The sequence below is a fragment of the Hydrogenophaga sp. OTU3427 genome, assembly GCF_038440225.1.
Lineage (GTDB): Bacteria > Pseudomonadota > Gammaproteobacteria > Burkholderiales > Burkholderiaceae_C > Hydrogenophaga.
In genome coordinates, this window is the sequence record NZ_JASATI010000028.1 from 1 (window position 1) to 56,036 (window position 56,036).

A 56,036-nucleotide genomic window follows, 5' to 3' on the forward strand; every position below is an offset into this window, starting at 1 on the left:
GGGGCCGCGCCCCCGTCCGTGCGTGGCGCCGCGCATGCGCGGTACACCGCTTTGCTGCGGGAATTTCTGCGCGACCGGGGGTCGGCGCTGTCCCGGCTGGCCCAGGAGGGATCACCGGCGGGCTGAGCCGCCACCGGGTCGCGGGGAACGCCGCGAGAGGAACCGCGACTGGCTATCATGCAACGCTCGCCGTGCCTGCGGCGCCCCGCCCGTTGGCGTCAAACCGTTTCCTCCACATGAAGCTTGCGACCTGGAACATCAACTCCCTCAACGTGCGCCTGCCCCAAGTGCTCGACTGGCTGCAGGCCAACCCGGTCGATGTCCTGGCCTTGCAGGAACTCAAGCTCACCGACGACAAGTTTCCGCACGAGGCGCTGGCCGCGCTGGGCTACCAGGCCCAGGTGTTTGGCCAGAAGACCTACAACGGCGTGGCGCTGTTGACCAAGACGCCCGCGCAGGACGTGATCCGCAACATCCCGGGTTTTGCCGATGAGCAGTCGCGGGTGCTGTGCGCCACGGTCGATGGCGTGCGGGTGATCGGCGCTTATTTCCCCAATGGGCAGGAGCCGGGCAGCGAGAAGTTCGACTACAAGATGCACTGGCTCGAAGCCTTGCGCGCCTGGGTGCGTGACGAAATGCGCCGCCACCCGCAGCTGGTGCTCATGGGCGACTACAACATCACCTTCGACGATGCCGACGTCTGGGACCCCGAAGGCCTGCGCGACACCATCCACTGCACCGAGGAAGAGCGCTACCACCTGCGGGCGCTGATCGCGCTCGGCCTGCACGACGGCTTGCGCCTGTTCCCGCAGCCAGACAAGAGCTACTCGTGGTGGGACTACCGCGACTTTGCCTTCCGCCGCAACCGCGGCCTGCGCATCGACCACATCCTGGTGAGCGATGCGCTCAAGGCCCGCGCCAGCGCCTGCGCGATCGACAGGGCACCGCGCAAGAACGAACGGCCCAGCGACCACGCACCGGTGGTGATGACGCTGGACTAGAAGGCAACAGCGCCGACGCGTGAAGCCCGGGCCGGCGCCGGGCCGCTCCCAAGGCGGCCCAGCCCCCCCTAGGGGGCAGCGATCCGCACAGCGGCGGAGCACGGGGGCCACGACCCGGCGCCGGGCCGCCCCAAGCCGGATCAGCCCCCTCGGGGGGCAGCGACCCGCACAGCGGCGGAGCATGGGGGCACCATCACTCCTCCAGGTGCAATTCCTGGATCTTGCGGGTGATGGTGTTGCGGCCGATGCCCAGCTTGTGCGCGGCCTCGATGCGGCGCCCACGGGTGCTGGCCAGCGCGGTCTGGATCAGCCGGGTCTCGAAACGGCGCGTCAGCACGTCCCACACGTCGGTGCGGCCCTCGGCCAGCAGCCGTTGCGCCTCGACCTGCAGGTCGGCCTCCCAGTCGCCACCCGACGCGGCCGGCTCGCCCTGGCTCGCTGGCCAGGCGTGGGGCATCTCGCCAACAGGCAGCCCGATGACTCCCTGCGGGGGCTCGGACACGAACTCCAGCGACGGCATGCTCACGGGGGCGTTGCCACCCAGCACCTCGGGCGGCAGGTCCTTGGTGTCGATCACCTGGGCCGGTGCCATCACGGTCAGCCAGTGGCAGATGTTTTCGAGCTGGCGCACGTTGCCCGGGAACTCGAAGGTGCCCAGCACCTGCAGTGCGGCATCCGAGATGCGCTTGGGCTCCACGCCCAGCTGGGTGGCGCTCTGCTGCAGGAAATAGCGCGTGAGCACGGGCACGTCCTCGCGCCGTTCGCGCAGGGCGGGCAGGCGCAGCCGGATCACGTTGAGGCGGTGGAACAAGTCCTCGCGGAAGCTGCCTTCCTTGACACGCTGCTCCAGGTTCTGGTGGGTGGCGGCGATCACCCGCACGTGGGCCTTGACGGCGCTGTGTCCGCCGACGCGGTAGAAATGGCCATCCGACAGCACGCGCAACAGGCGGGTCTGCAGGTCGAAGGGCATGTCGCCGATTTCGTCGAGGAACAAGGTACCGCCCTCGGCCTGTTCGAAGCGGCCGCGGCGCATGGTCTGGGCGCCCGTGAAGGCCCCGCGTTCGTGGCCGAAGAGTTCGCTTTCCAGCAGGTCCTTGGGGATGGCCGCGGTGTTGATGGCCACGAAGGGACCGTTGGCGCGCGGCGAGTGCTTGTGCAGCGCGCGCGCCACCAGCTCCTTGCCCGAGCCCGATTCGCCGGTGATCAGCACCGTGACGTTGCTCTGCGAGAGCCGGCCGATGGCGCGGAACACGTCTTGCATGGCCGGTGCCTGGCCCAGCATTTCGGGCGCGGCGACCATGCGTTCTTCGGAGACTTCTTCGCGCTGGCTTTCATCGACGGCGCGGCGGATCAGCTCGACCGCCTTGGGCAAGTCGAAGGGCTTGGGCAGGTACTCGAAGGCGCCGCCCTGGAAGGCCGACACCGCGCTGTCCAGGTCGGAGAAGGCGGTCATGATGATGACCGGCAGCCCGGGCAGGCGCTTCTTGACCTGCTCCAGCAGGTCCAGCCCCGAGCCCCCCGGCATGCGGATGTCGCTGACCAGAATCTGCGGCCCTTCGCCTTCGCCATCGCCGGCTTCGTCCAGCGCGCTCAGCACCTCCTGCGGGTGGGTGAAGCTGCGGGTCGGCAGCTCCTCGCGCGCCAAGGCCTTCTCCAGCACGAAGCGAATCGATTGGTCGTCATCCACGATCCAGATGGGTTTCATGCGGGTGTTCCCTGCCTTTCGAGTCGCCTCATTGTGTTGAACAACACCGAACTCAAGGCAATGGAATCAGCAGCTTGAAGTCGGTGCGGCCCGGCTCACTGTCGCACTCGATCAGGCCATGGTGCTGCTGTACGAAGGTTTGAGCCAGCGTCAGCCCCAGGCCAGACCCGCCATCCCGCCCTGACACCAGGGGAAAGAAGATGCGGTCCTTGATCGAGTCCGGCACGCCGGGCCCGTTGTCAATCACATGCAATTCCAGTGCCAACCGATAGCGCTGTTTGCCAAATGTCACCTGGCGGCCGACGCGCGTGCGAAAACGGATCTGCGCGTCGCCCGCCGCGATGCGTGCGGCCAGCGCCTGGGCCGCGTTGTGGGCGATGTTGAGAACGGCCTGGATCAACTGCTCTCGGTCGCCGCGGAACTCGGGGATGGAGGTGTCGTAGTCGCGCACCACGCGCAGGCCCTTGGGGAACTCGGCCAGGATCAGCGAGCGCACGCGTTCGCAGACCTCGTGGATGTTGACGTCTCCCACCACATGCGGACGCCGATGCGGCGCCAGCAGGCGATCCACCAGCGACTGCAGGCGGTCGGCCTCGTGGATGATGACCTGGGTGTATTCGATCAGGTCCTTGGACTCCAGGTCCATCTGCAGCAGCTGCGCCGCGCCACGTATGCCACCGAGCGGGTTCTTGATCTCGTGCGCGAGGTTGCGGATCAACTCCTTGTTGGCCTGGGCCTGGTCGATCAGGCGCTCCTCACGTTCCTGGCGGGCCTGCTGCTCCAGCGGCAGCAGCTCCACCACCACCTCGCCCACCACGTCGGTCTGGGCCACCACCACGTGCACTGGCAGCACGTCGTGGGCCACGCGCTTGAGGCGGGCGTCGTAGCGCAGCGCCGCGAACTCGTTGCCCCGGGCCCCGGCCAGGGCGTTCTTGAGCAGTTGGGGTTCGGTGAAGCAGTCGGGGAAATGGGTGCCGGTGATGCTGCGGCGCGAAATACCCAGCGCATCCTCGAGCGCGGCGTTGGCGAACAGCACCTGCCCGTCCCCGTCCACCACCGCCACCAGGGTGGCCAGCAGGTCCAGCGACTGGAAACGCTGCGTCGGCAAGACCTTCTTCTTTTTCAGTCCGATCATGTGGTGTGGGTCGTCGTTCGGAAGGACCGAGAACACGGCGCCTCAGCGCGGCGCAGGCGCGGTGGAGGCGGCCTGGGCGTTGGGCAGCCGGGCCAGCTCGCGCCTGATGCCTTCCACATCGCTCTGCGCCCGCGCGACGCCAGCCTTGAGTTCGGCCACGCGGTCGAGGTACATCTGGTGGTTGCGGAATTCGGGCCCGCGCTTCTCGGGCTCGCCGTTGTTGTATTCGGCCTTGAGGCCGGTCAGGCGGCTTTCGGCCTTGCGCAGCTCGGCTTCAAGGATGGCCCGCGCATCGGCGTCACGCGCGCGCTGCGCATTGGCGTCCACCCGCTCGTTGTCGTTGCGCGCCGCGCCCGACGGTGGCGCCGAGCGGGCTGCACCGCCGCCGCCCGAAGCGGCGGCCGGCGCCGCAGGCTTGACGCCCTGGATCACGGTGACGTTGCCCCCTTCCACCACGCGGCAACCCCGCGCCTTGGCGTCGCCCGGATCGTTGGTGTACTCGTTGCCGCAGCGGTAGATGCGGTCCTGGGCCAGCACCGGCACCGCGGTGGCCAGCCACAACACGGCCAGCCAGGCGGTGCGCCAGCCAAAAGCGGGGAGAAGAGGTTTCATCGCGGGGTCGGGCATGTCGAACGTTCCAGAAACTGCGCAGCGTGGCAGACCGGCCTGAAATGGTGAATTCCAGTATCGCCCAAAAGTGCCCCGCACTCTGGGCGAGAAAACAAAAAGGGACGGCCGAAGCCGTCCCTTTGCACCACGGTTACCTGGTTTACAGGCTGTAGTACATGTCGTATTCGACCGGGTGCGGTGCCATGCGGAAACGCGTGACTTCGCCCATCTTCAGCTCGATGTAGGCGTCCAGCATGGAGTCGGTGAACACGTTGCCCTTGGTCAGGAAGGCGCGGTCCTTGTCCAGGTAGTCCAGCGCCTGGTCCAGGCTGTGGCAGACGGTGGGCACCAGCTTGTCCTCTTCGGGCGGCAGGTGGTACAGGTCCTTGGTGGCGGCTTCGCCCGGGTGGATCTTGTTTTCCACGCCGTCCAGACCGGCCATCATCAGTGCCGAGAAGCACAGGTAGGGGTTGGCCGAAGGATCGGGGAAACGCGCTTCGATGCGGCGGCCCTTGGGGTTGGCCACATACGGAATGCGGATCGAGGCCGAGCGGTTGCGGGCCGAGTAGGCCAGCTTCACCGGGGCTTCGAAGCCGGGCACCAGGCGCTTGTAGCTGTTGGTGCCGGGGTTGGTGATGGCGTTCAGGGCACGGGCGTGCTTGATGATGCCACCGATGTAGTACAGCGCGAAGTCCGACAGGCCGGCGTAACCGTCACCGGCGAACAGGTTCTTGCCGTCTTTCCAGATCGACTGGTGCACGTGCATGCCCGAGCCGTTGTCGCCAGCGTAGGGCTTGGGCATGAAGGTGGCGGTCTTGCCGTAGGCGTTGGCCACGTTCCAGACCACGTACTTCAGGACCTGCGTCCAGTCGGCGCGCTCGACCAGCGTGCTGAACTTGGTGCCGATTTCGTTCTGGCCAGCGCCCGCCACTTCGTGGTGGAACACTTCAACGGGGATGCCCAGGGATTCGAGGATCAGGGACATCTCGGCGCGCATGTCCTGCGTGCTGTCGACCGGGGGCACGGGGAAGTAGCCGCCCTTGACGGTGGGACGGTGGCCGCGGTTGCCGCCTTCGAGCTTGGCGCCCGAGTTCCATGGGGCTTCGTATTCTTCGATCTCGAACATGACCTTGCCGGGTTCATTGCTCCAGCGCACGCCGTCGAAGATGAAGAATTCAGGTTCCGGTCCGAAGAAGGCGGTGTCGCCCAGGCCCGAGGCCTTCAGGTAGGCTTCGGCGCGCTTGGCGATGGAACGCGGATCGCGGTCGTAGGCCTTGCCGTCGCCCGGCTCGATCACGTCGCACTGCAGGAACAGCGTGGTCTCTTCGAAGAAGGGGTCGATGTTGGCGGTGTTCGGGTCGGGCATGAGTTGCATGTCCGACGCTTCGATGCCCTTCCAGCCGGCCACCGAGGAGCCATCGAACGCATGGCCAGAGCTGAACTTGTCCTCGTCGAAGTGCGACACCGGCACGGTGACGTGCTGCTCCTTGCCGCGGGTATCGGTGAAACGGAAATCAACGAACTTGACTTCGTTGTCCTTCACCATTTGCATCACGTCAGCGACGGTCTTGGCCATCAGAAACTCTCCTGGTACAGGTTGGGTAAAAAGTGGAATGACGGGAATGAGTGAAGCAGCTTTTGTGCCAGCGCGCACCTTGGTGTGGCACGCCGGTCGCTGCGTCAGACTCAATATTGTGCACGCTGGCGCCGGTGGTTCTGCCGCCGGGCCCCAACGAGCACAAACATTTGATCAGGCCCACAAATGCACCAAAAAGATGCATCTGTTTTGCAACGAACACCCTCAGCGCACCATCTCGGGGCCCATGGGTGCACCAAAAGCCAACAGCCCGGCCTTGAGAGCCTCAAAAGCCGGCAGACTGCCGATCTCGTCGCCTTTGACACCCAATTCGATGTGGCGACCATATTCCGCGTGGTCCACGCTGGGCAGGCTGAACACCTTGATGCCCGCGTGTTCGGCCTCGATGCGCTCCATCAGGGGCGTCAGGCTGGCCTCCATTGCACCAAAAACGATCACAGAGCGTTCGACCCAGCGTTGCCGATGGAACCAGGCGCTGCAATGCGTGTCCAGCGCCCAGGCCATCATGGGCCAGGCCATCACCGGAAAACCGGGCAGGAAAAACACGGTGCCGCCGCCCGCGCCCTGGCACTGAAAGCCCGGAATCTTGTTGTAGGGGTTGGGCACGATGGCCGCGCCCTCGGGAAACACGCCCATGTTGAGGCGGTGCTGGTTGTCGGAACGCTCAGGCTCATAGGGCAGTCCCTGCTCCTTGGCCACGTCCTGCATGCGCTCCAGAATCAGGTCGCGTGCCTGCGGGTGCAACACCAGCGGCCGGTCCAGCGCGGCGGCGGCGCACTGGCGCGTGTGGTCGTCGGGCGTGGCGCCGATGCCACCACAGGAAAAGACGATGCCCGGCTGCGCGAACGCGTCGCGCAAGGCGGCCGTGATCTGGCGCCGGTCGTCGCCCACGTAGCGTGCCCAACTGAGCGTCAGGCCACGCTCGCCCAGCAATTCGATGGTCTTGCTCAGGTGCTTGTCGGCGCGTTTGCCCGAAAGGATTTCGTCGCCGACGATGACGAGGCCGATGTCGGGCACCGCCGACGCGGCTTCTGGTGTGCTGGCGTTCATGGCTGAGGCTGGCCGGGCAAGGCCGGCGTGGCGGAGGGAACGGGTTTGGCCACCACGTCGATGATCTCGGGCTGCGGCACACCGGCCGAGCCGCTGGCCGGTGCCGCGGCGGGCACCAGGGCTTGCTGCTGGCGCCGCCGCTCCAGCGCGGCCAGCAGGTAGTGGGCAAACCACAGCGAGGCAAAGGCGAAAACCAGGGTGTAGATCCAGATGGCCAAGGGCACCAGCAAGGGTGCCATGGCGATGAACATGGCGCCCGAGGCCCACAGCAGGCCGGGCGCAGCTCCCAGAAAGCCGGTGATGACGCCCATCGTCAGCAGCGGCCCGCGGTGCCCCATGATCAGCGCACGGCGCTCGTCCTTGCTGGCGTGCGCGGCCAGGGCATCAAAGGCGAACACGCGGTAGGTCAGCCAACCCCAGATCAGCGGTGGCAACACCAGCACGAGAGGCGGCACCAGCCACAGCGGCATGGACAACACCATGGCCAGCACGGCCAGCACGGTGGAGCCCAGGGACCACAGCACGCTGGCCAGCAAGCCACCGCCCTGCTTGCGTTCCAGCGACGCAAACCGCCGCTGGGCCACCAGCTCGACCATGGCCGGCGTCATGCTCACCGCCACCAGCAGCAGGGTGACGAACACGATGACGGGCGTGGCCGCCACCAGCACCAGCAGCGGCGCGAACACGGCGCGGAAAGCCCCCGCGCCGACTTGGTCGAGCCAGGCCAGGAAGGTCTCCATCAGGGCGTAGCTCTGCAGCCACCCGGCGACCGCGCTGACGGCCGGTTCCCAGAAGAAATAACCCAGCGCAAAAGACAGCCCCACCATCAGGATCAGCGGCAGCACCGACAGCGCGATCACGCGCGGGTGCAGGCAGTAGGCGGTGGCACGCCAGAACGAATCAAAGATCAAACCCATGGTTCAAGAATACATCGGAACCGCTACGATGCCGCGATGCCCAGCCCTGCCCTGCCCCCACACATCGCCCTGGACGGCGTGACGCTTGAAGTGCGCCACATCGACGGCGCGTCCGATCTGGCCCCCCTGGTGTTCCTGCACGAAGGCCTGGGCAGCGTGTCCCTGTGGACCCAGCGCGGGCGCGACTGGCCACAAGCCCTGTGTGCCGCCACCGGCCGGGCCGGCTGGCTATATTCGCGCCGGGGTTACGGACGCTCGGACCCGATTCCCGATGTGCGCGGCGAGCACCGGGCCGCGCCACCGAACGGGCTGTGGTCCAGCGGCCGCCACACGACCCACTACATGCACCACGAAGCCTGGCGGGTGTTGCCCCGGCTGCTCCAGGCCCTGCGGGTCGAACGCCCGGTGCTGGTGGGCCACTCCGATGGCGCCACCATTGCGCTGCTGCACGCCGCGCGCCGCCCCGTGGCCGGCTGCGTGGTGATGGCGCCGCACCTCATGATCGAGGACATCGCCCTGAAGGCCATCGCCGAGGCGCGCGAAACCTACCTCGCCAGCGGCGGGCAGCAGGGTCTGCGCAGCCGCCTGGCTCGCCACCATGCGGATGTGGACAACGCCTTCTGGCAATGGAACGACATCTGGCTGTCCGAAGCCTTTCGCGCCTTCGACATCCGCGCCATCTGCCGCGACATCGCAGGCCCGCTGCTGGCGGTGCAAGGCCTGAAGGACGAGTACGGCACCCTGGCCCAGCTCGACGCCGTCGCCCAGGCCGTGCCCCAGGCCCAGCGGCTGGAACTGCCCGACTGCGGCCACAGCCCCCACCGCGACCAGTTCGACGCGCTCACAGAGCGGGTGATGGCGTTTGTCTCAGGCCTTGCCTGAGGCGGGCTGCTTCTTGGACAGGGCCGCCACCTCGTCGGCGGTGAGCCAGCGCCAGGCGCCGGGCGGCAGATCGGCCGGCAAATCCAGGTCGCCGATGCGCGAGCGGTGCAGGGTTTCGACCCGGTTGCCCACGGCGGCCACCATGCGCTTGACCTGGTGGTATTTGCCCTCGGTCAGGGTCAGCCGCAGGTGCAGCGGCGCCACCGCCTCGCAGGCAGCGGCACGCACCGGCCGGGGGTCGTCGTCCAGCACCACGCCGTCCAGCAGGCGCGACACCTGCTTGTCGTCCAGCGCGTGCTTGACGCCCACCTCATAGACCTTGGGTACGTGGTGGCGCGGCGAGGTCATGCGGTGAATGAAGGCGCCATCGTCCGACATCAGCAGCATGCCCGTGGTGTCCTGGTCCAGCCGCCCGACCGGCTGCACGCCGGCCGCCGCGCCACCGCCACGCGCGCGAAGCGGCCCGGGCAGCAGCGTGAAGATGCTGGGGTGGTTACTGGGTTTTTGTGAACATTCATGCCCGGCCGGCTTGTGCAGCATCAGGTAGGCGCGTTCGTGAAAAGCCCAGTCCCGGCCCTGGACCGTGAACACCAGGCCCTGCGTCTCGAATTCGGTCCAGGGATCGTCGCAGGGCGTGCGCTCCGGCCCGACCTGCACCAGGCCCTGCTGCACCAGACCGCAGCACACGCGGCGGGTGCCGAAGCCCTGGGAGAACAAGATTTCCTGCAACGGCAACATGGGGTAGCGGGCACAAACGGCCAAAAAGCGAGGGCGCGAGCATACCGCACAGGCCCGTCTGGCGCCCAGGTGACGCCCGCCGCGCCGGCACCACCCTATGCTCGGCGGCATCCCCACCGCAGCCACACCCGACCATGGACACACGCCACCTGTTTTCCCTCGAAGGCCGCACAGCGCTCATCACCGGCGGCTCGCGCGGCATCGGCCGCATGATCGCCGAGGGCTTCCTGGCCCAGGGCGCCCGGGTCTACATCAGCGCACGCAAGGCCGAAGCCTGCGATGCCACGGCCCGGGAACTGTCGGTCCTGGGCCACTGCGTGTCGCTGCCGGCCGATGTGTCCGGCGCCGCCGGCATCGCGGCCTTGACGCAGGCCTACCTGCGGCATGAGCCCACGCTGGATATCCTGGTCAACAACGCCGGTGCCGCCTGGGCCGCGCCTTTTGATGCGTTTCCGGAAAGCGGCTGGGACAAGGTGGTGGATCTCAACCTGAAGACGCCCTTCTTCCTCACCCAGGCACTGGCGCCCGCACTGCGCGCCGCCGCCACGGCCAGCGGCCGCCCGGCCAAGGTGATCCACATCGCGTCCATCGACGGTCTGTCGGTCAACCCGCTGGAGACCTACCCCTACGCGGCCAGCAAGGCCGGCCTGATCCACCTGACCAAGCGCATGGCCTTGCAACTGGTGGGCGAACAGATCGTGGTCAACGCCATCGCGCCCGGGGCCTTTCCCACCGACATGAACCGCGCGGCGCGCGATGAGGAAGAACACACCAGCCGCCGCATCCCGGCTGGGCGCGTGGGCCAGCCCGAAGACCTGGCGGCAGCGGCCATCTACCTGGCCTCGCGGGCCGGCGACTACGTCGTTGGCGAAACCCTGGTGGTCGACGGCGGCGTGACCCACGCCCGATGAGCGCTTAGAACTTGTCCGTCAATTAGGCGGGCCCCCCAATTGACGGACAAGTTCTTAACCGTTGTTCAGCAGCCAGTCGTGCAGCTCGCGCACCGAGTGTGCGACGAACAGTGGGCCATGGGCCTCGAAGCCGGCGTGGTCGTGTGCGCCGTAGGCCACACCCACACTCGCGCAACCCGCGTTCTGCGCCATCAGCAGGTCATGGGTGGTGTCGCCGATCATCAGGGTGCGTTCGGGCGGCACGCCCCACACGGCCATCAGCTCCTGCAGCATCAGCGGGTGCGGCTTGCCGGCGGTTTCGTCGGCGGTGCGTGAATCGTCGAACACCCCCTGCAGCGGCGCTGCGCGCAGGCATTCGTCCAGCCCGCGCCTGCTTTTTCCCGTGGCCACGGCCAGCCAGTGCTGCCGGGCCTTGAGGTCGGCCAGCAGGGGCAGGACGCCGTCGAACAGGCTCAACTCGTCCGCCCGGCTGCTGTAGTGGTGGCGGTAGCGGGCGCCCAGTTCGGCATATTTTTCGGGTGGCACGTCCGGCGCCGCGTGCGCCAGCGCCTGCATCAGCCCCATGCCGATCACGTAGCTGGCCTGCTCCCGGCTGGGCATGCGCCCGCCCACGTCCAACACCGCCGCCTGGATGGACTGGGTGATGAGCGCCGTGGAGTCGAACAGGGTGCCGTCCCAGTCGAAGGCGATGAGGTCGAACCGGCGGTGTGTCATGGCGGACAAGAGTCAAGAAACAACAAAGGGCGCATTGTGCGCCCCTTGTGATGTCAGGCGCGAACGCCGCTCAGATGCGGAAATCTTCGATGTTCTTGCCGGCGGCCAGCAGGGCACGCACCCACTCCGGCTTGCGGCCCAGGCCACCGGCCCAGGTTTCGCCGTTGGGGCCGCGGTACTTGGCTTCGCGCGCATCGGCCTTGGGCTTGGAGGTCTTGCGGCCGGTGGAAGCGGAGCCACCCAGATCGGCCACGGAAATGCCATATTCCTTCATCTTGGACTTGATGTCCGCAATCACCGCCGCCAATTCCTGCTTGCGCACCTGCTCGGCTTGCGCCATCAATGCCTGTGCCTGATTGACCAGTTCGGAATAAGTTGCCATGTGAACTCCTGATAAAAATGGGGAAGCGGCGCGAGTTTACACAATTCGGCCAGCATTCTCCCCAGAAAAAAGATCGCTCACGGTAAATTTACGTCAATGCCGCCCACGGCGCCAATTCAACCGGCAACTCCGAACGCATTTCCATCACCTCTGCCGTGGTCGGGTGTTGCAATGTCAACCGCCAGGCATGCAGAAACATGCGCTTGAGTCCGAGTTTGTTCATCCGGCGATTCAATTCAAAATCGCCGTATTTGTCATCGCCGACAATCGGATGCCCGGCGTGCGACAAATGCACACGGATCTGGTGGGTGCGCCCGGTCTTGATGGTGACTTCCAACAGGCTGAACAGCGTATCGGCCTCGGGCGTGCCCGCCAGCGCGCTCAGACGGCCACTGGCACGCACCTTCACCAGGGTGACCGAACGCATGCCATTGGGGTCGTCGGCCGGCACCACCCTGACCCGGCGTTCGCCATCGGCCTGCAGGTATTTGTGCAGGGCCTGGTCAATGACTTTTTTGCGGCCCGGCCAAATACCCTGAACCAATGTCAAATAGGTCTTTCCAGTTTCGCGTTCCCTGAACTGGTTTTGCAATGCCTTGAGTGCGCTCTTTTTCTTGGCCACCAGCAGGATGCCGCTGGTTTCCCGGTCCAGTCGATGCACCAATTCCAGCAGGGGGGCGCCCGGGCGGGCCTGGCGCAGTTGTTCGATGACGCCAAAAGACACCCCGCTGCCGCCATGCACCGCCACCCCCGCCGGTTTGTCGATGGCCATGAAAGTGGCATCTTCGAAAAGCATCGGAAATTCGCGCGGCGGCGCCGCATTTTCGGGCAACACCGCCGGCTTCTCGCTCATGCGCAAAGGCGGCACCCGAATGTCGTCGCCGGCATTCACCCGGGTATCGGCGCTGGCGCGGCCTTTGTTGATGCGCACCTCCCCCGACCGAATGATGCGGTAAACCAGCGTCTTGGGCACGCCTTTCAGATGCCGGATCAGGAAATTGTCCAGGCGTTGGCCGGTCGACTCTTCATCGACAAACAGGTGACGAACTTCGGCTGACGCCATGGTGAAACCGCAATCGCTGCAAATGGCGGCTGGGGCCTATAATGGCTCGTTCCCGCCGCGTGTGTAAGTGTTTGATTTGCCGGCAGTTTAAGGCAGTCACCCCACAGCGCTCGGATGGAACACGCCGACATCCTTCGGCGCGCCCTTCCGCCATAGGCATTTTGGCCGGCGGTGGGGGCGTGGGCCGACGGACGAGTCGAAACGATTTGTGAACCCGATTACGGAATACCCCGATCGGCCAGCCGGCACAGTCCCATGGACTGACACCGGCTGGCCGAGGACCCAAGTGAACCCAGAGACAACGCAGGCAGATCCCGTGTTCCCCACCGATTTGTGGCCTTCTTTGACGTTTCGCCCACCTCCACGCGCCTACGCCCAGTGCGGGTCATCGACGCGGCACCTGTGTGCCCCCAGCGTCTGACCGCTCTGCGCTCTCCGGCAATTCCCTCCTCGTTCGCAACTCGCGCTGACTCACGGCACCCGGCCCCCTGAAGGGCCACGGAGTGAGCGACCGCCCGCCAGCCTGGGGCTGCGGCGGCCGTGCACGTTGTGCATTGTTTGCAACGAGGAAAACGCACATGAAGCGTATGCTGATCAACGCCACGCAGGCCGAAGAGCGCCGCCTGGCGATCGTGGACGGCCAGAAACTGCTGGACTACGAAATCGAGATCGAAGGGCGCGAGCAGCGCAAGGGCAACATCTACAAGGCCGTCGTCACGCGTGTCGAGCCCTCGCTGGAAGCCTGTTTTGTCGACTACGGCGAAGAACGCCACGGTTTCCTGCCCTTCAAGGAAATCTCGCGCCAGTACTTCCAGGGCAATGCCTCGCCCTCGCAGGCCCGCATCAACGAAGTGATCAAGGAAGGCCAGGAACTGCTGGTCCAGGTCGAGAAGGAAGAACGCGGCAACAAGGGCGCGGCCCTGACCACCTTCGTCAGCCTGGCCGGCCGTTACGTGGTGCTGATGCCCAACAACCCGAGGGGCGGTGGCGTGAGCCGTCGCATCGAGGGTGAAGAGCGCCAGGAACTCAAGCAGGCCCTGGACCAGCTCGAATACCCCAACGGCATGAGCATCATCGCGCGCACCGCCGGCATCGGCCGCGAGGCGCCCGAGCTGCAATGGGACCTGAACTACCTGCTCAAGCTGTGGACCGCCATCGACGGCGCCTCCAAGGCCGGCAAGGGCGCCTTCCTGATCTACCAGGAATCCAGCCTGGTGATTCGCGCCATCCGCGACTACTTCAACAGCAACATCGGCGAGATCCTGATCGACACCGATGACATCTACGAGCAGGCCCACCAGTTCATGAGCCACGTGATGCCCGAGCACGGGCACCGCGTGAAGCGCTACCGCGACGACGCACCGCTGTTCAGCCGCTTCCAGATCGAACACCAGATCGAGACCGCCTACAGCCGCACCGTGCAGTTGCCCAGCGGTGGTGCCATCGTGATCGACCAGACCGAAGCCCTGGTGGCGGTGGACGTCAACTCGGCCCGCGCCATCAAGGGCGGCGACATCGAGGAAACCGCGACCCGCACCAACCTGGAAGCCGCCGACGAAGTCGCGCGCCAGGCCCGCCTGCGCGATCTGGGTGGCCTGATCGTGATCGACTTCATCGACATGGAGGAGAGCAAGAACCGCCGCGAGGTCGAGAACCGCCTGCGCGACGCCCTGCGCCAGGACCGCGCCCGCGTGCAGTTCGGCTCCATCAGCAAGTTCGGCCTGCTGGAAATGAGCCGCCAGCGCCTCAAGCCCATGCTGAGCGAAGGCGCCTCCATCCCCTGCCCCCGTTGCGGCGGCTCGGGCCACATCCGCGACACCGAAAGCTCGGCGCTGCAGATCCTGCGCATCATCCAGGAAGAGTCGCTCAAGGACAGCACGGCCGCCGTGTTCGTGCAGGTGCCGGTCGAAGTGGCCAGCTTCCTGCTCAACGAAAAGCGCACCGAGATCACCAAGATCGAACTCAAGCAGCGCATCAACGTGCTGCTGGTGCCCAACAAGTCGCTGGACACCCCGCACTACAAGCTCGAGCGCATCAAACACGACGACCCGCGCCTGGACAACCTCGACGCCAGCTACAAGATGGCCGAGGAAGTCGAGGACGTGACCGCCGTCACGCGCCGCAGCCAGGAACGCACCAACAAGCAGGAACCGGTGATCAAGGGCGTGCTGCCCGACGGTCCCGCACCCGTGGCCGCCCGCGCCGAGCCTGCCGCGGCACCCGCCCCGGCTGCAGCACCCGCCACGCGCGCGCCGGCCGCCCCCGCCGCGTCGGCCCCGGTGCCGGCGAGTGGCGGTTTCTTTGGCTGGCTCAAGCGCCTGCTGGGAGGTGCCCCCGAAACCTCGCCCGCTTCCGCACCGGCGACCACGCCGTCGACCGCAGCCGGCGCCCCCAGCAGCGTCAACAAGGATGGCCGCCGTGACGGTGGCCGTGGTGGCCGCGGTGGCCGCAGCGACAGCCGTGAAGGCGGACGCGACAGCGGTCGCGAAGGCAACCGCGACGGCGCCCGTGGCGGTCGCGGTGGCGCGCGCACCGAAGGCGCGGAACGCCAGGGCGGTCAGCCGCAGGGCACCGCCCCGGGCGACAGCCGCCGTGGCGGCGAAGCCCGCCCACCGCGCGGAGAAGGCCGCAACGAGGGTCGCCGCGATGGCCGCCGTGAAGGTGGTCGCGATGGTGGACGGGAAGGCGCCCGCGAGAGCAGCGAAATGAACCTCGCCGCCGCTGCGGTGGCCACCGAGGGCGTGTCCATGGACAACGCCGCCGCCGGCACCGACGCACCGCGCCGCGAACGCACCGAGCGGGGTGAGCGTGGCGAAGGCGGACGCCGCGAACGGGGTGGCCGCCGTGGCGAACGCCGCACCGGCGCCGAGGACGGTGCCGCACCGTCCCGCGACGCCCAGGGCGACCTGCCGCGCGACGACGGCGCCCTGGCCGCCCAAGGGCAGGTCGGTGGCAATGAACCGGGCCAGGAAGGCGACGCACCACAAGACGGCGGCGACGCCCAACGCGCACCGCGCGAGCGCCGCAGCCGCGACCGTTATGGCCGTGAACGCCGCCCGCGTCCGGACAACGCCGAACCAGGCCAGACCGCCGACGCCTCTGGCGAGGCCGCCGCGGCACCCGCCGTGAACGACGCTGTCGAGACCGATGAAGGCAACAGCCGCCGTTCCTACTTCACCCAGTCCAGCGCCGCCCCCCAGGACGCACCGGCCGTGGTGAGCAACACGCCCGTGGCCGCGGCTCCCGCAGTCGCCCCGGCTCAGGCGCCATTGTTCGTCGAAGCCGTGGCGCCGGCGGTGGTTGCCGCCGCACCGGTGTCCGCCCCGGCCCCTGTGGCCGCGCCGGCACCCGCCCCCGTGCCTGCCACGACCGCCGGCTTGCCCAAGGTACAAGCCTTTGCGCTGGACGTGGCACCGCTGGAAACCCTCGCGCAAAACTCCGGCCTGCAATGGGTGCACTCGGACCTCCACAAGGTGCAACTGGTGCAAGCCGCCATCGCGGCCGAACCCCAGCCCATCCACGTGCCGCGCGAACCCAAGCCGGTGGTGGCGCTGGACGATGGTCCGCTGGTGCTGGTCGAAACCCGCCGCGACCTGCGCAACATGGTGCTGCCCTTCGAGCAGACCGGCAACACCCAGTGAGGCAGTGAGGTGGCGGACCCAGCGTCCGCCCCACATGCACAAACAAAAGCCGCCGCGCATCCGCGCAGGCGGCTTTTTCCTTTCACGTTGACATCAGCCCCGACCCATAGCCACGCCATACGGAAAACCGCGTTGGCGTCCCGGGCCATGCCACCAGAATGCACGACCAGAATCTGGCGTCAACCTCTGTGTCGTGCCGGCGATGAAAAGACTTCCTTGGCGGCGGTCAACCCATTGAGAGCTGCAGGGAAGCCTGCGTAGACCGCCATCTGCATGATGGTTTCGACAATCTCCGTGCGCGTCACGCCCACATTGAGTGCCCCCTGGATGTGCACCTTGAGTTGGGGCGCTGCGTTGCCCAGTGCAGTCAGGGCGGCGACCACCGCGATTTCACGGCTTTTCAGATCCAGGCCAGGGCGGGAATACACGTCCCCAAGTGGAAATTCGATCAAGTAGCGGGCAAAGTCCGGGGCAATATCAGCCAGACTCTGCACGACACGCTCACCAGCCTCACCATCGATTTCACGCAGTTTTGCGAACCCGCGCTCGTAGCGACTTTCCATGTTCATTCACATGTCCTTCATCAGAGATTGAATCCGACGCCAAGGACTGCTCGATCGCACGGTAATGTTCGATCTTCGCCTGCAAAGCTGCCGCGGATTGGCGCATCGCTTCGATGCCGGCAAGAACGTCCGTCAAGTGTTCTTCCAACATCTGGCGCCGATCCGGCACCGTCGGGTCCCCAGCGCCACGTAGCTTTGCGAACGCCTGCATCTTGCCAATGGGCATGTGCGTCGTTCGCAACCGCAGCAGGAACTCGATCCAAGCCATGTCCGATGCCGCGTAACGCCTCTGGCCTCCTGCGGCACGACCGACAGGGGCGATCAGCCCGATGCGTTCGTAATAGCGGAGGGTGTGAGCTGTCAGGCCTGTGCGCCTGGCGACTTCGTCAATACCCAGTTGAGATTCCATGGGGTGATCCTAAAAGTTGGACTGCGCTCTAAGTCAACAACTTTGTGACCCCATCAGCGGCCAGCTGCAAAAACCACCCGGGCAGAACAGCACGCGTTTGCGGGCGATGGAACCGCTCTGCCACCGGTGACACCCCTTCGGGCAGGAGCCTGCCCGGTTGCCGCTGAACGCGTCAGCCGATCTGTGCGGCCCGCTTCCAGGCGGCCTGGGCGGCGGTGGCATCGTCGCGTTCCTCGGCCAGCCGCGCCAGCCCGCACCAGGTCTGGCGCAGCAGATCGGCGTCTTCCAGGCCGGTGCTGGCCTGGGTCAACAATTGCGCTGCCTTGCCCCACAGCTGCCGCTGCAGGCACACCTGGCCGGCCAGGTACTGCAGATAGGGGTCGTTGGGCACCTGGCGCTGCATCTGCTCCACGCGCGACAACCAGGCGCTGTCGTCCACGTCCATGCGCCAGGCCAGCAGCTTGACGAAACGGGAACGCCAGTGGGGGCTGAGTTCCGGATAGGCCGACCACGCGGGCAGAACCACGTCGCGGGCCAGTCGGGCCGCGGTGTCGGCGTCCTGGTCGGCCAGGGCACGGAAGCGCTCACCGGCGGCAATCGCAAGCTCGGGCATGGACTGCTCGTCGGCATCCAGGCTGCGCCACACCGCCTGCAACTGGGTCACATCGCGCGCGCCCTTGAAGGCATCCAGGACCAGACCACGCAGCACGCTGGCCGCGGCATCGCTGGAAAAGGCCCGGTGCTTGGCCAGCACACGCGCCATCTCCAGCGCGGGCAAGGCGTCGTGCTGCATGCGGGCGACACGCAGGCGCAGGCGCAGGGTCTGGATGCGCCGCGCGGCGCCCTGGGGCAGCTCGGCCAGCCAGCCCGATGCGGCGCTTGGATCCCGGTCTTCGATGGCCCAGCGCGCGGCGCGCAGCAAGGCGCCTTCGCGGGTTTCGCCGGCGGTGCGCAGGACGGCCGGCGCGATGGCGTCACGCAGGTGGCGGTCACGCAACTCGCGGTTCTGCAGCGCGTGCGCGCTTTCGGCCAGCAGCAGGTGCGCCAGGGCACTGATCTGGGCGTGGCGCGGCAGGTGCTGCTCATGGATCTGGTGCAGGTGGTTGAGCGCTTCGGTGGCCGCCGTCTGCGCCCGCACGAAACGGCCGGCGAGCTGGTTGGACAAGGCGTCCATGACGCCGGCCACCGCCGCGCGTTCCAGCTGCAAGGCACGCCAGCGTCGGGCGCGCTCGGGCATGGCCAGCAGCGAGGACGCGCCACGCAGGCTGAAGTGCAGCAGCAGGAACAGGCCCACCAGCACGAACAGCACCAGGTTGAAGGAGAGGTCGATGCGGTACGGCGGCCAGAACACGGTCACGCTGGACTGGTTCTGCCCGACCAGCAGCGCCAGCGCCACGGCCACCGCGGCCCACCCCAGAAACCAGAACACGTGACGGAACATGGCGCGCGGCCCTCAGCGCCCGCCGGCGGCGGCGGCCAGCGCGGACAGGGTTTCGTTCGGACGGGGCAGGTCGGTGGATTTCATCTCGGACTGGATCTGCGCCAGGGCCTTGAGCATGTTGCGCGTGACCACGGCGTCGTCGTCGAAGTAGCGCCGCACCGCGGCGGCGGTGGCCAGCACGTCGACCTGCGCCAGCGGGATCTGCCGCGCCAGCAAGGCCAGACGGGCATTGAGGAGCTGCATCTTGAGGTTCTGCCGCAGCATCATGGACTGCTCGGGCGCCAGCAGCAGCGCCTCGGGCTGGTCGATGCGGCTCACGCGCAGCAGGTCGCGGGCTTCGTCGCGCACCTCGGCCCAGATCCGCTGCCACAACACCTGCGCCTGCTCGTTCAGGCGGTCCCACAGGCCGGTGCTCACCTCGCTGGTGGCGGCCGCGTCCACGTCCGATCCCGTCTTGCCCTGCCCACCGACGCCACCCGGCAGCGGCACGCCACGGCTGGGCGAACCGCCCAGGCCCGAGCGCCCCAGGGCCCCCACCGCATTGGCCAGGGGCAGGTCGTCCACGGCCTTGACCATTTCGTCCAGGCGGTTGGCCAGCGCCGGGATGTCGGTCAGCGAGGTGGCCTGGATGCGCTCGATGTCGCGGGCAATGGCCCGCTGCACCGGGTTCAGCCGGGGTTGTGTGGCGCGGGCGATGCGCTGGTCGGCCGATTGCAGTGCGGAAATCAGCAGCTGCGCGCTGCCCGTGAGCTGGGCCTGCTGCTGCGCCAGCTTGAGCGTGGATTCGAGTTCCTGCACCAAGTGGTCGTCGCGGCTGCGCGAGACGCTGATCATCAGCTCTTCCAGCTGGGTGCGCTGCAGGCTGACCTCGGACAGCCGTACCTCGGCCACGCTCAGGCGCGCCTGCAGCTCCTGGGTGGCGGATTCGGTCTGCGTGGCGGTTTCACGCGCGTCCTTGGCGTCACTGGCCGTCTCGGCGCTCTGGCGGGCCAGGGCCTGCTGGGTCTGCTCCAGCTTCTGCCACAGGATGCCCGACATCAGCAGCGCCACCAGCGCCACCACCAGGGTGAGCGTGAGCAGGGCACCGGCGCCCCCGCCGCGCGCTGGCGGCGGGGCCGTGCGCTCCTCGGTGGCGGGCACGGCGGTGCTGGAAGATGGGGTGTCGGCACTCATGTCAAGCCGATTCTAGGCGCCCGCAGACGCGCGCAAGTCCCGCAGCGCGTCGTACACGGCGGTCAGCGTGGGACGCACCGTCCGGATGTGCCGAAAACCAACACCTGCGAGCGCCTCGGCGATCCGGGGATGGGTCGCCAGCGCGGGCGTGCGGGCCCAATCCTGTCCCGGCAGCAGCCGTGGCAGGTGCGTGGCGGCCTCGCCGCTGCTGAACAGCCAGACGCTGCCATCGGCCGCCGCCACGGCAGCCGCCCGGCGCGTCGCGTCATCCCACACCGGGCAGCGACGCTCGTAGACGGCCAAGGCAGACACGCGCGCGCCGGCGGCCTCGCATTGCCGGATCAGCCAGTCGCGGCCCGACGAGGCCCGGGCATCACCGGCCGTCGGCCCACTGCGCCCGCGCACCACCAGCACCGCGTCGCCCGCCCGCAATTGGGGGGCAACCACCGCCCACAGGGCTTCGGAGTCGAACTGCGGGGCCTCGTCCACCGGCCGGTCGATCAGATGGTCCGGCACGCCGGCGGCGCGCAAGGCGGCGGCGGTCCCCGGCCCGGGGGCCCAGCAGCGCACGCCCGCCGGCCAGGGCGCCTGGCGCCCGGCCAACAGGCCGCGCACCGCATTGCCACTGACCCACATCACGGCGCGCAAGCCCTCGACCGACACCGGATCGGACGCCGGGGGCAGCATCACGATGTCGATCAGCGGCAGGGCCAAGGGCACACAGCCGGCAGCCCGCAGGCCCTCGATCCAGGGGCCTGATTCGTCCAGCGGACGAGTCACCACGACCCGCATGCCGGGGGCAGGCGCCGCCATCACCACACCAGGTCCGCCGGGGCGCCGCTCAAGGTGCCCCCGCCGCGCGCAGGGCGGCGCTCACGCGCTGGCCCAGCGCCTCGGCGGCGGCCAGGTCGTGCAGGTCGCCCAAGGCCAGCTCATCGCTGGCCCGCACCAGCGGCATGGCCCCCTCGACATCGCCCCACGCGGCACGCAGCTGCAACTGGCCCTGTGCCAACACCGCGTGCGCGGCCAAAGGCATGGAACAACTGCCGCCCATGGCGCGGGACACCGCGCGTTCGGCCGCCACGGCGCACCAGGTGGCGGCATGGCACAGCGGCGCCAGCGCTGCACGCAGCTCCGGCCGGCCGCTGCGGATCTCGATGCCCAACGCGCCCTGCCCCGCCGCGGGCAGCATGGCCTCGGGCTCGAACACCTGGCGGATGCGCGCGCCCAGGCCCAGGCGTTTGAGGCCGGCCGCCGCCAGCACGATGGCGTGGTACTGGCCTTCGTCGAGCTTGCGCAAACGGGTGTCGAGGTTGCCGCGCAGCGGCTCGATGCGCACGTCGCCGCGGTCCAGAGCGCGCAGCGCGTCCTGCAGCAGCACCTGGCGGCGCAGGCTGGAGGTGCCCACCACCGCGCCCGGCGGCAGGTCGGCCAGCCCGGCACAGTGGGGCGACACCCAGGCATCGCGCGGGTCCTCGCGCTCCATCACGGCCGCCAGCTCGAAGCCCGGCGGCAGCTCCATGGGCACGTCCTTGAGCGAGTGCACGGCGAGGTCGGCGCGGCCGTCCTCCAGCGCGGTTTCCAGCTCCTTGACGAACAGGCCCTTGCCGCCCACCTTGCTCAGCGTGCGGTCCAGGATCTGGTCGCCCAGCGTGGTCATGCCCAGCAGGCTGACGCGGTGGCCCAGCGCCTCCAGGCAGGCCTTGACATGGTGGGCCTGCCACATCGCCAGGCGGCTTTCGCGGGTGGCGATGGTGAGGTTCAGCGGGTTGGAAACGGGAGAGGTGGAGACCATGCGGAAGCGGCGCCGAGGACAAGCAAAACGGTCCGGGATGCTAGCACGCGCCCCTGGCGCCAGGACGGTCGCGCGAGGCTAGCGCGCCCCGCCCTGCACCACCTCGCGCAAGGCCGGCAACTGGCGGCGCGAGACGGCCAGGCGCTCGTCCACGCCATGCAGGGCGACTTCCCAGCCCTCGCCATCGCTGCCCGAGGCCGAACCGCCGTGGTGGCGCTCCAGCGCCCGCAAGGCCGCGCGGGCCACCAGCGCGTTGCGGTGCACGCGCACAAAACGCTCGGGGAAACGCGACTCCAGATCGCTGAGCGAGCCGTCGTAGATGTGGCTGCGCACGCGGGTGCGCACGGTCACGTATTTCAGTTCGGCCTTGAGGTAGACCACGTCGCTCACCGGCACCCGCTCGATGCGGCCACGGTCCTGGATCAGCAGGTGATCGGGGGCCTCGGTCGCCGGCTCGGCCTGGGCCGCCCGCCAGCGCAGCGCCTTGGCCAGCGCCTGCTGCAGGCGGTCGCGCCGCACCGGCTTGGTCAGGTAGTCGACCGCCTCCAGGTCGAAGGCCTGCAACGCGTGTTCGGCGTGGGCCGTGACAAACACCACCGCCGGTGGCGCGGCCAGCGAACGGATGGCCTGCGCCAGCTTGAGTCCGTCCATGCCGGGCATGTGGATGTCCAGCAGCACGAGGTCACAGGCCTGTGCCCCGAGGAAATCCAGTGCCTGCTGTGCCTGCGCCGCCTCGCCCACCACCGTGGCGGCCGGCTCGCTGCAGTCGGCCAGCAGATCACGCAGGCGCATGCGGGCCAGGGCCTCGTCGTCCACCAGCAACACCTTCAACGTCATCAAGCTCTCCTTTTGGTTTTTTGCCCACCGGCACTCCCTTCCTCTCCCTCGCCAGCCATGGGCCCGGCCCCGGGACGCCGGGGCGCCGCCGAAGGCCGATAAAATTTGAGCTTCGTCCATTTGGGGCCACAGCGGGCTCCGGCCCCGGCGCCAGCGCCAGCACAAGCGGCTCACCGCTTGCACGCACATCCAGCACACACCATGTCTTCCAACCAACTCGACACCAAATCCCAAGCCTGGTCCGCCCTATTCTCGGAGCCGATGAGCGAATTGGTCAAGCGCTACACCGCCAGCGTGTTCTTTGACAAACGCCTGTGGCTGGCGGACATCACGGGCAGCCTGGCCCACGCGGAGATGCTGGCCGCCCAGGGCATCATCGCCGCGGCCGACCGCGACGCCATCGAGCGCGGCATGGCCCAGATCCGCCAGGAGATCGAATCGGGCAGCTTCGAATGGAAGCTGGACCTGGAGGACGTGCACCTCAACATCGAGGCCCGCCTGACCCAGCTGGTGGGCGACGCGGGCAAGCGCCTGCACACCGGCCGCAGCCGCAACGACCAGGTGGCCACCGACGTGCGCCTGTGGCTGCGCGGCGAGATCGACCTCATCATCGGCCTGCTGGCCGACCTGCAGGGCGCGCTGCTGGACGTGGCCGAGAAGAACATCGACACCATCCTGCCCGGTTTCACCCACCTGCAGGTGGCCCAGCCGGTGAGTTTTGCCCACCACCTGCTGGCCTATGTGGAAATGTTCAGCCGCGACGCCGAGCGCATGAGCGACGTGCGCCGGCGCACCAACCGCCTGCCGCTGGGCAGCGCGGCCCTGGCCGGCACCACCTACCCGCTGGACCGCGAGCGCGTGGCCCGCACGCTGGGCATGGTCGACGAACAAGGCATGGCCCAGGTCTGCCAAAACAGCCTGGACGCCGTCAGCGACCGCGACTTCGCCATCGAATTCAACGCCGCCGCCGCCCTGTGCATGGTGCACATCAGCCGCTTCAGCGAGGAGCTGATCGTCTGGATGAGCCAGAACTTCGGTTTCATCCGCATCGCCGACCGCTTCACCACCGGCTCCAGCATCATGCCGCAGAAGAAGAACCCGGACGTGCCCGAACTCGCGCGTGGCAAGACCGGCCGCGTGGTCGGCCACCTGATGGGACTGATCACCCTGATGAAGGGCCAGCCCCTGGCCTACAACAAGGACAACCAGGAAGACAAGGAGCCGCTGTTCGACACGGTGGACACCTTGAAGGACACGCTGCGCATCTTCGCCGAGATGGTGGGCGGCCAGCCCAACCCGGCCACCGGCCAGAAGGAAGGCGGCATCACGGTGAACGCCGTGGCCATGGAGGAAGCGGCCAAACGCGGCTACGCCACCGCCACCGACCTGGCCGACTACCTGGTGAAGAAGGGCCTGCCCTTCCGCGACGCCCACGAAACCGTGGCCCATGCCGTCAAGGCCGCCACCTCGCACGCCTGCGACCTGTCGGAGCTGCCGCTGGCGGTGCTGCAGGGCTTCCACCCGTCGATCGAAAAGGACGTGTACGAGTGCCTGAGCCTGCGCGGCTCGCTCAACGCCCGCAACACCCTGGGCGGCACGGCACCGGCGCAGGTGACGAAGCAGCTGGCGCGCCACCGCGCACGGCTGGCCTGACCGGCGTCAGGACAGCAGCCGCACCGGCAGCTGGTAAGGCCCGATCTCCGGGTAGGGGCAGTACAGCACCTCGCCGGTGATCTCCAGGCCGGCACAGGCCTGCAGCAACTCGTCGAGCGCGACCCGCAACTCCAGGCGTGCCAGGTGCGCGCCCACGCAGAAGTGGGGGCCGCGCCCGAACGCCAGGTGCTCGCCGATGTTGTCGCGGTCCAGGCGGAAGGTGTCGGGCTCGGCGAACACGGCCGCGTCGCGGTTGGCGCTGGCATAGGTCAATGCGATCGGCTCGCCCGCCGCGATGGAGCGCCCCCCCAGCACCACATCGGCCAGCGGCGTGCGGGCAAACCCACGGTAAGGGGTGTAGAGCCGCAGGAACTCCTCGACCGCCGCCGGCAGGCAGGCGCGATCGCCGCGCAGGCGCCGGTGCAGGACCGGATCGCGGGCCAGGTGCTGGGCCATGCTGCCCACCATCACCATGGGTGCCACGATGCCCACCACCAGCACCTGGCGCACCGTGCCGACCACCATCTCGTCGGGCAAGGCAGCACCGGCCACCCGGGTGGCCAGCAAGGCGCTCACCGGGTCCTGGTCGACCGGCAGGGGCCGGGCCTTGCGTTGCGCGATCAAGGCCCTGGCCATGTCGTAGAGCACCAGGCTGGTCCGCTTCATCGCCTCGCCGTCGAAGGCCTGCACCGCGCGGATGAAGGCCGGGCCGGCGCTCAGCAGCTGGGCTTCCAGTCTGGCGTCCAGGTTCATCCAGCGGCCGAACACCCGGACCGGAAAACGCGCCGAAAAGTCCCCGCACAAGTCCCCCCCGCCCTGCGCCACCAGCGGCGCCAGCGCGTCGCGCACCAGCTCGCGGACCATGGGCTCCAGCGCCGCCACACGCTCCGCCGACAGCAAGGGATTGAGCGCCGCCCGATAGGGTGTCTGCTCGGGGGGATCGAGGTGCAGCGGTGGGCGCCGGCCGGTGAACGCCACCTTGGGCACCACGTTCTGCACCGTGGTGCTGAAGCGGGTGTGGTCGGCCGCCACGCGGGCGATGTCGGCGTGGCGGGTCAGGGCCCAGAAACCGCCGAGCGCGTCGGTGTGCGCCACCGGGCAACGTCCGCGCAGCTCGGCATGGGTGTGGCGGGCCTGCTCGGCGGTCTCGCCGTGGGGGACATCGAAATCGGGGGTCATGAAGCCTCTGCGGAAAAGCCGATCTTTTTCACCCAGACCCGCCACTCCTCGCTGTCGGCGCGGATCATGGCCTGGAGCTGCTGGGGCGTGGACGAAGCCACCTCCAGGCCCAGCTTGGCCGCGCCTTCGACCAGGTCGGGCTGCTGCAGCGCGATCTTGAGGTAGGCCGCCACGCGGGTGGCCACCTCGGACTTGACCTGGGCCGGCAGAAACAGGCCAAACCACTCCTGCCCATCCAGCGGCACGCCTTGCTCGCGGTAGGTGGGCACCGAGGGCAACAGGCCGCTGCGGCCGGCGCCGGTGACCGCCAGCACGCGGGCGCCGCCGGGCACCAGGTGGGGCATGACCGCGCCGATGGGCGAGGACATGGCGGCGATCTGCCCACCCCGCAGGTCCTGCAGCCCGGGCACCGAACCGCGGTAAGGCACATGGCGCAAGGGCGCCTTGAACTGGTGGGCGGCGGCGGCCACCACCAGGTGCGGGATCGCCCCCGTGGCCGGGGAACCGTAGGTGGCCTGGTCCGGGTGGGCGCGCCCCCAGGCCATGAAGTCGTCCAGCGTCTTCACCGACTCCGGCACCAACGGGCCCACCGCCAGGGCGAAGTTGGTGTAGGCCATCAGCGACACCGGGGTGAAGTCTTCCGCGGGGCGGTAGGGCAGCTTGCCGTAGGTGTGCGGGTAGACCGAAAAAAAGGTGGACGGCGTCATGAGCAGGGTGGCGCCATCCGGAGCCGCATCGCGCGTGGCCATCAAGGCGATCTGGCCCGCCGCCCCGGGGCGGTTTTCCACGATCACCGTCGGCGCGTAGCCGCCACGCAGCTTGTCGGCCACTCGGCGCAGGAAGCTGTCGCCAGCGCCGCCGGCCGGTGCGCCGATGAGCAGCCGGGCACTGGCCACCTGCTGCGCCCAACTGGTGCCAGCGGCCAGCGCCGAGCCCGCCAGCCCGGCGGCGGCCCGCAAACAATCGCGTCGATCAAACATGGGGATGTCTCCGTCTTGTGGGCATACAAAGCCGCACTGTAGAGACAATCTGGATTAAGTGAAATTCATATAATTTTCACCACTGCAATATCTGGCTTTAGTCAAAAATCCCCCCAACCCGCCATGACCGATCCGCTTGACCAACTGCGTCTGCGCGACCTGATGCTGCTGGAACACATCGCCGGGCTGGGCACGCTGCGGCGCGTGGCCCAGACCCTGCACGTGACCCAGCCGGCGGTCACGCAGATGCTGCACGGCCTGGAACGGGCCATGGGGGCCGCCCTTGTCGAACGCGGCCGCCGGGGCGTGAGCCTGACCGGCGCCGGGCAAGCGGCCCTGCTGCGCCTGCGCAGCGCGCGCCAGGAGCTGGAGCAGGCCCGGCTGGCGGCCCAGCGCCATGGCCAACCCATGCTGCGCCTGGGCGCCACCCCCATCGCCACCCTGCGCCTGCTGCCCCAGGCGATCGAACGACTGGTCGCGCTGGCCCCCGATGTCCGGATCACGCTCACCGAGGCCGGGGTCCACCGGCTCTGGGAGCAGTTGGCCGATGGCCGCCTGGACGCCGTCGTCGGCCGCCTGCCCAGCGACGCACCGCCCCTGGCCGGCCTGCGCTACGAACGGGTGGGCGAGGAACGCATGGTGCTGGTGGTGGGACGGCAGCACCCGCTGGCCTCCCAGGCGCGCGCGCCCCGCGGGCGCCACGCCTGGCAACGGGTGCTGGCCCAATGTGCCTGGGTACTGCCGCCCGACAACGGACCGGCCACCCAGAGCCTGCGCGAGTGGTTCAGCACCGCTGGCGTGGCCGTCCCCGTCCCCCAGGTCGTCTCGGGCGCCTACCAGGCCTCGCTGAACATGGTGGCCAAGGCGCCCCTGGTGACCCTGGTCCCCGAGACCGCCGCCCGCATGCAGGCCGAGGCCCTGGGCTTGCAGCTGCTGCACACGTCCTGGCCGCCACCCCGGGTGCAACTCGTGTTCGCGGCGCGCGAGGCTCACTGGGCGCTGGTGCCCATCGCCAGCCTGCGCACCTGCTTCCCCGCCACCACGCCGCCTTGACCTGCGTCAACGCGACCGCACCACCTTGGCCTTACCCTCTTGCCCCATGACCACCGCCACCGCACCCTCCCCCGCCACCCTGGCCTGGACCACCGAACTGCACACCGGCGATGGCCGGATGGACGAAACCCACGCCGAGTTCGTCGAGCAGCTCAACACCTTGCTGGGCACGCCGGCCGACGCGCAACTGCCGCTGTACCAAGCCTTCCTGGCGCACACCCAGGCGCACTTCGACCAGGAAGACCGCTGGATGCTGGCCACCGGCTTCACGGCCGAGAACTGCCACGCCATGCAGCACAGCTCCATCCTGGAGACCATGCGCGCGGTGGAAGACCACTACCGCCAAGGCGACACCGACATCATCACCCGCCTGGCCGAGGCGCTGGCCGAGTGGTTCCCGCAGCATGCCGCCAGCATGGACGCCGGGCTGGCCCAGCATTTGCGGCAGGTCGGCTTCGACAGCGGCACCGAAACCCTGGCCGACCCCGCGGCCATCCGCCCGGCCACCATGAGCGGCTGCGGCAGCGTGAGCTGCAGCTGAGCCGACTGGCGGGCAGCCACCGGCCATGGACACCGACGTCCTGCTCCGCGTCCTGTCGCTGTGCCTGGCGCTCGCGGGCACGGAAACCCTGCATGGCATCGCCCGCACCCTCTATGCCAACCCGCGCCTGGGCAAGGCACGGGCACTGAAGCTCAGCGTCGTCTCTGGCACCCTGCTGGCCCTGGGCGTGTGCTGGCTGCTGGTGCCCGGCCTGGGCTTGCGCACGCTGGGCGCACACCTGCTTCTGGGCCTGTTCCTCGCGCTGTTCATGGCCCTGTTCGACATCGCTCTCGGGCGCTGGCTGCTGCATCGCCCCTGGCCCAAGGTGCTGGCCGACTTCAACCCGGCCACCGGCAACCACCTGAGCTATGGGCTCGTCTGCCTCGTTGGCCTGCCCGCGCTGGTGTGGCAATGGCGGGGTGGATAGGTACTCCGGCCTGCGACGGTGTGGGGTGGCCTGGGTGAGGGTTGACAATGGCGCCGATGGAACACAAAGGAAGGTGAACCATGGGTCTGACCCCCGCACACATCGGCGCACTGCTCGCCACGCTGAAAGCCCGGTTCGGGCAGAACATGCACCGGCACCCTGGCATGGACTGGGCCTGGGTCCCATCGCGGCTGGAGGCCCGTCCGGCCCAGTGGGCGCCGCTGCATGCGATGGAGAACACGGGCGGTGAACCGGACGTGGTGGGGTGGGACCAGCAGACGGGCGAGCTCATCTTCTGCGACTGTTCGCCGGAAAGTCCCGCCGGACGACGGAGCCTCTGTTACGACCGCGAAGCGCTGGAATCCCGGAAGGACAACCGGCCCGAGAACTGCGTCATCGACATGGCCTCGGCCATGGGCATCACCCTGCTCACGGAGGCCGAGTACCGGGACTTGCAGCGGCTCGACCCCCTGGATGCCAAGACCTCCAGCTGGATCGGCACCCCGGCCGACATCCGGCAGCTGGGCGGCGCCCTGTTCTGCGACCGCCGCTACAACACCGTGTTCACCTACCACAACGGCGCGCAGTCCTACTACGCCGCCCGGGGCTTTCGCGGTTCATTGCGGGTGTAGCACGCAAATTTTTTCAAGCCACCGGTGCCGCGTTTCACGGCGGCCGGCGGCCCCCTCCGCTACCATTCGCGCCACACCCACGAGGAGACCCGCGAATGACCGTCATCACCAACATCGAAGACCTGCGCGTGCTGGCCGAGAAGCGTGTGCCGCGCATGTTCTACGACTACGCGGACTCCGGCAGCTGGACCGAAGGCACCTACCGCGCCAACGAGGGCGATTTCCAGCCCATCAAGCTGCGCCAGCGCGTGGCGGTGAACATGGAGAACCGCAGCACGGCGGTGAAGATGGTGGGCGTGGACGCCAAGATGCCGGTGTGCATCGCGCCCGTGGGCCTGACCGGCATGCAGCACGCCGACGGCGAGATCCACGCCGCGCGCGCGGCCGAGAAGTTCGGCATCCCCTTCACCCTGTCCACCATGAGCATCTGCTCCATCGAGGACATCGCCAGCCACACGGCGTCGCCGTTCTGGTTCCAGCTCTACATGATGCGCGACCGCGATGCGATGGCGCGCATGATCGATCGCTGCAAGGCGGCCAGGTGTTCGGCCCTGGTGCTCACGCTCGACCTGCAGGTGATCGGCCAGCGCCACAAGGACCTCAAGAACGGCCTGACCGCGCCGCCCCGCCCCACCCTGGCCAACATCGTCAACCTGATGACCAAGCCGCGCTGGTGCCTGGGGATGGCGGGCACCCGCCGCCGCACCTTTGGCAACCTGGTGGGCCATGTGAAGGGCGTGAGCGACATGAACTCGCTGGCCTCGTGGACCAACGAGCAGTTCGACCCGCGCCTGAGCTGGGCCGACATCGAGTGGGTCAAGCGGCAGTGGGGCGGCAAGCTCATCCTCAAGGGCATCATGGAGGTCGAGGACGCGGTGCTGGCCGCCCAGCACGGGGCCGACGCCATCGTGGTCAGCAACCACGGCGGGCGCCAGCTCGACGGTGCACCCAGCAGCATCCACGCCCTGCCGGCCATCGTCGACGCGGTCGGCGACAAGCTCGAGGTCTGGATGGACGGTGGCATACGCAGCGGCCAGGACGTGCTCAAGGCCTGGGCCCTGGGCGCGCGCGGCACCATGATCGGACGCGCCATGGTCTATGGCCTGGGCGCCATGGGCGAGGCCGGCGTCACCAAGGCCCTGCAGATCATCCACAAGGAGCTGGACGTGAGCATGGCCTTCTGCGGCCACACCAACATCCAGAACGTGGACCGCTCGATTCTGGTGCCGGGCACCTATCCCGTGCCTCGGTAAAACGCCAGCGGCTGCGCTCAGGCCAGTCCAGGGTTGCCGTCCACGCCCAGCAGCTTGGGTTGATTGACCTTGAGCTGCTTGATGACCTTCTGGTCGCGCAAGTAGCCCGCCACCACGTCCCAGATGGGTTCGCCCAACACGCCCTCCTGCACCGAGGCCCAGCCGGCCACCTTGTAGGTCTTGCCGGCCTCGACGGGCCTGCCCTTGAGCGTGAGGTTGTTGATGCGCTGGCCCATGGGCGCGGTGGGCGCGCAGGTGTACTGGAAGCCCCCCACGCGCACCATGTCGCCGCCTTGCTGGTAATAAGGGTCGGGGTTGAAGATGTTGTCGGCCACGTCCTCCATGATCTCCTTGACCTGCGCGCCGGTGAAGGTGTTGAGCGTGGTGGCGGGGTAGGTCACGGCCATCTGGTCCATCATGCGTTCGTAGGTGATGGTGTCGCCCGGCAGCAGGCTGGTGCCCCAGCGCACGCCGGGCGAGAAGGCCGCGTCGGCCCCCTTGACCGCCATCAGCGCGTCGCAGATGAGCTGGTCCCAGGAGCCGTTGAAGTTGCCGCGGCGGTACAGCGCACCTTCCGAGACCGCGAGCTTTTCGTCCAATTTGGCCTGGTAGGGTGCGCGCACCTGGGCGATGAGCGCCTCCATCGCCTTGTCGGCCGGCAGCAGGTTGGCGAACACCGGCAGCAGCTTGTAGCGGAAGTCCTGCACCCGTCCGCCACGCACGTCGAAGTCCAGCACGCCCAGGAACTTGCCGTTGGAGCCGGCGTTGGTCACCAGGGTCTGGCCGCCCGCGTTCCTGACGATCACCGGCGCCGGCATGCCGTCGTGGGTGTGACCGCCCAGCACGGCGTCGATGCCGCGCACGCGCGAGGCCATCTTGAGGTCCACGTCCATGCCGTTGTGCGACAGCACCACCACCACCTGGGCGCCCTTGGACCGGGCCTCGTCCACCATCTTCTGCATGTGCTCGTCCTGGATGCCGAAGGTCCAGTCGGGCACCAGGTGGCGCGGGTTGGCGATGGGGGTATAGGGAAAGGCCTGGCCGATGATGGCCACCGGCACGCCATGCATCTCCTTGATGACATAGGGCGCGAACACCGCGTCGCCAAAATCCGAGGTCGTCACGTTCTGCGCCAGGAAATCGATCTGGCCCTTGAAGTCCTTCTCGACGATCTCCTGCACCCGCTGGGCGCCGAAGGTGAACTCCCAGTGTGCCGTCATGACGTTCACGCCCAGCAGCTTGCAGGCGTCCACCATGTCCTGCCCCCGGGTCCAAAGCGACGTGGCCGATCCCTGCCAGGTGTCGCCGCCATCGAGCAGCAGCGCGTGCGGGCGCGAAGCCTTGAGCTGCTTGACCAGCGTGGCCAGGTGCGCGAAGCCGCCCACCTTGCCGTAGGTGCGGGCGGCATGGTCGAAATCGAGGTAGCTGAAGGCGTGGGCCTGGGCCGTGCCGGGCCGGATGTGGAAGTGCCTGAGCAGTTGCTCCCCCACCAGGTGGGGCGGGCGGCCCAGCGCGCCGCCCAGGCCCAGGTTGACGCTGGGCTCGCGGAAATGGACGGGGGTGAGCTGTGCGTGGCAGTCGGTGAAGTGCAGAAAGCTCACGTTGCCGAACCGGGGCACGTCGTACAGGCGCTCGCCGGCACCGGGCGCGGCGGCCAGCGCAGCGCCGTGGTCCAGGGCCAGGCCGGAGGCGCTCGCCACGGCGAGCAATTGCAGGAACTCACGTCGGCTGAAGCTCATGGGGGGTCTCAACAGGTGGCGGCCGGTGGCGGGCCTGGAAAAAAGGGCCTTGCAGCGGCAAGGCCCGGGGCGTGGTCACCGGTTGACCGGCGACTGGGGATCGAGCAGCAAGGCCATGATGTGTTTGAGCTGCTGCTCGTTCAGGATGCCGGCGTGCCCGACGCGCGGCATTTGTGAACAAGCGTTGTAGGCCCGTGCGTTCCACAGCTTGCCCCAGGTGTACCCCACGATGGCCTGGGACGCCGCGGCATGGGGGTCGCTGACCCCACGCAACTTGCCGTAGTTGTAAAGACTGGGGCCCAACGTGCCGAAGGAAATCTCTTCCTTGCTGATCTGGTGGCAGTTGTAGCAGTTGCCGCCGTTGGCGGTCTTGGCGTCATCGGTCCAGGTCAGGCCACGGCCGCTCTGGGCCAGGGCTTCGCCCTGTTTCCAGTCGCCCAGAAAGCGGCCATCGGCGGGCAACGGGATGGTCTTGAGGCTGGCCGCCTCGATCGCCCGCGCCAGCTTCTCGTCCAGCGGCCGGCCGGCGGTGTCGGCGGCGCTGCACAGGCGGTTGGCCTCGTCCTGGTCCAGGCGGTCGAGCTTGGCGATGCCCTTGTCCTGGAAGGAGGTCTTGAACATCTCGGCCGCCATGCGGTCGTGGTCGGCCGGCGTGGGTGCCGAGCCGCAGGCGACCAGCAGCACGGCCAGGATGGGCAGCGTTGTCCAGGTGGTGTGTTTCATGCGCGGCTTCCGGCTTCAGCGTTTGATGGTGGGCACGGCCGATTCGGCGCCCTTGGCGTTGACGCCCATGTAGACGCCCAGCGCGATAGTCACGTCGCTGGCGAACTTGGGCTCGGGGAAACGCTGCTGGCGGAAGCAGTCGTTGAGGCGCAGCTGCATGCTCCACATCTGGCCGTTGGAGACCCGGTAGGCCGGCCAGGCGGCAAAGCCGATGCCGTCGCCCGGGTTCTTCGTCAGGTTGGGCAGGTCCTGCAGACGGATGCGCTTGTCGTCGGCCCCGTGGCAGGTCGCGCAGGCAAAGTCGTGCGTGCCGCCCCGCTGGAAGAAGGCACGTTTGCCCAGTTCGTAGAACTTGCGCTCCTCGGCATGGGCCTGCGGCAGGTCAAAACGCATGCCCTTGGACTCGGCCGCGATCCAGGTGGCGAGCGCGGTCACGTTGGCCATCTCGCCGCTGCCAAACGGTGTTTTCACGATGTCGGCCGCGTTGAAGCCCTGCAGGGTCTCCATGCAACTGACGATGCGCGACTCCAGGTCCTGCATGCGCCGGGTGTCGGCAAAGTAGCGCGGCAGCGTGACAAAAGCCCCTTTGACCACGCCAGGTCCACGCCCCAGGTCGCAAGCCTCCAGCGACACCTTCTTCGGGCCGCGCGCCTCTTTCCACAGTGCCTCGCCCTTCATCTCGAACAATTCGGCCGGGTTGCCGTCCTGCAGCATCTCGCGGTACTTGGCGATGCCCTCGGCCGTGCTCTGTGCCCAGGCGGCAGTGCCCCCGGCGGCCAGCACCAGGGTGGTCGTCCAGACGGTCAGCTTCATGTGTGTCTCCTGTTCTTCTTGTAGGTGGCACGCGGCGCCACCGGCCCGTCAGGCGATGGCGGCTTCGTCGGTGCGGCTGTCGCCCTTGGTGTCCACCCACTTGACGGTGATCTTGTCGCCCTTGGCGCCGCCCTTGAACTTGAAGGACAGGAAGGGGTTCTGCGCGACGGCCGTGCTCCACTGGGCCTTGAGCACGCTCTTGCCATTGTGCGTGGCCTCCACATCGGTGATGTAGTGGGCGGGTATGGTCTCGCCAGCGGCGTTCTTGCGCTGGCCGGTTTCCATCACGTGGGACATCAGCACGCGGACTTCGGTCACGCCGTCTTTGGCGGCGGCGCGGATGCGCATCGGATCTGCCATGGTGTTTCTCCTGGGTGTTCGTGGAAGGATGGGCGCAGCGGTCAGCCGCCGCAGCCGCCGAGGGTGACCTTGGTTTCCTTGGTGGCCGAATACAGCTTGCCGTCGGCCTTGACGATGGCGATCACGTTGCTGCTCTGGCCCATCTTCAGGCGGGTCTGCACGCTGGACTCGGTGCCGGCGGGAATGAAGAACGAGGCCGCCAGGGGGTTGGGGTTCTTCTCCACCAGCAGGTGGATTTCGGTCGTGTTGGGCAGGTTGCTGGTGGCACCCACCGGCACCACCGCGCCGTTCTCCGCGATGTCGGGCGCGTTGATGCTGACCTGGTTGTTGGTGGCCGGCGTGCCGCCCACGGCCTTGACCGCATCGGCAAAGGTCTTGGCTTCAAAGCCGGCACGGTTGGCCTGGGCCAGCGCCTGCTTTTCGGTGATCAGCCCCAGCGCGACCAGCGTGCCCAGGGCGCCGGAGGTCTTGAGGACGGAACGGCGGTTGTTGTTCATGCGGAACTCCTTGAGAAAGTTGTGGAAGCTTACGTCCATCACGGGTGCGTCACTGGGAACCTGCGGCAATCCATTGGGCCAGGGTCCTGGCATCGGTGTCCGACAGCTGGGGCTGGGCCGGCATGGGCACACTGCCATACACCCCTGATCCGCCGGATTTGATTTTGTTCACCAGGTAGGCCTCCAGGTCGGCGCGGCCCTGGTGTTTGGTCGCCACCTCCATGAAGCCCGGCCCGACGATCCGGTGGCTCACACCGTGGCACGCGGTGCAGCCATGGGCCACGAGCAGGCCCGGGGCGCCGGCACCCGCACGGGCCACCACCACGGGCGCCACCGACGGGCCGCCACGCGTGGGCAAGGCCGGCGGCGCGGGCCGGGTGGTGTCGGCCCCGCGCACCGGGCCGACCACACGGTTCTGCAGCGCGATGTTGCCGTGGGCGTCGCGGGCGAAGTCAGGCAAGGCCGAGCGGATCTGCGCGTCCACCGGGCAGTCTTTCATGCAGGCGACGTTGTTCACGTCGCCCTTGCCGCGGGTGTTCCACAGCGGTTCGTGGAACACCATGCCGTTGCGGTTGGGCAACCGTTGCTGCGCCTCGGCGATGTTGCGGTCGCTCAGGGTGAAGTCGGCCGGCACCACCTCGGCCAGGTGCAGCAGGTAGGCCGTCACGCCATAGACCTCCTCGGTCTTGAGCGTCTTGGGCGCGTTCCAGGGCATGGCGCGGTTGATGTAGTCCCACAGCGTCGACAGCGTGGCCACTTTCATCATGGTGGTTTTCTGCGGCACGATGCTCTTGCCCTCCTCCAGGCCCTTGACACGGCCGCTGGCGATGTCGGCGGGGGTGGTGCCGCCGATGATGGGAGTGAACACCTCGTTGGACTCGCCAAAGCTGCCGTGGCAAGAGGCGCACTTGGACTCCCACACCGTCTCGCCCAGGGCCACGCTGCCGGCGCCCGGGGGCAGGCCCTTGAAGTCGGGCCGCACATCGATGTCCCAGGCCTTGACCTCGGCGGGCGTGGCGTCGCGGCCGATGTGCTGCCAGGGCTTGGGCTGGGCCAGGGCGGGCGCCCCGATCAGGGCGGCCAGCACCAGCACCGCCAGGGATTTGATCGTCGGCATGGTCAGTACACCTGCACGTTGGAGACTTCGCCGTTGGCCGACACCCGCCAGGACTGGATGGCGTTCTGGTGGTAGATCGAGCGGGTGCCGCGCACGGCGCGCAGCTGGTTGATCTTGGGCTGCACGTAGCCGGTGCTGTCGATGGCGCGGCTTTGCAGGATGGCTGGCTGGCCACCCCAGACCCAGTCGATGTTGAAACGGGCCAGCGCCTTGGGCAGCAACGGCCCCTCCAGGCGCGCGGTGCGCCAGTTGCGCCCGCCGTCCACGCTCACGTCCACCCGCTTGATGCTGCCCCGGCCCGACCAGGCCAGGCCGGTGACGTTGTAGAAACCCTTGTCCAGCAGCGTCTGCCCGCCCGAGGGCGTGGTGATCACGCTCTTGCATTCCTGGACGCCGGTGTACTGGCGGTGCGTGCCGTCGGGCATGTGGTCGATGTAGTGGATGGCCTCGTCCTTGGTCGCCCACTTCTGGTCGCCCACCTCGAGGCGGCGCAGGTACTTGACCCAGCTCACGCCCTGCACGCCCGGCACCACCAGGCGCAGCGGATAGCCGTTCTCGGGGCGCAGCATCTCGCCGTTCATGGCCCAGGCCACGATGCAGTCGTCCATCGCGCGTTCAATGGCGAGGGTGCGCGTCATCGACGAGCCGTCGGCGCCTTCGGCCAGCACGTAGCGCGCGGCCTTCCTGTCGTAGCCACACATCTCCAGCAGGGTGGACAACAGCACGCCGGTGAACTCGGAGCAGCTCACCATGCCGTGGCTGTACTGCACCGTGGGCACGGCCACGTTGCCCCACTCGGTGGCCGAGTTGGCGCCACATTCGATGAAATGGATGCGCGAAACGCTGGGCAGGCGCATCAGGTCGTCCATGGTGAAGACCCGCGCCCGCTTCACCAGGCCATTGACCATCAGCCGGTGCTGGCTGGGATCGATGTCCCACCAGCCCTGGTGGTGGCGTTCGAAATGCAGGCCGCTGGGCGTGATGATGCCGAACAGGCCTTGCAGCGGCGTGAAACTCACCGAGGCCTGGTTCACCCGCGTCAGGCCCGGGCTCTGGCGGCGCTGCAGATTGGCCTCCCACTGGCTGGGCTTGCCGTAGCCATCGGTCGCCACCGGGAGGCCCAGGCCGGTGCTGTGCGCGGGCAACTGAAGAATGGCCGCCTCGCCCTCGGACGCCACGGCCCGCGCCGACGTGGCCACACCCGCGCCCATGGCCAGGGCAGCGCCCATGAAACGTCGGCGTGCCTTGCGTGCCAGCTCCAGCGTCCCGGCATCGAGGAAGTGCTCGGGCGCGGGCCGGACACGGCCGATGGTTTGACTCAGATCTTCCGACACAACGTGTTCCTTGTTCGGGTGAAGGCTCCACACACCGGCGTCATCGGCCGGCATTGAGGTTTTAACTATATTCGTACTTGCTGATATTCAAATGCGAACAAACCCTGATACGCGTCCCTGAACGCCACCACCGACCTGGCCTGGCGGTGGCCCACCGGCATAGGCACCACCCCCTACAAACGTTAAACTTTCTTAAATGCGCCAAGTCGGCGCCGTCAAGGTGTTCCATATGGGTTTTGCGCGGGTGAGTCGGTGGGGTTGGCTGCTGTCCTGGGTGCTGGCGGTCAGCCCCTGGGTGTCGGCCCAGGAGGTCTTCACGGTCAAGCGCGACGTGGAGCTGCGTGAGGGGCCGCAGGCCAACGCCAAGTCCACCCGGCTGCCGGCCGACACCACGGTGACCCGCCTGGAGGACCGCCAGGGCCCCTTCCGCCGCGTGCGCACCAGCGACGGCAAGATCGGCTGGCTGCACATGTTCGACCTGCAGGGCAACGCGCCAGCGGCCGCCACCACAGGCAACAGCGGCACCAGCGCCCTGCGTTCGCTGGGCCAGGCCTTCAGCCCCAGTGGCGCCACCTCGGGCACCGTGGCCACGTCCACCGTGGGCATACGCGGCCTGGACGCCGACGACCTGGCCAAGGCCAGCCCCAACCTGCAGGCCGTGGACGCCGCCGGGCAATACAAGGTGAGCGAGGCCCAGGCCCGCCAGTTTGCCCAGCGTGCGGGTTTCAAGTCGCGCCAGGTGGCCGACCTCGACCCGGTCACCCCGACCGCCCCGGCTTCGGCCATCCAGGCCCAGTGAGGCAAGGTCATGAAGCACACCACCTCCACGTCCTTGAACCCGCGTCTGCGCCGCCCTGTCGTGCGCCTGGCCCAGGGCCTGATCGCCGCCGCCAGCCTCAGTGCCTGCGTGGCCACCGCCCCCACCACGGGCGGCAACACGGGCAGCAGCGGCTCGATGGGCGACGCCCTGCGCTCGCTGGGCGCCAGCGCACAATCGGCCACCGCCGCCATGCCGGCCATCGCGACCGCCCTGCCCATCGGGCCCGGTGGCCAGTCGGCCAACGATGCCATGGGCCTGATACAGCTGCTGGCGCAGTCGGTGGAAAAAATCGACGAACCCAAGGAAATCGAGATCGGCCGCAACCTGGCCGCGGTGCTGCTGGGCGCCAAGCCCGCGCTCAAGGACCCGCGCACCCAGCGCTACGTGAACGAGCTGGGCCGCTGGCTGGCGCTGCACTCCAGCCGCCCCCACCTGCCCTGGCTGTTCGTGGTGCTGGACGACGGCGGCGTCAACGCCTTCGCGGCCCCCGGCGGCTTTGTGTTCGTCACCAAGGGCCTGCTGGACAAGACCCTCAGCGAAGCCGAACTCGCGGGTGTGCTGGCGCACGAGATCGTGCACATCGAGAAAAAGCACCACCTGCTGGCGCTGGCCAAGTCGGCCCGCGCCAGCCTGGCCACGCAGCTGGCCGCCAGCCAGGTGCGCAACCCCGTGGGCGGCGTGGTGGCCTCGCAACTGATGAACCTGGGCAAGAACCTCTACAGCAAGGGCCTGGACCGCAGCGACGAGTTCGAGGCCGACAGCCATGGCGTGTCCATCGCCACCCGCGCGGGGCTGGACCCCTTCGGCCTGCCCACGGTGCTGCAGACCCTGTCCACCGTGCGCCCGGACGATCCGGCCTACCTGCTGGCCCTGGCCACGCACCCGCCCACCACGCAGCGCCTGGCCTCGCTGCAGGCGGCCATGGGCCGGCGCTTTGACGACTACGCGACGGCGCGGCCGGTGGCGGTGAAACAGCGTGTGAGCCTGGCCAGCGCCACCCCCGCCAGCGCGGCGCCCGCCACGCCGGCACAGGCCAAACCCGCGGTACCGGCATCGCCTCCCGCCACCAAGGCACCCGCCAAGAAATCACCGTCCTGACCGCCCCTGGCGCGCCGCGCTACTTGGTCTCGAAGTTCGTGACCAGTTGCCAGTCGGGATCAAAAGGCCGCTGGCCCCAGTCGGCCACGCGTTCGGCGTACAGGCCATAGAGCCGCTTGGCGGGCTGCTCCCGCTGCAGCTGCGCCAGCAGCACCTGCGCCTGTGGCCAGTCCTGGCGACGACAGGCGTCCAGACAAAGGGACCAGGCCGCCAGTTCCGCCCCGTTCGCGGTGTCCTCGTCGAGCACGCCGTAGATGGTCACGGCCCGGTCCTTGCCCTTGACCCTGACGGTGTCCAACTCCTGCCAGGCAAAACCGTCGCCGGCCTGCTCGCGCGTGCTGTCGCTGACGACGATGTCGACGCCGTAGTGTTTGCCCAGCCCCTCCAGCCGCGAACCCAGGTTGACCGCGTCGCCGATCACGGTGTAGGAGCGGCGCAGGTCCGAGCCCATGTCGCCCACACACATGGTGCCGGTGTTCAGGCCCACCCCCATGCCGATGGCGGGCAGGCCCATGGCGCGGTGGCTGTCATTGACTTCGGTGACGGCGCGGCGCATGGCCAGCGCCGCCAGCACCGCCAGGCGCGCGTGGCCGGCCTCGGGCACCGGCGCGCCCCAGAAGGCCATCACGCAATCGCCCATGTATTTGTCGATGGTGCCGCGGCGCTGCCGGATCGCCTGGGTCAAGCGGCTGAACACCCGGTTGAGCAGCGCCTGCATGTCGGCGGCGGTCATGGTCTCGGACAGCTGCGTGAAACCCCGCATGTCGCTGAACATCACGGTCAGCTCGCGCTCCTCGGCGCGCATGCTGTAGCGCTCCGGCGCCTTCACCATCTCGTTCACCAGCTCGGGCGGCACGTAGCTGCCGAACAGCAGGGCCAGCTCGCGTTTGGCGCGGCTCTCGACGAAGTAGGCGTGGCTGGTGTGCAGCACGTAGGCCAGCACCACCATCAGCGCCGGCGTGGCCACCGGCAGCACCAGGCCGTGGGCGCCCCACAGCCACAGGTTCAGCGCCACCAGGGTCCCCACCAGCGCCGAGGCCAGCACGGCAGACCACCAGGCGCTCAGGCGCGGCAGGCCCACCAGCAGCAGCACGCCGCCGAGCAGCAGCACCGCCACCTCGTAGCCCACGGCGTAGTCGGGCTGGACCAGCGAATGCCCGTCCAGCCAGGCCGACAGCAGGTTGGCGTGGGTTTCCACCCCGGGGTAGGCCTCGCCCACCGGCGTGGCGCGCAGGTCCTGCAGGCCGGGCGCGGTGGTGCCCAGCAAGACGATCCTGTCGCGCAGCGCCTCGGGCGCAAGCCGCCCCTTGACCACGTCCGCGGCGGACAGGTAGGTGAAGGAGCCGCCCTGCGGGCCGCCCGGGCCCCGGAAGGGGATCAGCACCGCGGCCCGGCTGTCGACCGCGATCGACATGCGGCTGCCGCCCAGCTCCAGCCCCACGCCGGCCAGCACCGGCGCCGCGCCCTGGCCGCCGCTGCCCGGGGCCGGGATCGGCACCACGGTCGCGCCGCCCGAGACCGCGCGCATCAGCGCCAGTGCCAGCGACTCGTAGTAGCCGCCTTCGTGGCGCGCCAGCAGCGGCAGCGACCGCACGACACCGTCGCTGTCGGTCACCGGATTGAAAAAGCCGGCCTGCGGCGCGGCCTCGGCGAGCTTGGCGATGTTGCTGCCAAAGCCGTCCCACGCGGTGGCCTGGAAAGGCGCCTGCCCCTGGGCCTTCAGCCCGTCGTCGGTCAGCACCGGCGCCGGCAGGCGGCCCGAGCGCAGGGCGCCACGGTCCGCGGTGAAGTAATAGCCCAGCACCACCGGCCGCTCGCGCAGGGCGTCGGCAAAACGCTGGTCGTGGTCCAGCCGGCGGGCCAGCTCGGGCAGGCGGGCGAGAAAGCGCGGGTCATCGCGCAGCTCGCCCTGGGCCAGGGCCTTGAGCTGGCCCAGACCCGAGCGGTCGTCGGGCTCGGCGAAGACGATGTCCACGCCCAGCGCGGCCACCTGCTGCTCGTCGAACAGCCGGTCCACCAGTTGCGCCAGGTGGTTGCGCGACCAGGGCCAGTGGCCGATCTCGGCCAGGCTCTTTTCGTCGATGTCGAGGATGACGATGCGTTCGTCCAGCGTGCGTGGCATCAGGGCCAGCAGGCGGGCGTCAAAGGCCATGGCCTCCAGCCGCGTCAGCAGCTCCAGCCGCTGCACGCCGGTGGCGTGCATCAGGGCCAGCAGCAGCGGCAGCAGCACCGTCGCCAGACGCAGACCGAGCTTGAGCCAGTGCGCCATGCCGTGCCTTTCAACCCAGGGCGTGCTCCGGCGGGCGCACCGGGTCTTCGGCCAGTTGACCGGCGGTCAGGCGCAGGCGGCGGTCGCAGCGCGCGGCCAGGCTTTCGTCGTGGGTCACCAGCACAAAAGCCGTGCCCTGCGAACGCGCCAGCTCCAGCATCAGCTCGAACACGGCCGCCGCGCTGCCCCGGTCGAGGTTGCCCGTGGGCTCGTCGGCCAGCACACAGGCCGGGCGCGTGACCAGGGCGCGCGCGATCGCCACCCGCTGGCGTTCGCCACCCGACAGCTCGGCCGGCCGGTGCATCAGGCGCTCGGCCAGGCCCACCCGCGCCAGCATGGCCGCCGCCGTGCGGGCCGCGTCCTCGCGCGGCTGGCGGCGTATCCACAGCGGCATGGCCACGTTGTCGCGGGCGCTGAATTCGGGCAGCAGGTGGTGGAACTGGTAGACAAAACCCAGGTGGCGGTTGCGCAGCTCGCCCTGCTGCGCGGCACCGAGGCCGGCCAGGTTCTGGCCCAGCAGCTGCACCTCGCCCGCCGTGGGCGCGTCCAGCCCGCCCAGCAGGTGCAGCAGCGTGCTCTTGCCCGAGCCGGAGGCGCCAACGATGGCCAACGTCTCGCCGGCCCGCACCCGCAGGTCCACGCCCTTGAGCACGGTCACGTCGAGCCGGCCTTCGTGGAAACGTTTGGTCAGGCCTTGGGCCTGGAGCACGATTTCACTCATAGCGCAAGGCCTCGGCAGGGTTCACGCGGCTGGCCCGCCAGCTGGGGTACAGCGTGGCCACAAAGGCCAGCACCAGCGAAATCACCGCGATGGGCACGATGTCGGTCGACTGCGGGTCGCTGGGCATGCGGCTGATCAGGTAGATGTCCTGCGGCAGGAAGGTCGCGCCCAGCAGGCGTTCGAGCGCGGGCACCAGGGTGTCGATGTTGAAGGCCACCAGCAGGCCCAGGGCCAGGCCGCTGAGGGTGCCGATCACGCCCACCATGGCGCCCTGCACCACGAACACGCCCATGATGCTGCGCGGGCTGGCACCCAGGGTGCGCAGGATGGCGATGTCGGCGCGCTTGTCGGTCACGGTCATCACCAGCGTGCTCACCAGGTTGAAGGCGGCCACCGCCACGATCAGGGTGAGGATGATGAACATCATGCGTTTTTCGAGCTGCACGGCGGCGAACCAGGTGCGGTTCTGGCGCGTCCAGTCGCGCACCAGCAGGTCGCCGCTGAGCGAGCCGGCGATCTGCACCGCCACCTCGCGCGCCTTCTGCAGGTCCTGCAGCCTGACGCGCACGCCGGTGGGCCCTTCGAGGCGGAAGATGCGAGCGGCGTCGTCCTGGTGCAGCAGGGCCAGGCCGGAGTCGTATTCGAAGTGGCCGGAATCGAAGGTTCCCACCACCGTCATCTGCTTGATGCGCGGCACCACGCCGGCCGGTGTCACCTGGCCGCTGGGCGCGATCAGCGTGACCGTGTCGCCCTCGCGCACGCCCAGGCTGCGTGCCAGCTCACCGCCCAGCACGATGCCGAACTGCCCTGGCGCCAGGCGCGGCAGCACGGTGGCGGACAACTGCGCCGCCAGTTCGGTGACGCGGGGCTCCAGCGCCGGGTCGATGCCCCGCACGATGGCGCCCTTCATGTCCTCGCCGCGCGCGATCAGGCCCTGCGCGCCGATGAAGGGCGCGGCCCCCAGCACCTGCGGGTGGCGCTGGATCTCGGCCAGCGTGCGGGGCAGGTCGGGGATGGCCTCGCCGCTGGGGGTGAAGACCTCGATGTGGGACAACACGCCCAGCATGCGGTCGCGCACCTCCTTCTGAAAACCGTTCATCACGCTGAGCACGATGATGAGCGCGGCCACGCCCAGCGCAATGCCCAGCATGGACACGCCGGAGATGAAGGAGATGAAGCCATTGCGCCGCGTGGCGCGGCCGGCGCGGGTGTAGCGCCAGCCCAGGGACAGTTCGTAAGGGATTTGCATGGATCAGGTTCCGGCGGCGATTGTGGCATCCCGGACAATCACCGCCATGGCCCCACCGCATTCCTCGCATTTGCTGATTCCCGCCGCCCCCGCACCCGACGGCAGCGCCACCCCCCTGCCCCCGCACCTGCTGCGCCTGCTGCGCCACCTGGCGCCGGCCGGGCGCATCGAACCGGGCGAGGACAGCCCGGCCCTGCCGCACGAGCTGCTGCTTGCCCAGGTACATGGCCTGCCCTCGGAGGCAGGCTTCACGCCCTGGGCCGCCTTCGAGAGCGGCACGGTCGGTACTCCCTGTGCCTGGGTCCGGCCCTGCCACTGGCAGATCGGTGCCCAGCACGTGGCCTTGTCCGATCCCGACAGCCTGGCGCTGGACGCCGCGCAGTCGGAAGCCTTGATGAGGGCTGCCGCGCCCTACTTCGCCGAGGACGGCATCACGCTGGCCGCCCACGCGCCAGGCGCCTGGCTGGCCAGCGGCGAGGTGTTCCGCAAGCTGCGCACCGTGTCGCTGGACCGCGTCTGTGGCCGTGCCATCACGCCCGACATGCTGCAAGCCTCCACCGGCCACCACCCCGGCCTGCGCCGCCTGCAGAGCGAGATGCAGATGCTGTTCTACACCCACCCGGTCAGCGACGAACGCCAGGCCCAGGGCCGGCTGCCGGTCAACGCCTTCTGGATCACCGGCGCCGGCGTGCTGCCGCAGCCCGTGTCGCCCAGCGCCGACGTCACGGTGGACGCACGGCTGCTGCCCCCCACCCGCGCGGCCGATGCGGCCGGCCACGCCACCGCCTGGGCCGCCATCGACGCCGACATCGCGGCCCACTGGCTGCCCCGGGCCGAACGTGGCGAGGCACTGCGTCTCACCCTGGGCGGCGAACGCGCGGCCCAGACCTTCAACACCCCGGCGCCCTCGCTGATCCAGCGCCTGCGCCGTGCCCTGCGCGCGCCCGACACCACGTTTGTGACCACCCTATGAAACTCATCACCCGCGACGTGCCCCCGCGCGCCGCCTGGGCGCTGGAGCAGGCCGGCATCCACCCGCTGCTGGCCCGCCTGTACGCCGCCCGGGGCGTGCGTGGCCCGGACGAACTCGACGACACCCTGGCCCGCCTGCTGCCGCCCGACCGGATGAAGGGCACGCAGGACGCCGCCCGCCTGCTGGCCGACGCCATGGCGGCGAACCAGCGCATCTGCATCGTGGCCGACTACGACTGCGACGGCGCCACCGCCTGCGCCGTGGGCGTGCGTGGCCTGCGCCTGCTGGGCGCGCCCATGGGCTTTGCCAACGTGGCCTACCTGGTGCCCGACCGTGTCAACGACGGCTACGGCCTCACGCCCAGCATCGCCCAGCGCGTCCAGGCCAGCGGCGCCGACCTGCTGGTCACGGTGGACAACGGCATCGCCAGCCTGGACGGCGTGCGCGCCGCGCGTGACCTGGGCCTGTCCGTGCTGGTGACCGACCACCACCTGCCCGCCGTGGTGAATGGCCAGCCGGTGGTGCCCGACGACTGCGTCATCGTCAACCCCAACCAGCCCGGCTGCCCCTTCGAGAGCAAATCCATCGCTGGCGTGGGCGTGATGTTCTACGTGCTGCTGGCGCTGCGGGCCGAGCTGCGCGCGCGGGGTGTGTTCACCCCGGCCACCCAGCCGAAAATCGATACCTTGCTGCCCCTCGTGGCCCTGGGCACGGTGGCCGACGTGGTCAAGCTGGACCCGCACAACCGCCGCCTCGTGTCGCAAGGCTTGAAGCGCGTGCGCGCCGGCGCCCTGCCCGTCGGCATGGCGGCCCTGTTCGCGGTGGCCACGCGCCGGCCGCAGGTGGCCACGGCCTTCGACTTCGGTTTTGCCCTCGGCCCGCGCCTGAACGCCGCTGGCCGCCTGGCCGACATGACCCTGGGCATCGAATGCCTGATCACCGACGACGCCGCGCGGGCCGACGAGCTGGCGCGCACGCTGGACGGCATCAACCGCGAGCGCAAGGCGATCGAGGGCGACATGCGCGAGCAGGCCCTGCTGCTGGCCGAACAGCTGTTCGACGAGGACGAGGCACCGCCGCCGGCCGTGACCGTGTTCGACCCCGACTTCCACGAGGGCGTGGTGGGCATCGTGGCCTCCCGCCTCAAAGACAAGCTGCACCGCCCCACCTTCGTGTTCGCCGCCAGCGCGGCGGCGGGCAAATCGCACGAACTCAAGGGCTCGGGCCGCTCCATCCCCGGGTTTCACCTGCGCGACGCGCTGGACCTGGTGGCCAAGCGCCACCCCGGCGTGCTGCTGCGCTTCGGCGGCCATGCCATGGCGGCGGGCTGCACGATCAGCGAGGACGGCCTGGACGCCTTCGAACAAGGCCTGGCCCAGGTGGCCAGCGAATGGCTGGACGCCGAAACCCTGTTGCGCCGGCTGGAGACCGACGGCCCGCTGGACCCGCAGTACCGCCGCGCCGAGGTGGTGGACACCTTGCACGCCGAGGTCTGGGGCCAGGGCTTCGCGCCGCCGGTGTTCTGCGAGGAGGTGGAGGTGCTGTCGCAGCGCATCGTGGGCGAAAAGCACCTGGCGCTCAAGCTGCGCCACCAGGGCGCGCCGGTCGATGGCATCTGGTTCGGCCACGACCAGCCGCTGCCGGCCCGCGTCAAGCTGGCCTTCCGCCTCGACGCCGACGAGTGGCAGGGCCAGAAGCGGGTGCGTTTCCTGGTGGAGGCCGCGGAACTGTGATCTACGCGCCGGACGTGCCCGATGGGGTGTTGGTCTCGTATGCCGACGACAAACTGCTGGTGCTGGACAAACCCGCCGGCCTGCTGTGTGTGCCCGGGCGCGGGCCGGACAAGGCCGACTGCCTGAGCGCGCGCGCCCAGGCCCTCTACCCCGACGCGCTGGTGGTGCACCGGCTGGACATGGGCACGTCGGGCCTGGTGGTGATGGCGCGTGGTGCCGAGGCCCAGCGCGGCTTGAGCGCCGCCTTCGCCGAACGCCGGGTGCACAAGCGCTACGAGGCGCTGGTGGCCGGCGTGCCCGACGGCACGGGCGCCGACGCCACCGGCTGGAACGACATCCACCTGCCATTGATCGTGGACTGGCCCAACCGCCCCAGGAGCAAGGTGGACTTCGCGCTGGGCAAACCCAGCCACACGCGCTGGCGGCAGCTGGCCGTGCAGGACGTGGCGGGCCTGGGGCCGTGCGCCCGGCTGGCGCTGGAGCCGGTCACTGGCCGTTCGCACCAGTTGCGGGTGCACCTGGTGGCGCTGGGACACCCCATCCTGGGCGATGAGCTGTACGCCGAGGGTGCCGCGCTGGCCGCCGCGCCACGCCTGCTGCTGCACGCCTGCGCCATCGACCTGCCCCACCCGACCAGCGGGCGGCGCCTGGCCTTCGGCTCGGCGCCGCCATTCTGAATCACAGCAGCTCGCTGACCACGCGGTTGCGGCCCTCGCGCTTGGCGCGGTACAGGCATTTGTCGGCCGTACGCACCGCGTCATCGGCGTCCTGGTGCGCGAGCTGCACCTCGCTGACGCCCACGCTCACGGTGACGGTGCCGACCGGCGCCACCGGATGGGCTTCGGCCGCGGCGCGCACCTTGTGGGCGACCGCCACCGCGGCCTCCAGCGAGGTGTCGGGCAGGAGGGCCAGGAACTCCTCGCCACCGGTGCGGCCGATGAAGTCGCTGGCACGCAGGGACGCACGCACCACCCTGGCCACCTGCCGCAGCACCTCGTCGCCCACCGCATGGCCATGGGTGTCGTTGACACGCTTGAAATGGTCCACGTCCAGCACCATCAGGCTGTAGGGCCGACCGGTGCGGACGAAGCGCACGAACTCCTGTGACAGGCGCTCGTCCGAGGCCAGCCGGTTGGGCAGGCCGGTCAGCGCGTCGTGGCGCGCCAGTTGCTCCAGGGCGGCGTTGCTGCGGGCCAGCTCGGCCGTGCGCTCGGCCACCTTGTGCTCCAGATGCAGGTTGTTCTCCTCCAGCGCGTTCTTGCGGGCGATCAGGGTCGCGGCCATGTCCTTGAGCGCGGCCGACAGCCGCCGGATCTCGGCGCTGGCGCCACGCGCGCCGAGTTCGACACCCGTTTCTCCGTCCTGGATGCGCCGCGCCTGCACGGTCAGCTGTTCCAGCGGCAGGCTGATGACACGCGCCCCCCACCAGGCCAGTCCCAGGAACAGCAGCGTGGCGGCGGCGGCGGCCAGCAGCAGCACCTGCTGCAGGGCATGCAGTTCGGCCAGCGCCGCGTGCAAGGGCTGGCGCACCACCACCCGCCAGCCCAGCGGCGTGCCGCCCGGCACCTCGGGCACGGCCACGCTCACGCTCACGTAGGGCGAGCCCTCGCTCCAGCTGTTGATGAGCTGCGGCGGCCCCGGCCGTAGATCGGCCGGCACCTGGTCGCCCCCCTGAGGCTGGTCGGGGAAGCTGATGTGCCCACGGTAGTCGACCAGGAACACGTCGATCTGCTGGCGCGCGCTCTTGCGCGGCACGATGGTGCCCACCACTTCGGCGGCCCAGCGCCAGTGCACATGAGCGGCCAGCACACCCGGCGCCTGCCCGTCGACCGCCTTCAACGGCACGGCCACATCGATGAAATACAAGGGATCGGCACCGGGCGGCGCCAGCAGCGACTGCAGCAGCTTGGCCTCGTGGCGGTCCCCCAGATAGGGGCCACGCTGGCCCATGCTGAACCACGGACGCTGCGACACCGACTGCCCGACCAAAAGCCCCCCGGTCGCCACCCGCACCACGCCCTGCGCATCGGCCACGCCGATCCAGGCGTAGGTGGGATGGGCCTCCTGCAGCTCCGCCAGGGTCTGGGCGTCGATGGGCCGCGCCCAGACATCGGCGGCCTGCAGCGGCATGCGCGCCAGCAGCCCGATCTCGCGCAGGCGTTCGCCGAGGTTGACCGACACCGTGGACGCCACGGACTCGGCCAGACTCTGCAGGGCCTGCTCACGGTCGCGCATCACCTGCTGGCCATAGACGTGACCGATGTAGAGGTAGATCGGAAAACCCACCAGCAAGGCCAGCGTGACGATGGCCACCACCAGGCGGTTCCTGAAGGCGTCAGGGAACCACTTAATTGTTAAAAATTTTCCAGATTGGGCCACTTGCCTATCGTATCCTTGGCCGTACGTCCCCAACATCGCCACGCTCATCCGGCGCCGATCGCCACGCCGACCACCGACCCGCCCATGCCCTGTCGCTCCGCCCTGCTCCGAGTCGCCACAGCGCTGTCCCTGGCCCTGGCCCTGTGCGTGGCTGCCTCGGCACAGGCACAGGCGCGCGTGGTGCGGGTCGGCGTCTACCACAACCCGCCCAAGATCATGGCCGGCGAAGGCGGTCAGCCCAGTGGCATCCTGGGCGATGTGCTGCGCGAGATGGCGCAGGCCGAGGGCTGGACCCTCGAACCCGTGGCCTGCGAGTGGGAGGCCTGCCTGGCCGGCCTCAACAACGGCCGCATCGACCTGATGCCCGACGTCGCCCGCACCGATGCCCGCCTGCGCCTGTTCGACTTCCACCAGGTGCCGGCGCTGCACAGCTGGTCGCAGCTGTACCGCCGGGAAGGCGTGATCGCCGAGTCCATGCTGGACCTGCAGGGCAAACGGCTGGCGGTACTGGAAGGCTCCAGCCAGCAAGAGTACCTGCAGACCCTCCTGGCCGGCTTCGGACTCAACACCCGTTTTGTCACGGCCCCCAGTTTCGACGCCGCCTTTGGCCTGGTGGCGGCGGGCCAGGCCGACGTGGTGGCCAGCAACCACCACTTCGGCGACCTCGCCGCGCAACGCTTCAAGCTGCACGACACCCCACTGATCTTCCAACCATCGCGCCTGTTCTACGCCACCGGCAAGGGCCTCAACCCGGAGCTGCTGGCGGCCATCGACCGCCGCCTCGGTCCCTGGCAGGCCGACCCAGCGTCAACCTATTTCCAGATCCTCAAGCACTGGGGGGCGCCGCTCAATGGCTCGCGCATCCCGGCGGTGCTCTGGTGGAGCCTGGGCGCGGTGGCCGCGGCGCTGCTGCTGGCGTTGGCCTTCGTGGCCCTGCTCAAGCGCGAGGTCGGGCGGCGCACCCGTGAACTGCGCGCCAGCGAGGACAAGCTGGCCACCATCCTCAACAGCGTGGATGCCTACATCTACATCAAGGACACCGAGCTGCGCTACCTGTACGCCAACCGCCAGGTGTGCGAACTGTTCGGCCAGGCGCTGCCGGACGTGGTGGGCAAGGGCGACAGCGCCTTTTTCGACGCGACCACCACGCTGCAGCTTCGCGCGGTCGACCAGCAGGTGCTCGACAGCGGGGACCGCCTGGTCGAGGAGGAAACCAACCGCACCCACGAAGGCGAGGTGCGCACCTACCTGTCGGTGAAGATGCCGCTGCGCAACACCGAAGGCCACATCTACGCGCTGTGTGGCATCTCCACCGACATCACCGACCAGCGCCAGTTCGCCCAGGAAATCCACCAGCTCGCCTACTACGACCCGCTGACCCACCTGGCCAACCGGCGCCAGATGATCGAGCGGCTGCAGCAGTTGCTGGACGACGCCACCACCGGCCACCACCAGCACGCGCTGCTGCTGGTCAACATCGACAACTTCAAGCACCTCAACGACCTGCACGGCCACCGCGTGGGCGACCTCCTGCTGCAGCAGGTCGCGCAGCGCCTCAACGCCTGCGCCCGCGCCGGCGATCTGGTGGCGCGGCTGGGCAGCGACGAGTTCGCCATCCTCATGAGCGGGCTGGGCACCCAGCCCGCGGTGGCCACGCGCCAGGTCGAGCAGGCCGCCACCAAGCTGCTGCAGACCGTGGGCGAGATCCCGTTCGAGCTGGGCAGCCTGAGCCACCGCGTCTCGGCCAGCATCGGCGTGGCCATGCTCAACCAACCTCAGACCACGGTGGACGCGGTGCTCAAGCACGCCGACATGGCCCTGGCCCAGGCCAAGTCCGGCGGCCGCAACGGCGTGCGCTTCTTCCGCTCCGACATGGAGGTGGTGGCGGCGGCCCGCGCCGCGCTGGAAGCCGACCTGCGCGATGGCATGGCCAAGGGCCAGTTTCTGCTGCACTACCAGCCCCAGGTGGACGAGCGTGGCCAGATGTTCGGCGTCGAGGCCCTGGTGCGCTGGCAGCACCCCACGCGCGGGCTGGTGCCTCCGGGCAGCTTCATCGGCCTGGCCGAGGTCTCGGGCCTGATCGAACCGCTGGGCCTGTGGATACTGCGCACCGCCTGCCAGCAGCTCCATGTCTGGAGCAGCGTGTCCGGGCGCGAGCACCTTTGCGTGGCGGTCAACATCAGCGCGCGCCAGCTGCACCATCCGGATTTCGTGCGCCAGGTCACCGACATCCTGCAGGAAACCGGTGCCCGCCCCGACCGCCTGGAGCTGGAGCTGACCGAGAGCCAGCTGGTGGAGGACATGAGCGGCGCCACCGCCAAGATGCAGGCCCTCAAGGCCCTCGGCGTGCGTCTGTCGCTCGACGACTTCGGCACCGGCTACTCGTCGCTCAACTACCTCAAGCGCCTGCCGCTGCACCAGCTCAAGATCGACCAGAGCTTCGTGCGCGACCTGCTGCTGGATGCCAACGACCTGTCCATCGTCAAGGCGGTGGTCGACATGGGCCGCAACCTCAACCTGTCGGTCCTGGCCGAAGGGGTGGAGACCACGGCCCAGCGCGACATGCTGCTGCAGGCGGGCTGCCACCTGTTCCAGGGTTACCTCTTCGGCCGTCCGGTCCCGGTGGAGCAGCTGCCCGCCCCCTGATTTCAACCCACTTGCCGCACGGAAACCCCATGAGCACCGCCCTGATTCTTGTCGCCTTGCTGGTGGCCATCGTCGCGATCTATCTGTGGAAGCGGCCATCGGCGCCACCAGCCCCCGCCCCGCGGGACCACGGCGCGCCGCCCGCTCCCCCGGCGGCGCGCGCGGCGGCGCAGCAGCGCATCGTCGACAACCCGCTGGCGCCGCAGCCGCTCGCGGCGACCAGCCCACCTGTGGTGCCCGAACGGCCCTTGCCCACGCTGCTGGCGGATTTCCAACTGACCTCGGCCGACACCCTGCCGCCCGCGCAGCGGGAGGCACTGCAAGCCGAGCTGCGCCGCATCCCGCGTCCGCCGCGTTCGCTGCACCGGCTGATCTCGCCCGAGTTCATCGCGTCCGCCTCGTCCAGCGAGATGAGCGAGCTGGTGCTGGGCGAGCCGGTGATCGCCGCCAAGGTGCTGTCGACCGTGAACTCGCCGCTCTACGGCCTGCAGAAGACCGTCACGAGCATCGGCCAGGCGATCACCTTTCTGGGCATGAACACGGTGCGTGGCATCAGCCTGCAGTACATGCTGGACGAGTCCTTCAAGGCCGACAACGCCGACACCCGGCGCGCGTTCGAACAGCTCTGGACGGCCAGCGCCCTGGCCAGCGAACTGTGCACCCGGCTGGCCAAGCAGTTGCCGCTGTCCGAGGCCGGTGCCCTGGTGACCCAGGTCGTGCTGTCCTTTGTGGGCCACATGGCGGTGGCCGCGCTGGCGCAAGGCCGGGGGCGCCCAGAGATGACCGACCTGTCGCTGGACCTGCCCCAGCGCTACCGGGCGCAGCAGGCCACCCTGGGGCTGTGCGCGCCCGAAATCGGACGCCTGTTGATGCGGGAGTGGGAGCTGCCGTCCAGCATCGTCGAGGGCGTGGGCCAGATCGAACAGGTGCTGATGGCGCCGGTATCGCAGGCCCGGGACGCCGCCGAAGCCCCCCGTCAGGCCGTGGCCTACCTCTGCGCCCGCCTCGGCGAGCGCATGGCCTGCGGCGGACTCGACACGCTGGCCGGCATCGACCTGGCGCAGGACGAGCGCGCCGAGCTGCACCACCTGCAGGGCTACCTGCGCTCACCCCGGCTGGCCACGCTGGGCAGCCTGCTGACCACGCCGGACAACGTCGCCAGCGTGTCGGCCTTCCTGGCCTCGCGCACGCAGGCGACCTGAGCCGCGTTCAGGCCACGGCGCGCAGGTCGGCCTCGGCGTCTGACAACAACACCGCGCCATACCCACGCGCCCGGGGCACCGCGCCGGCCACGCCCATGCGCACCGGGCCCAGCGAGGCCACGGCCGCGGCCACACGGTGGCCGGCCGCCAGCGCACCTTCGTAAGGCGTGTCGGGCAACAGCACCGCCACCCGCTGCGGCCCCAGGCAGGCCACCAGGTCGGTGGTGCGTTTCATCTCGGCGGCCACGGCATGGGTCACGTCACGCAGCAAGTCGGCCTCGTTGTTGGTGGACGCGTCGCCCCAGTCGAGCAGCAGCAGCGACAGCGGTGACTCGTTGCGGAAACCGCGCGCGGCCTCCTCCTCCAGCCGGTTCTCGAACAGGCGCGGGTTGGCGGCCTTGAGGTCTTCGTCGTAGTGGCCCTGGCGGGCCAGCTGCTCCTGCAGGGCCTGGGCGCTCGCGGCCACGGCATCGGCCGCGGCCAGCGCGGCGTCGCGTGCCCGCGCATGCGACGACAACTCCATGTAGAGGCGCCCCACCAGGTTGAGCAGGGCGCGCTGGCCTTGTTCGGACACGCCGGGCTCGTCCTCGTAGGCATCGCCCGCGGCCCGCCCGGCCTGCACCTGACGCAGCTGGCGGACCATGGACGGATCCACGCCCAGGACGTGCAGGCCGATCCACGACACCAGGAAACCCATCAGCCGCCCGTGCAGGTCGATCTGGGTCTCGCGACCGTTCCACATCTCGCGCAGGTTGATGATGAACTGTTCGTGCTGGCGCCGGTGCTTGACCTGGTGGCGCTCGTCGATGCCGGCTTCGCGCATCAGCGTCTCTTCGGCGGTGAACTGCGCCCGCGCGTAGTTCATGAGCCGGTCAAAGGCGCGGCGCAACGCGGCGTCGCGGTCCTCGTGGCCGACACCGGCATGGAACAGGGTGTCGTGCAAGCGGTTGAAGACATCGATCAGCGCGCGGTGCTGCTCGTCGAGTTCGGGCAGGCCGGTGCTGAAGTGGTGGTCCCAGACGAACAATTGCATGGCGGGCGGTCTCCTCGTGGCGGGGCCACGCGGCAGGCGCTGCGCGGCGGTCACTGCGCATAATACGCGCCCCTGCCGACGCCTCGGACGCTCAGGCCAGGGCCGCGATCCACTGCGTGGCGCCGCGCAGCTTGACCGCCAGGTCCTTGGCCAGGTTTTCCAGCAGCAGGATCTTGGCCTGCGGCGCCTGCTGCGCCAGGCGCTCCAGGTCGTTCACCCGCAGCACCCGGCAGCGCACGTCGTTGTCGGCCACCACCGAGGCGGTGCGTTGCGTCTGGCCCAGCAGGGTCATCTCGCCAAACTCCATGCCCGGCCCCAGCGACGAGATGCGCTGGTGTCCGCCGTCGTCCAGCGGCACCAGGATGCTGACGCGGCCGGTCTCGATGAAGAAAATGCGGCCATCGCCGGCCTCGCCGGCCTTGAGGATGGAGTCGCCGGCGGTGTAGCTTTCGGTGCTCATGTGGGTGTCCATGAGACGCAGCAAGTCGTCGCTGAAGCCCCGCAGCAGCGGCGACTCGGCCAGCGGCACCGCCAGCTCCTCGGTCGCGCCCAGGCCTTGCAACAGGCGGTTTTCACACCATTCCACCGCCAGGTCGTTGTCCTCGAAGACCAGGAAACCGCGGTCCAGGTTGCGCGCCGCCTTGGCCAGCGGCTGCAGGATGGCGGCGCGCCGGTGCACCCGCGAGCACACCACCGGCTTGCCATCGGCCGCCAGCGCGCGACGGACCTCGTGCAGCATCTGCGCCGCGCTCTCGGCCAGGCCCGAGACCTGGTTCATGTCGAGGATGAAGCAGTCGGTGTCGCCGGCCATGCCCAGCATGCAGCGGATGACGTATTCGACGCCATCGACCCCCAGCATGCCGTGCAACGACAGGTACTTGATGCGGTGGGCATGGTCGATCAGGTGCTGGCGCGCCGGCCCCGCCGGCTTGCGGCGCGAGGACGCATCGGCCCCGGTGTAGACCCGGCCCAGAGCCTGGCGCGGGTCGCGCGCCTGCTGAAACATGTGCAGGCCAAAATCGCGCGACAGGTGGCGGCAGGCCTCGATGCCACGCACGCTGTTGCCCTTGGCGTCCAGGCGCGGCGAGAAGATGGCGATGCCGAAGCGCCCCGGCACCACGGCGATCACGCCCCCGCCGACCCCGCTCTTGGCCGGCATGCCCACCTCGTAAAGCCAGCTGCCGGCGAAGTCGTACATGCCGCAGGTGGCCATGACGCTGAGCACCTGGCCCACGTGTTCGGTCGGCAGCGCGCGCCGCCCCGTCAGGGGGTGCACGCCGCCGTTGGCGAGGGTGGCGGCCATGTAGGCCAGATCGCGGCAGCTCACCTGGATCGCGCACTGGCGGAAGTAGTTTTCCAGCGAGTCCATGGGCTCGCCTTCGACGATGCCGAAGTTCTTGAGCATCCAGGCGATGGCACGGTTGCGGTGGCCGGTGGCGCTCTCGGAACGGTAGACCGACTCATCGACCGTGACGGGGTGGCCGACGAAGGTCGCGATCGAGGACTCGATGCGCTCCCACTGCGCCTCGGTGGTGCGCCCGGCCACCAGACTGGTGGTGGCGATCGCACCAGCATTGATCATGGGGTTGAGCGGCGCACCAGTTCGGGGATGCAGGCTGATGGAATTGAAGGCGTCGCCGCTGGGCTCCACCCCCACCTTCTCGGCCATGTTCTCCTGCCCGCGGTCGGCCAGCGCCATGCCGTAGACAAAGGGCTTGGAGATGGACTGGATGGTGAACAGCTGGTCGGCATCCCCCACGGTGTAGGCCACGCCGTCCATGGTGACGATGCTGATGCCCAGCCAGGCCGGGTCGGCCTTGGTCAGTTCCGGGATGTAGCTCGCCAGCTCGCCGCTGGTGACATCGCTCAGGCGGGCATGCAAGGCCTGCAGGTAGTGGTCGATGGGGGACAACATGGCACTCCGGACAGGTGACGAGGACACAGGGGCCGCGATCGGCTGCCGTGTCCTTCGCAAGTCGCGTACCCGCTCAGAGACTGGGCGTGGGCAGGTCCGGCACGGCGCGGCGGGCCTGCGTGCCGGCCGCCGCCAGCGCGGCGGCCAGGGGTGGCACCGCGCTGGCGGGGTCGCTGCCCAGCGCGCGCACCACACACACGCCGCTGGCGCCGGCCTGTGCGGCTTGTGTCACCTGCCCGGCCGCCAGGATGCCGCCGATGGCCACCACCGGGCAGCCCGCCCGGGCGGACCACCAGGCCAGGTTGTCCAGGCCCTGCGGTCGCCAGGGCATGGCCTTGGTCAGCGTGGGCCAGACCGGGCCACAGGCCAGGTAGTCGGGCGCCAGGGCGCGGGCCCGCGCCAGTTCCCACAGGCTGTGCGAACTCACGCCCAAGCGCAGGCCGCTGGCGCGCAGCGCGGCGCGTCCGTCCTCGCCCAGGGCCAGCAGGTCCTCCTGCCCCAGGTGCACGCCGGGCGCGCCCAGGCGGTGGGCCAGGGCCCAGTGGTCGTTGACGTAAAGGCGTGCGCCCACCCGCGCGCACGCGGCCACCGCCTCGGCGATCGCCTGCGCGAGCGCCTGCCGCCAGGCCGGCGTGGGCACCTCGGGCGTCTTGATGCGCAACTGCAGCGTGCGCACGCCGGCCGCCAGGGCGGCCCGCAGCTGCGCGCTGCTGTCGGCGATGGCGTACAGGCCCAGCGGCTGGGCTTCGGGCCGGGCCGACGTGCCGTGGAACACGGGCTCGACCCCCCAGGACAGCAGCGGCACCTCGGTGTGCGCCGCAAAACCCGGCGCCGCCCGCACCGGCCCCGCGCCCTGCCCGGCCGCCCGCCCCAGGCGCAGCGCGTGTTCGGTGGCCATCTTGGCCAGCACCAGCGCGTCGGCCGCCACAAAGCCGCGTGCCAGTGCGGCGGCGGCGGCCGTGGCGAAAGTGCAGCCGGTGCCGTGCTGGTGAGGCGTGTCGACGCGGCCGCCCGACAGCCAGCCGCTGGCGTGGGGCGTGGCCATCCAGTCGATCGCGCGCTGCCCGTCGAGCGGGTGGTCGCCGCCGGTGATGCACACCGCCTGCGTGCCCAGGGCCTGCAAGGCCTGCGCCT

The 56,036-nt window shown here is 69.1% G+C and carries 50 protein-coding genes (1 of these 50 running past the window's edge); 17 read left to right on the plus strand and 33 right to left on the minus strand.

The window, feature by feature from the left end; genetic code table 11:
- Positions 1–236: 236 nt before the first annotated feature.
- Complete coding sequence (gene xth / locus AAHB17_RS15945) at positions 237–1,001, plus strand: exodeoxyribonuclease III (protein ID WP_342131624.1); 765 nt, start codon at positions 237–239, stop codon at positions 999–1,001.
- A gap of 193 nt (positions 1,002–1,194) precedes the next feature.
- Here the strand turns inward: xth and ntrC are convergent, their stop codons facing one another.
- From ntrC to AAHB17_RS15975, 6 genes are all read right to left on the minus strand, one after another.
- Positions 1,195–2,706 (minus strand): nitrogen regulation protein NR(I), encoded by a 1,512-nt coding sequence (gene ntrC / locus AAHB17_RS15950; RefSeq protein ID WP_342131625.1) that lies wholly within the window; start codon positions 2,704–2,706, stop codon positions 1,195–1,197.
- Between the two features lie 52 nt (positions 2,707–2,758).
- On the minus strand, positions 2,759–3,841 hold the full coding sequence (gene glnL / locus AAHB17_RS15955; RefSeq protein ID WP_342131626.1) for a nitrogen regulation protein NR(II): 1,083 nt from the start codon (positions 3,839–3,841) through the stop codon (positions 2,759–2,761).
- 42 nt (positions 3,842–3,883) lie between these two features.
- On the minus strand, positions 3,884–4,453 hold the full coding sequence (locus AAHB17_RS15960; protein WP_342131627.1) for a hypothetical protein: 570 nt from the start codon (positions 4,451–4,453) through the stop codon (positions 3,884–3,886).
- A 157-nt stretch (positions 4,454–4,610) separates the two neighbouring features.
- Positions 4,611–6,026 carry a type I glutamate--ammonia ligase gene (gene glnA, locus AAHB17_RS15965; protein WP_342131628.1) on the minus strand — a complete coding sequence of 472 codons (1,416 nt, stop codon included), beginning with the start codon at positions 6,024–6,026 and terminating at the stop codon, positions 4,611–4,613.
- Between the two features lie 225 nt (positions 6,027–6,251).
- On the minus strand, positions 6,252–7,097 hold the full coding sequence (locus AAHB17_RS15970) for a competence/damage-inducible protein A (protein ID WP_342131629.1): 846 nt from the start codon (positions 7,095–7,097) through the stop codon (positions 6,252–6,254).
- On the minus strand, positions 7,094–8,014 hold the full coding sequence (locus AAHB17_RS15975; RefSeq protein ID WP_342131630.1) for an EI24 domain-containing protein: 921 nt from the start codon (positions 8,012–8,014) through the stop codon (positions 7,094–7,096). Before AAHB17_RS15975 ends, AAHB17_RS15970 begins: the two co-directional genes overlap by 4 nt.
- 36 nt (positions 8,015–8,050) lie before the next feature.
- Between AAHB17_RS15975 and AAHB17_RS15980 the strand changes: the two genes are divergently transcribed.
- Complete coding sequence (locus tag AAHB17_RS15980) at positions 8,051–8,896, plus strand: alpha/beta fold hydrolase (RefSeq protein ID WP_342131631.1); 846 nt, start codon at positions 8,051–8,053, stop codon at positions 8,894–8,896.
- Here AAHB17_RS15980 and AAHB17_RS15985 read toward each other — a convergent pair.
- Entirely contained in the window at positions 8,882–9,631 is a 750-nt protein-coding gene (locus tag AAHB17_RS15985; protein WP_342131683.1) for a 16S rRNA pseudouridine(516) synthase, read from the minus strand. The two genes, AAHB17_RS15980 and AAHB17_RS15985, sit on opposite strands and share 15 nt — an antisense overlap.
- Positions 9,632–9,768: 137 nt before the next feature.
- Here AAHB17_RS15985 and AAHB17_RS15990 point away from each other — a divergent pair, with 137 nt between their 5' ends.
- Positions 9,769–10,545, plus strand: coding sequence for an SDR family oxidoreductase (locus AAHB17_RS15990; RefSeq protein ID WP_342131632.1), 777 nt, complete (start codon positions 9,769–9,771; stop codon positions 10,543–10,545).
- Between the two features lie 54 nt (positions 10,546–10,599).
- Here the strand turns inward: AAHB17_RS15990 and AAHB17_RS15995 are convergent, their stop codons facing one another.
- The 3 genes from AAHB17_RS15995 to AAHB17_RS16005 all read right to left on the minus strand — a co-directional run bounded on the left by AAHB17_RS15995 (position 10,600) and on the right by AAHB17_RS16005 (position 12,704).
- On the minus strand, positions 10,600–11,259 hold the full coding sequence (locus AAHB17_RS15995; protein ID WP_342131633.1) for an HAD family hydrolase: 660 nt from the start codon (positions 11,257–11,259) through the stop codon (positions 10,600–10,602).
- A 70-nt stretch (positions 11,260–11,329) separates the two neighbouring features.
- A complete protein-coding gene (locus AAHB17_RS16000; RefSeq protein ID WP_342131634.1) occupies positions 11,330–11,641 on the minus strand; it encodes an H-NS histone family protein in 312 nt (103 codons plus the stop codon).
- A gap of 88 nt (positions 11,642–11,729) precedes the next feature.
- On the minus strand, positions 11,730–12,704 hold the full coding sequence (locus AAHB17_RS16005) for an RluA family pseudouridine synthase (RefSeq protein WP_342131635.1): 975 nt from the start codon (positions 12,702–12,704) through the stop codon (positions 11,730–11,732).
- Positions 12,705–13,282: 578 nt separating this feature from the next.
- Here AAHB17_RS16005 and AAHB17_RS16010 point away from each other — a divergent pair.
- Positions 13,283–16,345, plus strand: coding sequence for an Rne/Rng family ribonuclease (locus AAHB17_RS16010; protein WP_342131636.1), 3,063 nt, complete (start codon positions 13,283–13,285; stop codon positions 16,343–16,345).
- A gap of 179 nt (positions 16,346–16,524) precedes the next feature.
- Here AAHB17_RS16010 and AAHB17_RS16015 read toward each other — a convergent pair whose 3' ends face one another.
- The 7 genes from AAHB17_RS16015 to AAHB17_RS16045 all read right to left on the minus strand — a co-directional run bounded on the left by AAHB17_RS16015 (position 16,525) and on the right by AAHB17_RS16045 (position 22,563).
- The gene (locus AAHB17_RS16015) at positions 16,525–16,914 is read right to left on the minus strand and encodes a carboxymuconolactone decarboxylase family protein (RefSeq protein WP_342131637.1); all 390 of its coding nucleotides are present in this window, start codon (positions 16,912–16,914) and stop codon (positions 16,525–16,527) included.
- Positions 16,868–17,317 carry a MerR family transcriptional regulator gene (locus AAHB17_RS16020; RefSeq protein ID WP_342131638.1) on the minus strand — a complete coding sequence of 150 codons (450 nt, stop codon included), beginning with the start codon at positions 17,315–17,317 and terminating at the stop codon, positions 16,868–16,870. Before AAHB17_RS16020 ends, AAHB17_RS16015 begins: the two co-directional genes overlap by 47 nt.
- 172 nt (positions 17,318–17,489) lie before the next feature.
- Positions 17,490–18,758, minus strand: coding sequence for a heme biosynthesis protein HemY (locus AAHB17_RS16025; RefSeq protein ID WP_342131639.1), 1,269 nt, complete (start codon positions 18,756–18,758; stop codon positions 17,490–17,492).
- A gap of 12 nt (positions 18,759–18,770) precedes the next feature.
- Positions 18,771–19,931 carry a uroporphyrinogen-III C-methyltransferase gene (locus AAHB17_RS16030; RefSeq protein WP_342131640.1) on the minus strand — a complete coding sequence of 387 codons (1,161 nt, stop codon included), beginning with the start codon at positions 19,929–19,931 and terminating at the stop codon, positions 18,771–18,773.
- Between the two features lie 12 nt (positions 19,932–19,943).
- Positions 19,944–20,744 (minus strand): uroporphyrinogen-III synthase, encoded by an 801-nt coding sequence (locus tag AAHB17_RS16035; RefSeq protein ID WP_342131641.1) that lies wholly within the window; start codon positions 20,742–20,744, stop codon positions 19,944–19,946.
- A gap of 28 nt (positions 20,745–20,772) precedes the next feature.
- Positions 20,773–21,726, minus strand: coding sequence for a hydroxymethylbilane synthase (gene hemC, locus AAHB17_RS16040; protein ID WP_342131642.1), 954 nt, complete (start codon positions 21,724–21,726; stop codon positions 20,773–20,775).
- A 78-nt stretch (positions 21,727–21,804) separates the two neighbouring features.
- Positions 21,805–22,563: a LytR/AlgR family response regulator transcription factor gene (locus AAHB17_RS16045; RefSeq protein WP_342131643.1), complete on the minus strand. Its 759-nt coding sequence runs from the start codon at positions 22,561–22,563 to the stop codon at positions 21,805–21,807.
- Positions 22,564–22,764: 201 nt separating this feature from the next.
- Between AAHB17_RS16045 and argH the strand changes: the two genes are divergently transcribed.
- A complete protein-coding gene (argH, locus tag AAHB17_RS16050; RefSeq protein WP_342131644.1) occupies positions 22,765–24,216 on the plus strand; it encodes an argininosuccinate lyase in 1,452 nt (483 codons plus the stop codon).
- A 6-nt stretch (positions 24,217–24,222) separates the two neighbouring features.
- Here argH and AAHB17_RS16055 read toward each other — a convergent pair whose 3' ends face one another.
- Together AAHB17_RS16055 and AAHB17_RS16060 are read right to left on the minus strand one after the other, a co-directional pair.
- Positions 24,223–25,395: a cytochrome P450 gene (locus tag AAHB17_RS16055; protein ID WP_342131645.1), complete on the minus strand. Its 1,173-nt coding sequence runs from the start codon at positions 25,393–25,395 to the stop codon at positions 24,223–24,225.
- On the minus strand, positions 25,392–26,375 hold the full coding sequence (locus AAHB17_RS16060; RefSeq protein ID WP_342131646.1) for a tripartite tricarboxylate transporter substrate-binding protein: 984 nt from the start codon (positions 26,373–26,375) through the stop codon (positions 25,392–25,394). Before AAHB17_RS16060 ends, AAHB17_RS16055 begins: the two co-directional genes overlap by 4 nt.
- A 123-nt stretch (positions 26,376–26,498) precedes the next feature.
- Here AAHB17_RS16060 and AAHB17_RS16065 point away from each other — a divergent pair, with 123 nt between their 5' ends.
- The 5 genes from AAHB17_RS16065 to AAHB17_RS16085 all read left to right on the plus strand — a co-directional run bounded on the left by AAHB17_RS16065 (position 26,499) and on the right by AAHB17_RS16085 (position 30,281).
- A complete protein-coding gene (locus tag AAHB17_RS16065; protein ID WP_342131647.1) occupies positions 26,499–27,428 on the plus strand; it encodes a LysR family transcriptional regulator in 930 nt (309 codons plus the stop codon).
- 46 nt (positions 27,429–27,474) lie between these two features.
- A complete protein-coding gene (locus AAHB17_RS16070; protein WP_342131648.1) occupies positions 27,475–27,969 on the plus strand; it encodes a hemerythrin domain-containing protein in 495 nt (164 codons plus the stop codon).
- Positions 27,970–27,994: 25 nt separating this feature from the next.
- The gene (locus AAHB17_RS16075) at positions 27,995–28,396 is read left to right on the plus strand and encodes a hypothetical protein (RefSeq protein ID WP_342131649.1); all 402 of its coding nucleotides are present in this window, start codon (positions 27,995–27,997) and stop codon (positions 28,394–28,396) included.
- A gap of 80 nt (positions 28,397–28,476) precedes the next feature.
- Positions 28,477–29,028 carry a DUF4256 domain-containing protein gene (locus tag AAHB17_RS16080; protein WP_342131650.1) on the plus strand — a complete coding sequence of 184 codons (552 nt, stop codon included), beginning with the start codon at positions 28,477–28,479 and terminating at the stop codon, positions 29,026–29,028.
- A 95-nt stretch (positions 29,029–29,123) separates the two neighbouring features.
- On the plus strand, positions 29,124–30,281 hold the full coding sequence (locus tag AAHB17_RS16085; protein WP_342131651.1) for an alpha-hydroxy acid oxidase: 1,158 nt from the start codon (positions 29,124–29,126) through the stop codon (positions 30,279–30,281).
- A gap of 17 nt (positions 30,282–30,298) precedes the next feature.
- On the opposite strand, the gene soxB is transcribed toward AAHB17_RS16085, so the two are convergent.
- The 7 genes from soxB to soxC form a co-directional block, all read right to left on the minus strand.
- Positions 30,299–32,020 (minus strand): thiosulfohydrolase SoxB, encoded by a 1,722-nt coding sequence (gene soxB, locus AAHB17_RS16090; protein ID WP_342131652.1) that lies wholly within the window; start codon positions 32,018–32,020, stop codon positions 30,299–30,301.
- A 75-nt stretch (positions 32,021–32,095) separates the two neighbouring features.
- Positions 32,096–32,743 carry a sulfur oxidation c-type cytochrome SoxX gene (gene soxX, locus AAHB17_RS16095; RefSeq protein ID WP_342131653.1) on the minus strand — a complete coding sequence of 216 codons (648 nt, stop codon included), beginning with the start codon at positions 32,741–32,743 and terminating at the stop codon, positions 32,096–32,098.
- Between the two features lie 15 nt (positions 32,744–32,758).
- Positions 32,759–33,556, minus strand: coding sequence for a sulfur oxidation c-type cytochrome SoxA (gene soxA, locus AAHB17_RS16100; protein WP_342131654.1), 798 nt, complete (start codon positions 33,554–33,556; stop codon positions 32,759–32,761).
- A 48-nt stretch (positions 33,557–33,604) separates the two neighbouring features.
- A complete protein-coding gene (gene soxZ / locus AAHB17_RS16105; RefSeq protein WP_342131655.1) occupies positions 33,605–33,916 on the minus strand; it encodes a thiosulfate oxidation carrier complex protein SoxZ in 312 nt (103 codons plus the stop codon).
- Positions 33,917–33,957: 41 nt separating this feature from the next.
- Positions 33,958–34,413: a thiosulfate oxidation carrier protein SoxY gene (soxY, locus tag AAHB17_RS16110; protein WP_342131656.1), complete on the minus strand. Its 456-nt coding sequence runs from the start codon at positions 34,411–34,413 to the stop codon at positions 33,958–33,960.
- A gap of 49 nt (positions 34,414–34,462) precedes the next feature.
- Positions 34,463–35,530 (minus strand): c-type cytochrome, encoded by a 1,068-nt coding sequence (locus AAHB17_RS16115; RefSeq protein WP_342131657.1) that lies wholly within the window; start codon positions 35,528–35,530, stop codon positions 34,463–34,465.
- A 2-nt stretch (positions 35,531–35,532) separates the two neighbouring features.
- Complete coding sequence (soxC, locus tag AAHB17_RS16120; RefSeq protein ID WP_342131658.1) at positions 35,533–36,864, minus strand: sulfite dehydrogenase; 1,332 nt, start codon at positions 36,862–36,864, stop codon at positions 35,533–35,535.
- Between the two features lie 196 nt (positions 36,865–37,060).
- Here soxC and AAHB17_RS16125 point away from each other — a divergent pair, with 196 nt between their 5' ends.
- Both AAHB17_RS16125 and AAHB17_RS16130 read left to right on the plus strand, forming a co-directional pair.
- Entirely contained in the window at positions 37,061–37,663 is a 603-nt protein-coding gene (locus AAHB17_RS16125; RefSeq protein ID WP_342131659.1) for an SH3 domain-containing protein, read from the plus strand.
- Between the two features lie 9 nt (positions 37,664–37,672).
- Positions 37,673–38,782 carry a M48 family metalloprotease gene (locus AAHB17_RS16130; RefSeq protein WP_342131660.1) on the plus strand — a complete coding sequence of 370 codons (1,110 nt, stop codon included), beginning with the start codon at positions 37,673–37,675 and terminating at the stop codon, positions 38,780–38,782.
- 19 nt (positions 38,783–38,801) lie between these two features.
- On the opposite strand, the gene AAHB17_RS16135 is transcribed toward AAHB17_RS16130, so the two are convergent.
- Genes AAHB17_RS16135 through AAHB17_RS16145 form a run of 3 tightly spaced genes read right to left on the minus strand, consistent with a single transcriptional unit; the run spans position 38,802 to position 43,021 of the window.
- Positions 38,802–41,051, minus strand: a complete 2,250-nt coding sequence (locus tag AAHB17_RS16135; RefSeq protein WP_342131661.1) for a CHASE2 domain-containing protein — start codon at positions 41,049–41,051, stop codon at positions 38,802–38,804.
- A 10-nt stretch (positions 41,052–41,061) separates the two neighbouring features.
- Positions 41,062–41,772, minus strand: coding sequence for a lipoprotein-releasing ABC transporter ATP-binding protein LolD (gene lolD, locus AAHB17_RS16140; protein WP_342131662.1), 711 nt, complete (start codon positions 41,770–41,772; stop codon positions 41,062–41,064).
- Entirely contained in the window at positions 41,765–43,021 is a 1,257-nt protein-coding gene (locus tag AAHB17_RS16145) for a lipoprotein-releasing ABC transporter permease subunit (RefSeq protein ID WP_342131663.1), read from the minus strand. Before AAHB17_RS16145 ends, lolD begins: the two co-directional genes overlap by 8 nt.
- Positions 43,022–43,067: 46 nt before the next feature.
- On the opposite strand from AAHB17_RS16145, the gene AAHB17_RS16150 reads away from it, so the two are divergent.
- From AAHB17_RS16150 to AAHB17_RS16160, 3 genes are read left to right on the plus strand one after another with little or no spacing between them, the layout of a single operon-like run.
- Entirely contained in the window at positions 43,068–43,994 is a 927-nt protein-coding gene (locus AAHB17_RS16150) for a phosphoglycerate mutase (RefSeq protein WP_342131664.1), read from the plus strand.
- Complete coding sequence (recJ, locus tag AAHB17_RS16155) at positions 43,991–45,727, plus strand: single-stranded-DNA-specific exonuclease RecJ (protein ID WP_342131665.1); 1,737 nt, start codon at positions 43,991–43,993, stop codon at positions 45,725–45,727. The genes AAHB17_RS16150 and recJ overlap by 4 nt, the downstream gene beginning before the upstream one ends.
- Complete coding sequence (locus AAHB17_RS16160) at positions 45,727–46,404, plus strand: RluA family pseudouridine synthase (protein ID WP_342131684.1); 678 nt, start codon at positions 45,727–45,729, stop codon at positions 46,402–46,404. The genes recJ and AAHB17_RS16160 overlap by 1 nt, the downstream gene beginning before the upstream one ends.
- A gap of 1 nt (position 46,405) precedes the next feature.
- Here the strand turns inward: AAHB17_RS16160 and AAHB17_RS16165 are convergent, their stop codons facing one another.
- Positions 46,406–48,043 carry a diguanylate cyclase gene (locus AAHB17_RS16165; RefSeq protein WP_342131666.1) on the minus strand — a complete coding sequence of 546 codons (1,638 nt, stop codon included), beginning with the start codon at positions 48,041–48,043 and terminating at the stop codon, positions 46,406–46,408.
- A gap of 147 nt (positions 48,044–48,190) precedes the next feature.
- Here AAHB17_RS16165 and AAHB17_RS16170 point away from each other — a divergent pair, with 147 nt between their 5' ends.
- The gene (locus AAHB17_RS16170) at positions 48,191–50,752 is read left to right on the plus strand and encodes an EAL domain-containing protein (protein WP_342131667.1); all 2,562 of its coding nucleotides are present in this window, start codon (positions 48,191–48,193) and stop codon (positions 50,750–50,752) included.
- 29 nt (positions 50,753–50,781) lie between these two features.
- Complete coding sequence (locus AAHB17_RS16175; RefSeq protein ID WP_342131668.1) at positions 50,782–51,954, plus strand: HDOD domain-containing protein; 1,173 nt, start codon at positions 50,782–50,784, stop codon at positions 51,952–51,954.
- Between the two features lie 7 nt (positions 51,955–51,961).
- Here the strand turns inward: AAHB17_RS16175 and AAHB17_RS16180 are convergent, their stop codons facing one another.
- The 3 genes from AAHB17_RS16180 to thiD form a co-directional block, all read right to left on the minus strand.
- The gene (locus AAHB17_RS16180) at positions 51,962–52,987 is read right to left on the minus strand and encodes a hemerythrin domain-containing protein (RefSeq protein ID WP_342131669.1); all 1,026 of its coding nucleotides are present in this window, start codon (positions 52,985–52,987) and stop codon (positions 51,962–51,964) included.
- A gap of 91 nt (positions 52,988–53,078) precedes the next feature.
- Positions 53,079–54,902 carry a glutaminase A gene (gene glsA / locus AAHB17_RS16185; protein ID WP_342131670.1) on the minus strand — a complete coding sequence of 608 codons (1,824 nt, stop codon included), beginning with the start codon at positions 54,900–54,902 and terminating at the stop codon, positions 53,079–53,081.
- A 73-nt stretch (positions 54,903–54,975) separates the two neighbouring features.
- Positions 54,976–56,036: the 3' portion of a bifunctional hydroxymethylpyrimidine kinase/phosphomethylpyrimidine kinase gene (gene thiD / locus AAHB17_RS16190; RefSeq protein WP_342131671.1), read on the minus strand. It continues 487 nt past the right edge of the window; 1,061 of the gene's 1,548 nt are visible here — the last part of the coding sequence; the start codon falls outside the window, past its right edge — the gene reads right to left on this strand; it ends in the stop codon at positions 54,976–54,978.

Bases quoted from the DNA above. Each gene is read 5' to 3' on its own strand.
- AAHB17_RS16115 (WP_342131657.1), bottom strand. From the start codon at position 35,530: ATGCCGACGATCAAATCCCTGGCGGTGCTGGTGCTGGCCGCCCTGATC.
- AAHB17_RS16000 (WP_342131634.1), bottom strand. From the start codon at position 11,641: ATGGCAACTTATTCCGAACTGGTCAATCAGGCACAGGCATTGATGGCG.
- AAHB17_RS16030 (WP_342131640.1), bottom strand. From the start codon at position 19,931: ATGAGTGCCGACACCCCATCTTCCAGCACCGCCGTGCCCGCCACCGAG.
- xth (WP_342131624.1), top strand. From the start codon at position 237: ATGAAGCTTGCGACCTGGAACATCAACTCCCTCAACGTGCGCCTGCCC.
- AAHB17_RS16130 (WP_342131660.1), top strand. From the start codon at position 37,673: ATGAAGCACACCACCTCCACGTCCTTGAACCCGCGTCTGCGCCGCCCT.
- hemC (WP_342131642.1), bottom strand. From the start codon at position 21,726: ATGGTCTCCACCTCTCCCGTTTCCAACCCGCTGAACCTCACCATCGCC.
- AAHB17_RS15990 (WP_342131632.1), top strand. From the start codon at position 9,769: ATGGACACACGCCACCTGTTTTCCCTCGAAGGCCGCACAGCGCTCATC.
- glsA (WP_342131670.1), bottom strand. From the start codon at position 54,902: ATGTTGTCCCCCATCGACCACTACCTGCAGGCCTTGCATGCCCGCCTG.
- AAHB17_RS15960 (WP_342131627.1), bottom strand. From the start codon at position 4,453: ATGAAACCTCTTCTCCCCGCTTTTGGCTGGCGCACCGCCTGGCTGGCC.
- AAHB17_RS16085 (WP_342131651.1), top strand. From the start codon at position 29,124: ATGACCGTCATCACCAACATCGAAGACCTGCGCGTGCTGGCCGAGAAG.
- AAHB17_RS15980 (WP_342131631.1), top strand. From the start codon at position 8,051: ATGCCCAGCCCTGCCCTGCCCCCACACATCGCCCTGGACGGCGTGACG.
- AAHB17_RS15970 (WP_342131629.1), bottom strand. From the start codon at position 7,097: ATGAACGCCAGCACACCAGAAGCCGCGTCGGCGGTGCCCGACATCGGC.
- glnL (WP_342131626.1), bottom strand. From the start codon at position 3,841: ATGATCGGACTGAAAAAGAAGAAGGTCTTGCCGACGCAGCGTTTCCAG.
- AAHB17_RS16045 (WP_342131643.1), bottom strand. From the start codon at position 22,563: ATGACGTTGAAGGTGTTGCTGGTGGACGACGAGGCCCTGGCCCGCATG.
- recJ (WP_342131665.1), top strand. From the start codon at position 43,991: ATGAAACTCATCACCCGCGACGTGCCCCCGCGCGCCGCCTGGGCGCTG.
- lolD (WP_342131662.1), bottom strand. From the start codon at position 41,772: ATGAGTGAAATCGTGCTCCAGGCCCAAGGCCTGACCAAACGTTTCCAC.
- glnA (WP_342131628.1), bottom strand. From the start codon at position 6,026: ATGGCCAAGACCGTCGCTGACGTGATGCAAATGGTGAAGGACAACGAA.
- AAHB17_RS16070 (WP_342131648.1), top strand. From the start codon at position 27,475: ATGACCACCGCCACCGCACCCTCCCCCGCCACCCTGGCCTGGACCACC.
- AAHB17_RS15995 (WP_342131633.1), bottom strand. From the start codon at position 11,259: ATGACACACCGCCGGTTCGACCTCATCGCCTTCGACTGGGACGGCACC.
- argH (WP_342131644.1), top strand. From the start codon at position 22,765: ATGTCTTCCAACCAACTCGACACCAAATCCCAAGCCTGGTCCGCCCTA.
- AAHB17_RS16175 (WP_342131668.1), top strand. From the start codon at position 50,782: ATGAGCACCGCCCTGATTCTTGTCGCCTTGCTGGTGGCCATCGTCGCG.
- AAHB17_RS16170 (WP_342131667.1), top strand. From the start codon at position 48,191: ATGCCCTGTCGCTCCGCCCTGCTCCGAGTCGCCACAGCGCTGTCCCTG.
- AAHB17_RS16135 (WP_342131661.1), bottom strand. From the start codon at position 41,051: ATGGCGCACTGGCTCAAGCTCGGTCTGCGTCTGGCGACGGTGCTGCTG.
- soxZ (WP_342131655.1), bottom strand. From the start codon at position 33,916: ATGGCAGATCCGATGCGCATCCGCGCCGCCGCCAAAGACGGCGTGACC.
- AAHB17_RS16020 (WP_342131638.1), bottom strand. From the start codon at position 17,317: ATGGAATCTCAACTGGGTATTGACGAAGTCGCCAGGCGCACAGGCCTG.
- soxA (WP_342131654.1), bottom strand. From the start codon at position 33,556: ATGAAGCTGACCGTCTGGACGACCACCCTGGTGCTGGCCGCCGGGGGC.
- AAHB17_RS16065 (WP_342131647.1), top strand. From the start codon at position 26,499: ATGACCGATCCGCTTGACCAACTGCGTCTGCGCGACCTGATGCTGCTG.
- ntrC (WP_342131625.1), bottom strand. From the start codon at position 2,706: ATGAAACCCATCTGGATCGTGGATGACGACCAATCGATTCGCTTCGTG.
- soxB (WP_342131652.1), bottom strand. From the start codon at position 32,020: ATGAGCTTCAGCCGACGTGAGTTCCTGCAATTGCTCGCCGTGGCGAGC.
- AAHB17_RS16075 (WP_342131649.1), top strand. From the start codon at position 27,995: ATGGACACCGACGTCCTGCTCCGCGTCCTGTCGCTGTGCCTGGCGCTC.
- AAHB17_RS16015 (WP_342131637.1), bottom strand. From the start codon at position 16,914: ATGAACATGGAAAGTCGCTACGAGCGCGGGTTCGCAAAACTGCGTGAA.
- AAHB17_RS16005 (WP_342131635.1), bottom strand. From the start codon at position 12,704: ATGGCGTCAGCCGAAGTTCGTCACCTGTTTGTCGATGAAGAGTCGACC.
- AAHB17_RS16010 (WP_342131636.1), top strand. From the start codon at position 13,283: ATGAAGCGTATGCTGATCAACGCCACGCAGGCCGAAGAGCGCCGCCTG.
- AAHB17_RS16060 (WP_342131646.1), bottom strand. From the start codon at position 26,375: ATGTTTGATCGACGCGATTGTTTGCGGGCCGCCGCCGGGCTGGCGGGC.
- AAHB17_RS16180 (WP_342131669.1), bottom strand. From the start codon at position 52,987: ATGCAATTGTTCGTCTGGGACCACCACTTCAGCACCGGCCTGCCCGAA.
- soxX (WP_342131653.1), bottom strand. From the start codon at position 32,743: ATGAAACACACCACCTGGACAACGCTGCCCATCCTGGCCGTGCTGCTG.
- AAHB17_RS16125 (WP_342131659.1), top strand. From the start codon at position 37,061: ATGCGCCAAGTCGGCGCCGTCAAGGTGTTCCATATGGGTTTTGCGCGG.
- AAHB17_RS16145 (WP_342131663.1), bottom strand. From the start codon at position 43,021: ATGCAAATCCCTTACGAACTGTCCCTGGGCTGGCGCTACACCCGCGCC.
- AAHB17_RS15975 (WP_342131630.1), bottom strand. From the start codon at position 8,014: ATGGGTTTGATCTTTGATTCGTTCTGGCGTGCCACCGCCTACTGCCTG.
- AAHB17_RS16080 (WP_342131650.1), top strand. From the start codon at position 28,477: ATGGGTCTGACCCCCGCACACATCGGCGCACTGCTCGCCACGCTGAAA.
- soxY (WP_342131656.1), bottom strand. From the start codon at position 34,413: ATGAACAACAACCGCCGTTCCGTCCTCAAGACCTCCGGCGCCCTGGGC.
- AAHB17_RS16150 (WP_342131664.1), top strand. From the start codon at position 43,068: ATGGCCCCACCGCATTCCTCGCATTTGCTGATTCCCGCCGCCCCCGCA.
- AAHB17_RS16055 (WP_342131645.1), bottom strand. From the start codon at position 25,395: ATGACCCCCGATTTCGATGTCCCCCACGGCGAGACCGCCGAGCAGGCC.
- AAHB17_RS16035 (WP_342131641.1), bottom strand. From the start codon at position 20,744: ATGGCGGCGCCTGCCCCCGGCATGCGGGTCGTGGTGACTCGTCCGCTG.
- AAHB17_RS16025 (WP_342131639.1), bottom strand. From the start codon at position 18,758: ATGTTCCGTCACGTGTTCTGGTTTCTGGGGTGGGCCGCGGTGGCCGTG.